The 57671-nt window shown below is 31.1% G+C and carries 52 protein-coding genes, 2 tRNA genes, 1 CRISPR repeat array, 1 riboswitch and 1 other annotated feature (1 of these 57 running past the window's edge); of the genes, 35 read left to right on the top strand and 19 right to left on the bottom strand.

Annotation, left to right across the window (positions count from 1 at the left end; genetic code table 11):
- From secA to csaB, 5 genes are all read left to right on the top strand, one after another.
- Positions 1–319 carry the 3' portion of a preprotein translocase subunit SecA gene (secA, locus tag F553_RS0102975; RefSeq protein WP_018998933.1) on the top strand. It extends 2192 nt beyond the left edge of the window, so the window shows 319 of its 2511 coding nt (coding positions 2193–2511); its start codon lies off the left edge, out of view; its stop codon occupies positions 317–319.
- A gap of 108 nt (positions 320–427) precedes the next feature.
- A protein-coding gene (prfB, locus tag F553_RS0102970; RefSeq protein ID WP_177159371.1) for a peptide chain release factor 2 occupies positions 428–1535 on the top strand; the annotation gives its coding sequence in 2 pieces (ribosomal slippage) (positions 428–496 and positions 498–1535; 1107 coding nt in all).
- Between the two features lie 19 nt (positions 1536–1554).
- Positions 1555–2244 carry an LmeA family phospholipid-binding protein gene (locus F553_RS0102965; protein ID WP_018998932.1) on the top strand — a complete coding sequence of 230 codons (690 nt, stop codon included), beginning with the start codon at positions 1555–1557 and terminating at the stop codon, positions 2242–2244.
- A 20-nt stretch (positions 2245–2264) separates the two neighbouring features.
- Complete coding sequence (locus tag F553_RS0102960; protein ID WP_018998931.1) at positions 2265–4319, top strand: DUF5693 family protein; 2055 nt, start codon at positions 2265–2267, stop codon at positions 4317–4319.
- Positions 4312–5409 carry a polysaccharide pyruvyl transferase CsaB gene (gene csaB / locus F553_RS0102955; RefSeq protein ID WP_018998930.1) on the top strand — a complete coding sequence of 366 codons (1098 nt, stop codon included), beginning with the start codon at positions 4312–4314 and terminating at the stop codon, positions 5407–5409. Before F553_RS0102960 ends, csaB begins: the two co-directional genes overlap by 8 nt.
- A gap of 41 nt (positions 5410–5450) precedes the next feature.
- On the opposite strand, the gene dnaJ is transcribed toward csaB, so the two are convergent.
- The 4 genes from dnaJ to hrcA all read right to left on the bottom strand — a co-directional run bounded on the left by dnaJ (position 5451) and on the right by hrcA (position 10308).
- Positions 5451–6608: a molecular chaperone DnaJ gene (gene dnaJ / locus F553_RS0102950; RefSeq protein WP_018998929.1), complete on the bottom strand. Its 1158-nt coding sequence runs from the start codon at positions 6606–6608 to the stop codon at positions 5451–5453.
- Between the two features lie 109 nt (positions 6609–6717).
- Positions 6718–8565 carry a molecular chaperone DnaK gene (gene dnaK, locus F553_RS0102945; protein WP_018998928.1) on the bottom strand — a complete coding sequence of 616 codons (1848 nt, stop codon included), beginning with the start codon at positions 8563–8565 and terminating at the stop codon, positions 6718–6720.
- Positions 8566–8655: 90 nt separating this feature from the next.
- The gene (gene grpE / locus F553_RS0102940) at positions 8656–9234 is read right to left on the bottom strand and encodes a nucleotide exchange factor GrpE (protein ID WP_018998927.1); all 579 of its coding nucleotides are present in this window, start codon (positions 9232–9234) and stop codon (positions 8656–8658) included.
- A 48-nt stretch (positions 9235–9282) separates the two neighbouring features.
- Complete coding sequence (gene hrcA / locus F553_RS0102935; RefSeq protein WP_018998926.1) at positions 9283–10308, bottom strand: heat-inducible transcriptional repressor HrcA; 1026 nt, start codon at positions 10306–10308, stop codon at positions 9283–9285.
- 251 nt (positions 10309–10559) lie between these two features.
- Positions 10560–10717: riboswitch (cyclic di-AMP (ydaO/yuaA leader) on the top strand.
- 6 nt (positions 10718–10723) lie between these two features.
- On the opposite strand from hrcA, the gene F553_RS0102930 reads away from it, so the two are divergent.
- From F553_RS0102930 to F553_RS0102920, 3 genes are all read left to right on the top strand, one after another.
- The gene (locus F553_RS0102930; RefSeq protein ID WP_018998925.1) at positions 10724–11386 is read left to right on the top strand and encodes a C40 family peptidase; all 663 of its coding nucleotides are present in this window, start codon (positions 10724–10726) and stop codon (positions 11384–11386) included.
- 114 nt (positions 11387–11500) lie between these two features.
- Positions 11501–12928 (top strand): histidine kinase N-terminal domain-containing protein, encoded by a 1428-nt coding sequence (locus F553_RS0102925; protein WP_018998924.1) that lies wholly within the window; start codon positions 11501–11503, stop codon positions 12926–12928.
- Complete coding sequence (locus tag F553_RS0102920; protein WP_008538287.1) at positions 12921–13496, top strand: ANTAR domain-containing response regulator; 576 nt, start codon at positions 12921–12923, stop codon at positions 13494–13496. Before F553_RS0102925 ends, F553_RS0102920 begins: the two co-directional genes overlap by 8 nt.
- 81 nt (positions 13497–13577) lie before the next feature.
- Here the strand turns inward: F553_RS0102920 and F553_RS0102915 are convergent, their stop codons facing one another.
- Positions 13578–13952 (bottom strand): MarR family winged helix-turn-helix transcriptional regulator, encoded by a 375-nt coding sequence (locus F553_RS0102915; RefSeq protein WP_051081841.1) that lies wholly within the window; start codon positions 13950–13952, stop codon positions 13578–13580.
- A gap of 205 nt (positions 13953–14157) precedes the next feature.
- Here F553_RS0102915 and F553_RS0102910 point away from each other — a divergent pair, with 205 nt between their 5' ends.
- The 10 genes from F553_RS0102910 (at position 14158) to trmD (ending at position 22929) form a co-directional block, all read left to right on the top strand.
- On the top strand, positions 14158–14925 hold the full coding sequence (locus F553_RS0102910) for a YdcF family protein (protein ID WP_018998922.1): 768 nt from the start codon (positions 14158–14160) through the stop codon (positions 14923–14925).
- Positions 14926–14970: 45 nt separating this feature from the next.
- The gene (gene uvrC / locus F553_RS0102905) at positions 14971–16788 is read left to right on the top strand and encodes an excinuclease ABC subunit UvrC (protein WP_026296904.1); all 1818 of its coding nucleotides are present in this window, start codon (positions 14971–14973) and stop codon (positions 16786–16788) included.
- A gap of 83 nt (positions 16789–16871) precedes the next feature.
- Positions 16872–17122, top strand: a binding site (T-box leader).
- 170 nt (positions 17123–17292) lie between these two features.
- Entirely contained in the window at positions 17293–18741 is a 1449-nt protein-coding gene (locus tag F553_RS0102900) for a sodium:solute symporter family protein (protein WP_018998920.1), read from the top strand.
- A 122-nt stretch (positions 18742–18863) separates the two neighbouring features.
- Positions 18864–19220 carry a YlxM family DNA-binding protein gene (ylxM, locus tag F553_RS0102895; RefSeq protein WP_018998919.1) on the top strand — a complete coding sequence of 119 codons (357 nt, stop codon included), beginning with the start codon at positions 18864–18866 and terminating at the stop codon, positions 19218–19220.
- A gap of 2 nt (positions 19221–19222) precedes the next feature.
- A complete protein-coding gene (gene ffh, locus F553_RS0102890) occupies positions 19223–20590 on the top strand; it encodes a signal recognition particle protein (protein ID WP_008538281.1) in 1368 nt (455 codons plus the stop codon).
- A gap of 43 nt (positions 20591–20633) precedes the next feature.
- Positions 20634–20909, top strand: coding sequence for a 30S ribosomal protein S16 (gene rpsP / locus F553_RS0102885; RefSeq protein WP_008538280.1), 276 nt, complete (start codon positions 20634–20636; stop codon positions 20907–20909).
- Between the two features lie 15 nt (positions 20910–20924).
- Positions 20925–21155, top strand: a complete 231-nt coding sequence (locus F553_RS0102880) for a KH domain-containing protein (protein ID WP_018998918.1) — start codon at positions 20925–20927, stop codon at positions 21153–21155.
- A gap of 130 nt (positions 21156–21285) precedes the next feature.
- On the top strand, positions 21286–21693 hold the full coding sequence (locus F553_RS0102875) for a YlqD family protein (protein ID WP_008538278.1): 408 nt from the start codon (positions 21286–21288) through the stop codon (positions 21691–21693).
- The gene (gene rimM / locus F553_RS0102870) at positions 21665–22186 is read left to right on the top strand and encodes a ribosome maturation factor RimM (RefSeq protein ID WP_018998917.1); all 522 of its coding nucleotides are present in this window, start codon (positions 21665–21667) and stop codon (positions 22184–22186) included. The genes F553_RS0102875 and rimM overlap by 29 nt, the downstream gene beginning before the upstream one ends.
- 2 nt (positions 22187–22188) lie before the next feature.
- Positions 22189–22929 (top strand): tRNA (guanosine(37)-N1)-methyltransferase TrmD, encoded by a 741-nt coding sequence (gene trmD, locus F553_RS0102865; RefSeq protein ID WP_018998916.1) that lies wholly within the window; start codon positions 22189–22191, stop codon positions 22927–22929.
- 63 nt (positions 22930–22992) lie between these two features.
- Positions 22993–26716: direct repeats of the CRISPR family, unit length 30 nt; unit sequence ATTCAAATACAACACTTGTTAAAGTTAAAT.
- 244 nt (positions 26717–26960) lie between these two features.
- On the opposite strand, the gene F553_RS0102860 is transcribed toward trmD, so the two are convergent.
- Positions 26961–27036, bottom strand: a tRNA-Lys gene (locus F553_RS0102860).
- A gap of 228 nt (positions 27037–27264) precedes the next feature.
- Here F553_RS0102860 and F553_RS0102855 point away from each other — a divergent pair.
- From F553_RS0102855 to F553_RS0102840, 4 genes are all read left to right on the top strand, one after another.
- Positions 27265–28530, top strand: a complete 1266-nt coding sequence (locus F553_RS0102855; RefSeq protein ID WP_018998915.1) for an SLC13 family permease — start codon at positions 27265–27267, stop codon at positions 28528–28530.
- A gap of 64 nt (positions 28531–28594) precedes the next feature.
- Positions 28595–29935 (top strand): serine hydroxymethyltransferase, encoded by a 1341-nt coding sequence (locus F553_RS0102850; protein WP_018998914.1) that lies wholly within the window; start codon positions 28595–28597, stop codon positions 29933–29935.
- A gap of 119 nt (positions 29936–30054) precedes the next feature.
- Positions 30055–30489, top strand: coding sequence for a DUF3887 domain-containing protein (locus tag F553_RS0102845; RefSeq protein ID WP_018998913.1), 435 nt, complete (start codon positions 30055–30057; stop codon positions 30487–30489).
- Positions 30490–30662: 173 nt separating this feature from the next.
- A complete protein-coding gene (locus F553_RS0102840; RefSeq protein WP_018998912.1) occupies positions 30663–31838 on the top strand; it encodes an MFS transporter in 1176 nt (391 codons plus the stop codon).
- Positions 31839–31893: 55 nt separating this feature from the next.
- Here F553_RS0102840 and F553_RS0102835 read toward each other — a convergent pair whose 3' ends face one another.
- The 9 genes from F553_RS0102835 to F553_RS0102795 form a co-directional block, all read right to left on the bottom strand.
- Entirely contained in the window at positions 31894–32502 is a 609-nt protein-coding gene (locus tag F553_RS0102835) for a P-loop nucleotide/nucleoside kinase family protein (protein ID WP_018998911.1), read from the bottom strand.
- Between the two features lie 15 nt (positions 32503–32517).
- A complete protein-coding gene (locus F553_RS0102830) occupies positions 32518–33459 on the bottom strand; it encodes a carbohydrate kinase family protein (RefSeq protein WP_008538188.1) in 942 nt (313 codons plus the stop codon).
- A 69-nt stretch (positions 33460–33528) separates the two neighbouring features.
- Positions 33529–34371 (bottom strand): class II fructose-bisphosphate aldolase, encoded by an 843-nt coding sequence (locus F553_RS0102825; protein WP_008538186.1) that lies wholly within the window; start codon positions 34369–34371, stop codon positions 33529–33531.
- 34 nt (positions 34372–34405) lie between these two features.
- Positions 34406–34813: a tetratricopeptide repeat protein gene (locus tag F553_RS0102820; protein WP_018998910.1), complete on the bottom strand. Its 408-nt coding sequence runs from the start codon at positions 34811–34813 to the stop codon at positions 34406–34408.
- A gap of 14 nt (positions 34814–34827) precedes the next feature.
- Complete coding sequence (locus F553_RS0102815) at positions 34828–36111, bottom strand: PTS sugar transporter subunit IIC (RefSeq protein WP_018998909.1); 1284 nt, start codon at positions 36109–36111, stop codon at positions 34828–34830.
- A gap of 24 nt (positions 36112–36135) precedes the next feature.
- Positions 36136–36441 (bottom strand): PTS sugar transporter subunit IIB, encoded by a 306-nt coding sequence (locus tag F553_RS0102810; protein WP_008538183.1) that lies wholly within the window; start codon positions 36439–36441, stop codon positions 36136–36138.
- A gap of 85 nt (positions 36442–36526) precedes the next feature.
- Positions 36527–36982, bottom strand: a complete 456-nt coding sequence (locus F553_RS0102805) for a PTS sugar transporter subunit IIA (protein WP_008538182.1) — start codon at positions 36980–36982, stop codon at positions 36527–36529.
- Positions 36983–36993: 11 nt separating this feature from the next.
- Complete coding sequence (locus F553_RS0102800; protein WP_018998908.1) at positions 36994–38946, bottom strand: BglG family transcription antiterminator; 1953 nt, start codon at positions 38944–38946, stop codon at positions 36994–36996.
- Between the two features lie 153 nt (positions 38947–39099).
- The gene (locus F553_RS0102795; protein WP_018998907.1) at positions 39100–39975 is read right to left on the bottom strand and encodes an HAD family hydrolase; all 876 of its coding nucleotides are present in this window, start codon (positions 39973–39975) and stop codon (positions 39100–39102) included.
- 186 nt (positions 39976–40161) lie between these two features.
- On the opposite strand from F553_RS0102795, the gene F553_RS0102790 reads away from it, so the two are divergent.
- Together F553_RS0102790 and larC are read left to right on the top strand one after the other, a co-directional pair.
- Positions 40162–40650 (top strand): hemerythrin domain-containing protein, encoded by a 489-nt coding sequence (locus F553_RS0102790; protein ID WP_018998906.1) that lies wholly within the window; start codon positions 40162–40164, stop codon positions 40648–40650.
- 129 nt (positions 40651–40779) lie between these two features.
- Entirely contained in the window at positions 40780–41589 is an 810-nt protein-coding gene (gene larC, locus F553_RS0102785; RefSeq protein ID WP_018998905.1) for a nickel pincer cofactor biosynthesis protein LarC, read from the top strand.
- Between the two features lie 120 nt (positions 41590–41709).
- On the opposite strand, the gene F553_RS0102780 is transcribed toward larC, so the two are convergent.
- From F553_RS0102780 to F553_RS0102770, 3 genes are all read right to left on the bottom strand, one after another.
- A tRNA-Arg gene (locus F553_RS0102780) sits at positions 41710–41786 on the bottom strand.
- 73 nt (positions 41787–41859) lie between these two features.
- The gene (locus F553_RS0102775; RefSeq protein WP_008538177.1) at positions 41860–43221 is read right to left on the bottom strand and encodes a PFL family protein; all 1362 of its coding nucleotides are present in this window, start codon (positions 43219–43221) and stop codon (positions 41860–41862) included.
- A 48-nt stretch (positions 43222–43269) separates the two neighbouring features.
- Positions 43270–43542 (bottom strand): ACT domain-containing protein, encoded by a 273-nt coding sequence (locus F553_RS0102770; RefSeq protein WP_008538176.1) that lies wholly within the window; start codon positions 43540–43542, stop codon positions 43270–43272.
- Positions 43543–43732: 190 nt separating this feature from the next.
- Here F553_RS0102770 and F553_RS0102765 point away from each other — a divergent pair, with 190 nt between their 5' ends.
- Genes F553_RS0102765 through F553_RS0102755 form a run of 3 tightly spaced genes read left to right on the top strand, consistent with a single transcriptional unit; the run spans position 43733 to position 46875 of the window.
- Positions 43733–45478 carry a B12-binding domain-containing radical SAM protein gene (locus F553_RS0102765; protein WP_018998904.1) on the top strand — a complete coding sequence of 582 codons (1746 nt, stop codon included), beginning with the start codon at positions 43733–43735 and terminating at the stop codon, positions 45476–45478.
- Entirely contained in the window at positions 45478–46431 is a 954-nt protein-coding gene (mnmL, locus tag F553_RS0102760) for a tRNA modification radical SAM protein MnmL/YtqA (RefSeq protein WP_008538173.1), read from the top strand. Before F553_RS0102765 ends, mnmL begins: the two co-directional genes overlap by 1 nt.
- An 18-nt stretch (positions 46432–46449) precedes the next feature.
- Positions 46450–46875, top strand: a complete 426-nt coding sequence (locus F553_RS0102755) for a GNAT family N-acetyltransferase (RefSeq protein ID WP_018998903.1) — start codon at positions 46450–46452, stop codon at positions 46873–46875.
- Between the two features lie 47 nt (positions 46876–46922).
- Here F553_RS0102755 and F553_RS0102750 read toward each other — a convergent pair whose 3' ends face one another.
- Positions 46923–47342 (bottom strand): MerR family transcriptional regulator, encoded by a 420-nt coding sequence (locus F553_RS0102750; protein WP_018998902.1) that lies wholly within the window; start codon positions 47340–47342, stop codon positions 46923–46925.
- A gap of 105 nt (positions 47343–47447) precedes the next feature.
- Here F553_RS0102750 and mgrA point away from each other — a divergent pair, with 105 nt between their 5' ends.
- The 8 genes from mgrA to F553_RS0102710 form a co-directional block, all read left to right on the top strand.
- Positions 47448–48437: an L-glyceraldehyde 3-phosphate reductase gene (gene mgrA / locus F553_RS0102745; RefSeq protein WP_018998901.1), complete on the top strand. Its 990-nt coding sequence runs from the start codon at positions 47448–47450 to the stop codon at positions 48435–48437.
- Between the two features lie 161 nt (positions 48438–48598).
- A complete protein-coding gene (gene nifJ / locus F553_RS0102740) occupies positions 48599–52123 on the top strand; it encodes a pyruvate:ferredoxin (flavodoxin) oxidoreductase (RefSeq protein WP_018998900.1) in 3525 nt (1174 codons plus the stop codon).
- A gap of 144 nt (positions 52124–52267) precedes the next feature.
- Positions 52268–53218, top strand: a complete 951-nt coding sequence (locus tag F553_RS0102735) for an ABC transporter substrate-binding protein (RefSeq protein WP_026296903.1) — start codon at positions 52268–52270, stop codon at positions 53216–53218.
- Entirely contained in the window at positions 53215–53955 is a 741-nt protein-coding gene (locus tag F553_RS0102730; protein WP_018998898.1) for an ABC transporter ATP-binding protein, read from the top strand. The genes F553_RS0102735 and F553_RS0102730 overlap by 4 nt, the downstream gene beginning before the upstream one ends.
- Positions 53945–54691, top strand: a complete 747-nt coding sequence (locus F553_RS0102725; protein ID WP_018998897.1) for an ABC transporter permease — start codon at positions 53945–53947, stop codon at positions 54689–54691. The genes F553_RS0102730 and F553_RS0102725 overlap by 11 nt, the downstream gene beginning before the upstream one ends.
- A 523-nt stretch (positions 54692–55214) precedes the next feature.
- A complete protein-coding gene (locus F553_RS0102720; protein ID WP_018998896.1) occupies positions 55215–55817 on the top strand; it encodes a cytidylate kinase-like family protein in 603 nt (200 codons plus the stop codon).
- Between the two features lie 109 nt (positions 55818–55926).
- Complete coding sequence (locus tag F553_RS0102715) at positions 55927–57351, top strand: glycoside-pentoside-hexuronide (GPH):cation symporter (protein WP_018998895.1); 1425 nt, start codon at positions 55927–55929, stop codon at positions 57349–57351.
- A gap of 92 nt (positions 57352–57443) precedes the next feature.
- A partial coding sequence (locus tag F553_RS0102710) for a helix-turn-helix domain-containing protein (RefSeq protein ID WP_018998894.1) occupies positions 57444–57671 on the top strand: 228 nt, incomplete at its 3' end.

Below are 57671 nucleotides of genomic sequence, written 5' to 3'. Positions count from 1 at the left end.
TATGGATATGCTTCGCGAAGGTATTAGCTTGCGTGCTTATGGTCAAAGAAATCCATTAGTTGAATATAAAATTGAAGGTCATGATATGTTCCAAGCAATGATCGATAATATTCAAGAAGATATTGCAAAATTGATGTATCGTGTAAATGTTGTTCGTGAACAACCACAGCCAGAAGACCGTTTGAAAAATGCAACTGTAAATCATGGTGAAAGTATTTCTAAATCTCCACAGGCAAAAAGCAATAATATAGGTAGAAATGACCTTTGTCCTTGTGGTAGCGGTAAAAAATATAAAAACTGTTGTGGCAAAAATAAATAATTAATATATAATGATAAGGAAAAGCTCTATTTTTATTCAATTTAATAGAGCTTTTGCCTATAAATAATTTTATTTATTTTAGTTAAAAATAAAAAAGGAAGTGAAATGATGCTAGAAGATTTACACACTACGATTGTAGCGATAGAAAAAAAGCTCACTGAAATGGGGGATTCACTTTGACATCGCTCGCAAAGAAGAAAAAATTGCTGAGCTAGAATATAAAATGGGTGAACCTACTTTTTGGGACGATCCAGACCAAGCCCAAAAAATCACTCAAGAATTAAATGGTGTTAAAGCTGGTGTAGACAAATATAAAAACATTCTCCATAAATTTGAAGAAATGCAGATTTTATGGGAAATGGGCATGGAAGATAAAGATGAAACTGTTTGCGATGATGTAGAAGCAGAGATTAAAGAAATCAATGAGGCTATAGAACAGTTAGAATTAGAGTTATTATTATCAGGAAAATATGATGCTAATAATGCAATTTTGACTCTACATGCAGGTGCTGGCGGAACAGAAGCGCAAGACTGGACACAGATGTTATTACGCATGTATGGACGTTGGGCAGAACGCAATGGCTTTAGCGTAGAAACAGCAGATTTATTACCAGGTGATGAAGCTGGGGTAAAATCTGTTACTTTATTGATTAAAGGTCATAATGCTTATGGCTATTTAAAATCAGAAAAAGGCGTTCATCGTTTAGTTAGAATTTCTCCATTTGATGCTAACTCCCGTAGACATACATCTTTCTCTGCTTGTGATGTTATGCCAGAAATTGATGATGATGTAGAAGTGGATATCAATATGGCTGATGTACGTGTAGATACTTATCGTGCAAGTGGTGCTGGTGGACAGCATATCAATAAAACTGACTCTGCTGTACGTATGACACATATTCCAACAGGTGTTGTAGCACAATGTCAAAGTGAACGTTCTCAGTTACAAAACCGTGAACAATGTTTGCGTTTACTTCGTGCTAGACTTTTTGAACTTGAAATGGAAAAGAAAGAAAAAGAACTTGCAGCACTTGAAGGTGACCAGCAAAAAATTGAATGGGGTAGCCAGATTCGCTCTTATGTATTCCACCCATATAACTTAGTAAAAGACCATAGAACAAATACAGAAACAAGTGATACACAAGGCGTAATGGACGGAGATATCAATAAATTTATTGAATCTTATCTACATGCAAAAGCTAATCATATAATTTAAAATACGAGGTATCTTGAATTTGCGAAAATTATTAATTGGTTTAATCCTTGTAGTTGTAATAGCATTAGCAGGTGCAACTTATATATTACCAACATATATAAGTAATCAAATATCTGGACGTATAGAAAGAAGTTTGCAAACTGATTCTGTTAGTGCCAATATAGAAACATCACCTAGCTTTATGATGCTATTTGGTCAAGTAGATAATATAGATATTGAAGCTACAAATATAAAATTAGATAAAGTAAATTTAAATGAGTTATCTTTAAAGGGTGAAAATATAGAGATTAGCGTACAAGATTTATTATTAGCTCGTAGATTGGTGATAAACTCAGCTGATAATTTAACAATAACAGGTCTAATCGATGAAAATAATTTAGCCCAATTATTAGCAAAAGAAGTAGATAAAATTTCTGATATAGCAGTAAAAATTACACCTGATAATGTTGAAGCTACAGGAAAAATTTCTTTCTTAGGGCAAGAAGCAACTATCAATGTAAAAGGTATTATTGTAGTGGAAGGGAAAAATTTACTTTTCCGCATTACAGATGCTAATACAGAAAACAGATTGTTTGGTAAAATTGGTATAAGTTTCACCAAAGATATATTCTTAGTTTCAACAGATAAATTACCATTAGAAGGTGCAAAATTTACTAGAGTAGAACAGCAAAATGGTCAAGTACTTATTGAGGCAGGCATCAATAAGTAATAAGTAAGGTGGAATAGAGATTGACAAAGTTTAAATATAATCGTTTGTTGATTGTTTGTATAATAATTGGCCTAATAGCTGCTATTGGTGTAAATATTCAACGTAATAGTGTAGAAAAAGCAAATATGACAGTGGATTTAGCCATTGATTATGAAGATATGGTTAAATTGGCTCAATTAGAAGGAATACCAGTAGAGGAAGTATTATCTCAAGCAAAACAGGCAGGCATTTCTTCACTTGCTGTATATGAAACTACATTTGAAAAATTGAATAAAAATGGCAAAGCTATGGCTATTGCAGGTAGTTCTGTACTAGAAAATTATTATAGTGGAACTTTAAGTGATCCTGCATGGCGTACTTTAGTTCAGAAAGGTACTATAAAAGCTGACGAAGTATATGTTGTAGGACATGATAAGCAAACATATACAGAAGTAAAAGAAGATTTATTTAGACGTTTAGGCAAAGAGAGAGTAAATGTTCTAGATTTAGGAAATCAAGAAATATTAGCAGTAAAAGCTAATTATACAGAGTTATTAAAAATGAATTTAGGTATGCCAACTGATGAAATGAAGGCTGTTAATGATGCAGGTTTTTATGTGTTGGCTAGACCTAGTAACTATAAGAATGTAACAGATGATGATATCAATGCAGTTTTTGACCGTTTAAAAGATTATAAGATATCAGAAATAGTATTTTCTGGTTCTGAAACATTAGGTGGTTTGCATAATACTGAGCGTACTATTGAGTTGATGAAAGAAAGAGATATCACTCTTGGTATGATTGAACATGTTACACAATTGCAATTTTATCCACAAGATGGTTTATATGATATTGCTAGAGGTTTAGATTATAAAGTCGCTAGATTATATACTATACCAAAAGATGAACAGCCAAAATTGAAAATGGATGTAGCTGTTGAACGTTGGGCAAATACTGATGAAGAACGTAATATACGTATAGATTTAATGCGTATTTATGAAAAACCTGAAGGTGATATGTCCTTATTAGCTACAAATATGAAATATATTTCAGATACAAAAGCAAAACTTGAATCTAAAGGTTTCACTATTGGGCCTGCTAGTCATTTTGAGCCATTTTTTGGCAATACAATTTTGCAAGTTATAATGCTTTTAGGTATTTGTAGTGCTTGTGTATTGTATATTTCTTTGGTTTACCCAAGTTTATCAAATAAAAAACAGTATATTTTATTAGCAATTTGCTTTGTAATAACAGCTGTTCCAGTATTGATAGGAAAGGGCTCTACAATTCGCATAATGGCTGCTTTAGCTGCGGCAAATGTTTTCCCTGCTATTGGTATGATAAGTCAATTAGATGTAATTCGTAGAAATCGTCTAATTGGTAAATTAAAATTTGGTCCATTATTATTAAAAGCAGTGAAAGCTATTGTTTGTGCAAGTGTTGTTTCTATGATGGGGGCAATGTTCTTATCTGGTATTTTATCTGATGTAGAATTCTTCTTGGAAATGAGTATCTTCCGTGGTATCAAGTTAACATTTGTATTGCCAATTATTTTAGTGGCTATAGCCTTTATGCAACGTTTTGATATATTCGGTGATAATTTATTAACACCACCAGCTTTTAAAGAACAGGCTAAACGTATATTGAATATGACTGTATCTGTAAAAGCTTTAGTAGGATTTTTGATAGCTATGATTGTAGCTGTTATCTTTATCGGTCGTTCTGGTCATACAGCTGGCGTTCCTGTTCCTGGCATAGAATTGAAAATAAGAGCTTTCTTAGAACAAGCATTTTATGCAAGACCTCGTTCAAAAGAAATTTTTATTGGTCATCCAGCGTTTATAATAATGATCATGGCATGGTATCGTAAGTGGCCAGCAGCTATCTTCTTTATTTTATCTATAGTAGCGACTATTGGACAAGGTTCTATGGTAGAAACTTTTGCACATATGCGTACGCCGGTATTTATGTCATTAATGAGAGGTTTTGATGGTGCTTTATGGGGTGCTGTCATAGGCTGTGTTGTCATGGGTGCATTGTATTTATGGCAATATATTGCATCTTCAACAGATAGGAGTAAGTCTTTGAATGAATAATATTGTAATTTCTGGGTATTATGGTTCTAAAAATGCAGGCGATGAAGCTATGCTATCTGCAATGTTAGAAGTATTCTCAGAGCTTAATCCAAAACTTCATATTACAGTTATTTCATCAGACCCAGAATATACAAGAAAACGCCATAGTGTTGATGCAGTTAATTGGTTAAATGTAGTAGATATTTTGAAAGTGTTGAAAAAGGCGGATTTACTTATAAGTGGTGGCGGTAGCTTATTACAAAATGTAACTAGCGGTCGAAGCTTATATTATTATATGGGTGTATTATTTTTAGCTAAATTAGTTCATACACCAATAATGTTATATGCTCAAGGTATTGGCCCTATTTATGGTAAATTCGCAAGACGCTTGATGAGATGGTTTGGCAATCATAGTGCTTTGATTACAGTTCGCGATAAAGATTCATTAAAAGAATTGGATATGCTTAAGATTGTAAAACCACCAATAAAAGCTACAGCAGACCCAGTGTTAGCAATAAATGCAGTAGATAAAAAAAGTGGGCGAGAGATTTTTAAGAAAGCACATATTTCACTCACTAAGCCGATAATTGGTATATCTGTGCGTGAATGGCGTGAATGGCAACATTATAAAGACGTCTTAGCAGAAGTGGCTGATGAAGCAGTAACGAAATTAAATGCTCAGATTGTTTTTATGCCAATGCAATATCCAGAAGATGTAAAGGCTGCTAAAAAAATTGTAGCTAAAATGAAACAGCCGGCATGTATCTTGAAAGAAGATTTTACAACAAGGGAATTAATGTCATTAGTAGGAAATATGGATTTAATGATTGGCATTCGCCTTCATGCATTGATTTTTGCAGGTGTGATGGGCACACCAATGATAGGTATATCATATGATCCTAAAATTGATAGATTTTTAAAATCCATTGATGAAGATGTTGTAGGCGATTTAGAAAATGTAACAGTGGAAGCTTTGATGCAAGAAATTAATGCTAAATGGAATAATAAAGAAATATATCGCAATCAGAATTTGAAGCGAATGGCTAAATTGCGTAGTTTAGCAAGGTCAAATGCGGAAATGGCTTTAGAATTTATAGATAAAAATAAATAATAAAAAATGACTCCTAGTTATAATTACTAGGAGTCATTTTTTTATTTAAAGAGATTTTTTAAAGTCTTAAAGAAGCTTTCTTGTTCTGGATTTGCTTTATCATTTTTAATACCAGCAAATTCACGAAGAAGTTCTTTTTGTCTGTCGGTAAGTTTTTGTGGAGTTAAAACTTTAATGCGAACATGTTGATCGCCACGACCAGCACCGCGAAGGAATGGGATACCTTTTCCTTTTAAGCGCATTATTGTACCAGACTGAATACCAGCTGGTATTTTCATTTCTACTTTACCATCAAGAGTTGGTACTTCTATAGTATCGCCTAAGGAAGCTTGTACAAAAGTGATAGGAACTTCGCAGATGATTTCAGTGCCTTCACGTTTGAAGAATTTATGGTCTTTTACTGTGATATATACATATAAATCACCAGTAGATCCGCCACGAACACCTGCTTCACCTTCGCCAGCTACGCGGATACGGTTTCCAGTATCTACGCCAGCAGGGATTTTAACTTCAACTTTAGAGCGAACAGATTTAACACCTTTACCATTACAATCTTTACATGGTGTTTTAACGATTTCACCTGTACCACTGCAACGGGAACAAGTACGCTGATTTACCATGCGACCAAATGGTGTATTTTGAGTGAATTGTGCTTGACCTGTACCATGGCAATCAGGGCAAGTTTCAGGATGGGTACCAGCAGCAGCACCTGTACCATTACAGCTAGAACATTTTTCTGTACGAGGAATATTGAGTTCTACTGTTTTACCAAATGCAGCTTCTTCAAAGGAAATAGATAAATTATAGCGTAAATCAGAACCACGTTCTGGGCCACGACGGCGAGCAGAACCGCCAGCACCACCGCCACCAAAGAACATGTCAAAGATATCGCCAAAACCTTCTCCACCAAAGCCACCTTGACCAAAACCGCCGAAACCGCCAAAGCCACCGCCAGCTCCACCAGTACCATCAAAAGCTGCATGACCAAATTGGTCATATTGAGCTTTTTTCTGTGGATTGGATAAAACTTCATAAGCTTCATTTACTTCTTTGAATTTTTCTTCGGCTTCTTTAGGATTATCACGATTGAGGTCAGGGTGATATTTTCGAGCCATTTTTTTGTAGGCTTTTTTTATTTCTGCTTCTGTAGCATTTTTATTTACGCCTAAGACTTCATAATAATCGCGTTTTGTACTCACTTTGCACCACCTAAACCTAAATAAAGATTTTATGCTTAATTGACATAACTCCAGCTAAGGATTAACTGGAGTTATGTGCATCGAATTTCTTATATTAATTAAACTTAAATTATTTATCAGTTACATCTTTAAAATCAGCGTCAACAACATTGTCATCATCTTTTGTCTGAGTCTGTTGCTGTGCATTAGCACCTGCTCCGCCAGCTTGTTGTTGAGCTTGCTGAGCCTGCTGATATGCAGCTGCGCTTAATTCATAAAGAGGTTTTTGTAATTCTTCCATAGCTTTTTTGATTGCTTCGATATCTGTACCTTTGAGAGCATTTTTAACGCCTTCAATGCCATCTTTTACTTTAGCTACAGTATTAGCATCAGCTTTATCGCCTAAATCTTTGATTACTTTTTCAGCTTGGAATACTAAAGAATCAGCATTATTTCTAGTTTCTACTTCTTCTTTACGTTTTTTATCTTCAGCTTCATGAGCTTGAGCTTCTTTAACCATGCGGTCGATATCTTCTTTGCTCATACCGCTATCAGATTGAATAGTGATATTTTGTTCTTTACCAGTACCGAGGTCTTTTGCAGATACATGAACGATACCGTTAGCATCAATATCGAATTTAACTTCGATCTGAGGAACTCCTCTTGGAGCTGGTGGAATGTCTGTTAAATCGAAACGACCGAGAGTTTTGTTATCTGCTGCCATTTCACGTTCACCTTGAAGAACATGAATGCTAACTGCAGGCTGATTATCAGCAGCTGTAGAGAATACTTGGCTCTTAGAAGTAGGAATAGTAGTATTTCTTTCAATGATTTTTGTGCAAATACCACCTAATGTTTCAATACCTAAGGAAAGTGGAGTTACATCAAGAAGTAATACGTCTTTAACTTCACCAGCTAAGATACCAGCTTGAATAGCTGCACCTACTGCAACGCATTCATCAGGGTTTACACCATGATTTGGTTCTTTACCAAGATATTTTCTAATAGCTTCTTGAACAGCAGGGATACGGCTAGAACCACCAACTAAGATGATTTTATCGATTTCAGAAACGGATAAACCAGCATCAGCCATAGCTTTACGAGTTGGTTCGATTGTAGCTTCAACAAGATCTGCTGTTAATTCATCAAATTTTGCACGAGTAAGAGTTAAATCTAAGTGTTTTGGACCTGTTGCATCAGCAGTGATGAATGGTAAGTTGATATTTGTAGAAGTCATGCTGGAAAGTTCGATTTTTGCTTTTTCAGCAGCTTCGATAAGACGTTGAGCACTCATTTTATCTTGAGATAAGTCAATGCCGTTGGATTTTTTGAATTCTTCTACCATCCAATTCATTACTGCATGGTCAAAGTCATCGCCACCTAAATGAGTATTACCATTAGTGGATTTTACTTCAAATACGCCATCACCAAGTTCGAGGATAGATACATCGAATGTACCGCCACCTAAGTCGAATACTAAGATTGTACCATCTTCGCCTTTATCAAGACCATAAGCAAGAGCAGCAGCAGTTGGTTCGTTTACGATACGAAGAACATCAAGACCTGCGATTTTACCAGCATCTTTAGTTGCTTGACGTTGGCTATCGTTGAAGTAAGCAGGAACAGTGATAACTGCTTGAGTTACTTTTTCGCCAAGATATTTTTCTGCATCAGCTTTTAATTTTTGAAGAACCATAGCAGAAATTTCTGGTGGAGTATAAGATTTACCATCAATATTTACTTTATAATTAACTTCGCCCATATGACGTTTGATTGAAGCGATTGTTCTATCTGGATTGGAAACGGCTTGACGTTTTGCAAGTTGACCTACAAGACGTTCACCATCTTTTGTGAAACCTACAACTGAAGGAGTAAGTCTGCTACCTTCTGGGTTTGTAATAACTGTAGGTTCGCCACCTTCCATAACAGCGACTACAGAGTTAGTAGTACCTAAGTCAATACCAATTACTTTGGACATTATAAATTCCTCCTAAAAACATCTATATATAAATATAAGTGTTATGCAATTTAATAAAATATTTTATATTAATTATAGTTAATTAAATGATTAATTAGCTACAACTTTTACCATACTTGGGCGAATTACTCGACCTTGTACCATATAACCTTTTTGGAATTCTTCTTCGATGGTATCATCTTCTTTTTCAGGGTCTTGAACGCGCATTACAGCTTGATGGAAATTAGGATCAAATTTTTCACCAGCAGCTTTAATAACTTCAAGACCATTTTTCTTCAAAGATTCCATTAATTGGTTGTAAACCATGGAAATTCCATCATGAAGAGGAGTCCCAGCAGCTCCTTCAACAGCTAAAGCACGTTCAAAATTATCAATGATAGGTAATAAATCTTTAATTAATCCTTGAAGGACTACACTAGATAATTCTTCACGTTCTTTTTCATTGCGACGACGGAAGTTTGCAAAATCAGCTTGCAATCTTTTATAGTGGTCTTCGCTTTGCTGTAATAATTCTTTTTGAGCTTCAAGTTCTTTTTTTATTGTATCAAAAGTTGCTTCATCATTTTCTACAGCAGTCTCATTAGTAGTTTCTTCTACTGTTTCTTTAACTTCGTTATCAGAAGTAATTTCAGTCTGCATAGTTTCTTTAGTTTCTTCTGGAGTAGCCATGAATCAACCACCTTCTTAGTTAATAATAAATAGTTTAATCTTTATAGATTACAAATGAAATCTATGGAAAATATCAGCAAGATTAGCATTCATAAATTTTAATAAAGAAATTATTTTGCCATAATCCATACGTGTTGGACCTAAAACAGCTAATGTGGCAATTGGTTTACCATCTAAATGATATGTGGCACTGATAATACTACAGTCTTTAATATCATTATATTTGTTTTCTTGACCAATGGTAACAGCTAAACTTTCATCTTTTTGTGCATGCAAAATATCATATAAAAGTTGTTTTTCTTCAAACATAGATAATAATTTTTTTACTTTATCTATATTATGAAATTCAGGCTGTTCCATTAATTCTCTTGCACCACCTAGATAAAGTCGTTCTTGCTTATCTTTGGCTAATGCTTCATCTATAATATTAATGATAGCATTGAAAACTGTGGAATTAACAGTTTCACCACGAATTTTACGAATTGATGCCATACTAATATCTGATAGACGCTTACCTTTGAGATAATGATTAAAGATACTAGCGATATTATCAAAATCCTCAAAAGAAACACCACTTGGAATATCGATAATTTTGTTATCAATAAAACCAGCATCTGTCATGATGACAGCTATTACTTGATGTTCATTAAGTGGTAAAAATCGCAAATACTGAAAAGCTGTTTGCGTTAATTGTGGAGCTAAAACTAAAGATACATTTTTTGTCAGTTGAGAGATTATACGTGAAGTTTCACGGAAAATTTCTTCAACAGAACGTACTTTAGTAGCATACCAATTATTGATAAGAGATATCTCATTCTCCGACATTTGTTCTAATGTTAATAAGTCATCAACATAAAAACGATAACCTTTTGATGAGGGGATACGCCCAGATGAGGTATGGAGATGCTTGATATAACCAAGTGTCTCTAAATCTGCCATTTCATTACGAATTGTCGCAGGGCTAATTCCCAAACTATATTTCTTAGCAATTGTTCGGGAGCCTATTGGCTCTGCAGTAGATATATAGTCATCTACAATGGCTCGGAGAATGCGTTGCTTTCTTTCATCTAGCATTTCTTTCACCCCTATTGTTAGCACTCTATAATAGTGAGTGCTAACTTCTAATTAAGAATGTATCACTATTTAGACAAAATGTCAATGTCTTTTGTTTAATTAAATAAAAAATTTCTTAAGTATAATAAAAACAGTTGAAATTAGTTTAGTTATTATATAGAAACTAAACTAAATGATAAAAATTATTGATTATAGGTTGAGGTTTTTAATAAAATAGTGTAAAATATAGATTATGAGCGTAATAAAAAAATAAAAATAGAAAGCCGAATCCAGCTCAGGAGCGGGAGAACCAATTTTTTGGGGTGAATCTAATTTATTTTGGTAGAATTTACTGAAATTTTAGATGGATAGTCTTTCCTTCTCTGTCCTAACCCGTCAGCTAACCTCGTAGGCGATTTTGAGAGGAGTCTTTTTTTTGAGTAAAGTTGTCCGTGTTTTAGTTTTATCTTTGTGTTTGATCTGTATGAGTGCTATTGCTAGCGCATCTTCTTTCCGTTTAGGAGACCAAGGTGCAGAAATCGCTGAAATTCAAGCAGCATTGGCAAGTCAGGGTTATGATGTAACAGCAGATGGAGATTTCGGTCCAGCTACACAAGCTGCAGTGGCAGCATTCCAATCAGCTAATGGTTTGGATAATGATGGTTTAGTTGGCGCTATGACATATCAAGCATTGATGGGACGTAACATGCCTGTAGTAAGCCGTAGTTCTAATTACATTGCAAAACGTATCATTAATTCATCTTTGAATTATATTGGCGTGCCATATGTATTTGGTGGTACAACTCCAAGCGGTTTTGATTGTTCTGGTTTTACGCGTTATGTTTTTGCTACAGCTGGTATTTCTCTTCCACGTACAGCAGATGTACAATTTGAAATAGGTACACCAGTATCTTATGATAACCTTATGCCTGGTGATTTAGTATTTTTCTCTACTTATACTTATGGAGCATCTCATGTAGGTATCTATATGGGTGATGGTAATTTTATTAATGCTTCCTCTAGCCGTGGAGTAGTTGTCGATTCTTTAAGTAGTTCTTATTGGGCATCTTGCTATATTGGAGCACGTAGAGTTTTATAATTACATAAATTAAATTAAACATAATTTAATTTAATACAAAGGAGACGATAGGTCTCCTTTTTTCTTTATAAAAATAAATAAAAGCATAAATTAAAGAAAGTGAAGTGAAAAATAATGTCTTTTTTGAATAATTGTAGACAATTTACTAATTTATCCGCTATGAAAGCTAATTTTTTACAAAGAATTAATACAGTATTACCTTTAGTTTCTGATTTGGTGCATGCGCATGTAGCTATGTATACATTTTCCAAAAAAGAAAATTATTTCACTGTTGTTTCTGAATTTGAACCACATACTACGTATAATCCTATAAAACAATCATTGATAGGAAAGGAAATTCCTAAAGTACAAGAACCTTTAATTGATAAAACTATTAAATTTAAATCAAAATATGAAGGTCAAAGAGAATTGGATTTTGGTAAATTTTATCAAATGTATACTATACCGATTGTCGTTGATTATGAAGTAATAGCTGTTATTTGTTTTGAGATAAATTATGAAGATACACAAACAAGAGGTTTTACTCGTCTTTTGAAAACTGCCTTTATTATTTTGGAAAATGCGCCTAAAAAAGCAGATAATAAAATGTATAGAGCAATTTCTTCTCGTGATGGGATTATCATTACAGATAAAAATGAACGCATTATTTTTGCTAATATGGTAGCGTCAAGAATATATCACGTTTTAGGTGTTAGTAATTTGTTGGGTTGTCATCTTTTTGATAGACAGTTGACTTTGCATATTAGAAAGGAAACTATTTTGCCTAGATGTCCTTATGAAAAAGAAATTGAAGTGGGCAATTTAGTATTGATTAGAAGAGACATTCCAATCAATGAAGCAGGTAATTTATTGACACGTATAGTGATTTTATCTGATGTTACTGAAATTAGAAAAAAGGATAAAGAATTAAAAATAAAATCAGCAGTGATACAAGAAATTCATCATCGCGTAAAAAATAATTTGCAAACTATTGCTAGTTTACTTAGATTACAAGCTAGACGCTCAAATTCAATGGAAGTAAAAGAGGCTTTAAAGGAAAGTGTAAATCGTATTTTAAGTATATCAGTTGTGCATGAATTTTTATCACAACAAGGTGATGAAAATATAGACGTAATGGAAGTAACAAAAAATATTTTGCAATTAATCCAGCAAAATATGTTAGATAGTCATTTTAAATTGGAGACAGAATTCATTGGAGAGACAATAATTTTACCATCAAAACAAGCTAGTAATTTAGCTTTGATCATAAATGAATTGATTTTAAATTCAATTGAGCATGGATTTTTAGGCAGAAATTATGGTAAAATTGGTCTTAAAATAAGTCAAAGTGATGAAGCCTATATAATAGAATTGTATGACAATGGTAATGGTTTACCAGAGAATTTTTCTGATTTACCAACAAAATCTTTAGGACTTCAAATTGTGAGAACCTTAATTGAAGGAGATATGAATGGTTCTTTTGACTTATATAATGATAATGGGGTTCATGCCAAGATAGCTATTCCCTATAAATTTTTAATGGAGAGTGAAGTTGATGTCTAAGTTAAAAATTGTGATTGCTGATAATGAATCAATCATTCGTATGGATTTGAAAGAAATGTTAGAAGAAGCTGGGCATGAAGTCGTTGGAGAATGTTTTAATGGATTAAAAGCTATAGAATTAACGCAGCGATTAAAGCCTGATTTAGTGATTATGGATATAAAAATGCCAGAAATGGATGGGATTACAGCTGCAAAGAGAATTTCTGACCAAAAATTAGCTCCTGTTATTTTGCTTACAGCTTTTAGCCAAAAAGACATTGTAGAAAAAGCTAAGAATTCAGGTGTTTTAGCTTATTTGGTAAAACCAATAAAGCCAAGTAATTTGTTTCCAGCAATAGAAATTGCACTATCTAGATTTAATGAAATTAAACAATTAGAAAGTGAATTAGATGATATAAAAAATTCACTAGAAATGAGAAAATTATTAGATAGAGCAAAAGGTATTTTGATGGATGCTTATAATTTATCTGAAAGTGAAGCTTATCGTAGAATACAAAAATATAGTATGGCAAAACGAAAAACAATAAAAGAAGTTGCACAATCAATTATTCGCGCAGCTACAAAATGATAAATAAAAAGGGCATTAACTTTTATAAGATAATGCCCTTCTTTATTATTTATACTATTTATGATAATTATGTTTTAAAAGTTAAATGTCATCATTGACTTTATTTTTTATTTTGCTCAATAAATCCATTAGTATTTTTTGTTCTTCTACATTGACAGCTTCTAATACTCGGCGACAATTTTGAGCGATAACTTCAAACCATTCATTATATTGTTCAATCGCCAATGGTGTGAGATAAATATATTTTTCGCGTTTATCTTCACCACTTTGACGCATGATAAGATTTTTTTTCATCAGCTGACGAATTGTTTTAGAGATTGCAGCAGGTTCAATATTTAAATAGTTAGCAAGTGCTGTCTGTGTCATAGTGCCTTGATCGTGAATTGTTTTTAAAATAGTCCATTCAGAACCATAGATATTTGTACTGTATAATGCACGGTTTACACTTTTTGACATAGCACGTGTTGTTTGATATAGTTGATGAACCAATTCGTCTGTCTGTTGAATTGTTTCTAGAGAAATTTCGATGATAATCCCCTCCTTATATACTGTTATAACAAATAATAGATATTTTTACAATGAGAATTAATGAAGAAATTAACGATAATTTTGTTATATTTATAATTTTTAGGGGAAAAAGTACGTTATAGGAGGTATATTTATGCTTTATTTAGTCAAGATTTTTTATGCTTTTATAATTCCACCGGGAGGAATTATATCACTTCTGATTTTATTTAATATTTATTTATATTGGAAAAAGATTAAAGGTAAATATATTTTAAGCGTGATTACTTTATTGTTTTATTTGTTATCTACAAATTTTATAGCTTATCATTTAGTTAAGCCATTGGAGAATTTTTATCAAAATAAAAGTATTGAACAGTTAAAACAAGATAAAAATGATGTGATAATTATGTTAGGTGGTGGTGCGATAAATGTAGCAGATATTGATGGCGAAGGGCAAGTTTCAGGATATGTAGCTAATCGCATGATTACAGTTATGAGATTGCAAAAAGAATTGGATATTCCTATTATTTTATCTGGTGGAAAGGTGTTTGAAGATACAGGACGAGAAGCTGATATTGAAAAACGTATATTTGAAGGTATGGGCGTAAATTCGCAAGCTTTGATATTAGAAAATCAGAGTAGAAATACAGTGGAAAATGTGCAAAATAGCAAGGTTATAATGGAAGAATATAATTTTACTAAGCCATTAGTTATCACATCAGGTTTTCATTTGCCAAGAGCAATGGAAATATTTGCACGTGAAGGAATTGAAGCTACGCCATATGTAGCAGATTATCAAATGAGTGATGAGTTAGTCTTTAGTATTTTTAATTTCTTACCTAATAATGGTAGTTTAAATACATCTTGTATGGCTATTCGTGAATATCTAGGTATTTTGGCTTTAAAATTAAAAATGCAATGAGTTTTAATATAAATATAATTAGATTAAAGAGAATATAAAATGATGATTAATGAAATATTACAAGAAAAATTAAAATTATTGCCTACAAAATCAGGCGTTTATTTGATGAAAAATAAGCAAAAACAGATTATATATGTAGGTAAAGCGATTAATTTAAAAAATCGTGTGCGACAATATTTTCAATCGAGTAGAAATCATTCAGCAAAAACAATTGCTATGGTGTCGCATATAGAAGATTTTGAAACAATAGTTACGGATAACGAATTAGAAGCATTGATTTTAGAATGTAATTTGATAAAAAAACATCATCCTAAATATAATATTATGCTTCGTGATGATAAGACTTATCCCTATTTAAAGATTACTTTAAATGAAAAATATCCAAGAATAGTAACTACCCGTCGCCTTATCAAAGATGGCTCAAGATATTTTGGCCCATATACAAGTTCTACAGCAATGAAGGAAACTTTAAATTTATTGCGTAAATTATTCCCTTTGCGAACTTGCAAGCATTTAGCAGATAGACCTTGTTTAGAATATCATATAAAAAGATGTTTAGCTCCTTGTGCTAATTATATTGATGAAGATACTTATAAAGATATGGTAGATGGCGTATGTTTATTCTTAGAAGGTAAAAGTGAAGTTGTAGAGCAGAATTTAGCGAAAAAAATGCAGATGGCAGCACAGAATTTAGATTTTGAGAAAGCTGCTAGATTGAGAGACCAATTATTAGCTGTGCGCAAGATAATGGAAAAACAAAAGATATTATTAGATGATGGTGATATAGATGCTATCGGTATTGCTAGAGCTAATTATGGAATTTGTATAGAGATATTTTTTATTCGCAATGGTAAAATGTTAGGTCGCAATCAATTTTTATTAAATGATGAAGATGATGATGAAAAAAATTTGATAACAGCCTTTTTGAAGCAATATTATAATGACGCGGTGGACATTCCTAAAGAAATATTGATACCAGAAGAGATAGCAGAAATAGAATTATTGCAAGAATGGCTTTGGGCAGAAAAGAAGAAAAAGACCAAAATTTTATTGCCTAAACGTGGTGTGAAAAAAGATATTTTGATGATGGCAAAAGAAAATGCAGAAAAATATTTATTAGAGCAAGAGCAAAAATTAAAAGATATGAAGGCTCGTAGTTTAGGTGCTGTCTATGATTTACAAAAATATTTAAATTTACCAAAGCCACCGATGCGTATGGAATGTTTTGATATATCACATATTCAAGGTTCAGAAACAGTAGCTTCTATGGTAGTATTTCAAGATGGCAAGCCAGATAAAAATTCTTATCGCAGATTTAAGATAAATTCTACTGAAGGAAAACCAGATGATTTTATGTCGATGAGGGAAGTAACTACTCGCAGATATGTAGGCGTTGATAAAAATGATTTACCAGATTTGATAATCATTGATGGCGGTAAAGGTCAATTGAGCTCGGCTTTGGAAATTATTCGTGGAGCAGGTCATTATAGCGTCCCTGTAGTAGGGCTTGCTAAGCAATTTGAATATATTTTTACAGAACAATCATCAGAGCCTGTTATTTTGCCACGACAATCAGATGCTTTATATTTAGTGCAAAGTATAAGAGATGAAGCTCATCGCTTTGCTATTACTTATCATCGTAAACTTAGAACAAAACGCAATAAAATATCTATATTAGATAATATCTCTGGAATTGGTGCTAAGCGAAGAAAAAGTTTATTTGACCATTTTGAAACGATACAAAATATAAAAAATGCTTCAGTTGATGAATTGATGGCGGTACCAGGAATTAGCGAGCAAATAGCAAAATCTATATATAATTTTTTCCGCACACATGAGTTAGTGAGCAGTAAATTAAAATAAATTTACAACTACACATTTAATTTACAAGTTTACAATAAATAATCATTGACAAATATGAATTTTATTGTTATAGTAATAGACAGATAAAAACAGTGAAGAGGAAAAGTAGATTTATGAAGCTTGCAGAGAGCTATGGTTTGGTGGGACATAGTAGTGAATTAAATTGAAATACACCTTAGAGTTGCAAGGCTGAACAATTATAATAATTGAGATTAATTAAGTAAGTTTTGTCGGAGTGCCTCCGTTATCATGGGCTAGGATATGTTAGTATCCGAATGAGTGGCTAAAAAAGCAAATTGGGTGGTACCACGGGTTATAACAGCTCGTCCCTATATAGGGGCGAGCTTTTTTGTATGCTTTTTTAGTTAGATGAATTTATTTTAAACTTATATCAGCTGATAATAATACTTAAGTTTTTGACAAATTAAAATTTAATCTGCAGTAATTTAAAGATTGATGTTAAAGTAAAAATTTTGATTAACATCATAAGAAAGGATGAAAACTATGTCTATTCAATTAATGATAGTCTGTCTATATGTAGTATTATTATTTGCAATATCTTTTTATGTAAAACATCGCGCTAATAAAAATCCTATGGAGTATTTATTTGCAGGAAGAAAATTATCTACATCACTTATTGCTTTTAATGTAACAGGTCTTGCTGTAGGGGCTGCTTCTACTGTTGGTGTGGCAGAAAATGCAACACAGGTAGGAATAGCAGCTGGTTGGTACAATGGAGCATGGGCTATTGGTGCTGTGGTTATGGGAATTTTAGCCGCAGGAAAATATAGACAAATGGGTTGTTCTACGATACCAGAATTGTTTGAACGTTATTATGATAAAAAAGGTCGTCTTATAAGTGCAATTGGTTTAGCAATCATTCTTATTTGTATTACTTCGCTTCAATATGTAGCAGGCGGGGCAATTTTATCAACACTTATGCCAGATATATTTTCTATGAAAACAGGCATGATAATGAGTGCTATAGTTTTCATCGGTATCACTGTTGTGGGTGGATTGTGGTCTTCTGGTATGTCCAATATGATAAGCGTTAGCTTGATTTATTTAGGAATTTTATATTCAACTATTTCTGTCGTAGATAATAATGGTGGTCTTGTAAATATTAATAATAATTTACCTGTAGTTGATTTTTCTTGGTTTAGTCCTATTGGTGGCTTAGGTTTAGCTGTAGTATTGGGTTGGATTTTAATTATGATATCTCAAGCACTCACATTACAGGGAACTGTACAGATTGCCTGCGGTGCAAAAGATGCTAAAACAGCAAAAAAAGGCTTTATTTTAGGTGGAGCATTGATTTTTCCAATTGGCTTTTTATCAGCTATTTTAGGTTTAGCAGCTAAAGTTCAATATCCAGATATTAATCCAACTATGGCACTTCCTCAAATCATTATGAGCTTAGATCCTGTAGTTTCAGGGATAACACTTGCAGCATTATGGGCAGCAGATGTTTCCACTGCTTGTACAATATTATTAGGTGCAGGCACACTTATTTCTCAGGATATTTATAAACGTTTTATTAATCCACAAGTAACAACTGCAAAATTTTTGCAAGTAAATCGTTTAGTTATATTATTAGTAGGTCTTGCTACTTTATGGTTAGCATTTAATGCAGTGGGAATTTTAAAAACTATGATGATTGGTTTAAGTTTGACTACTGCATTTACTGTGGTATTTTTATTTACTGTATTTGCTCCTAGCCTTTGTCGTAAAAATTCAGCATTTTACACTACCGTTGTAGGCTTGATAGGATTAGTTTTATGGCAATTTGTACCGCAGATACATGTATTGCCACATGTAATTTATTTTGAATGGATTATCTGCATAATCAGCTTTTTAATTATCAGTGTTGTGGATAAACAACCAATTAAAATTGTAGAAAAAAATAGATATGAAGAAAAAGTGCTAGTAAAACAAGAAGTTTTGAGCCGTTAAAATTTTTTACAACCTGACAAGTAAAAATACTTGACAGGTTGTTTTTTGTCATATATAATAATCAAAGTCGTAAGGACAAGATTGAATTAAAGATATAGATAATGAAAGCTCAGGTGGTTTAAATGTTAGAAAAGTTTTTGCACATGAGCACTTTATTTGATATTTATGGGGCTTTGCTAACTGACAAACAGAAACGTTGTCTACAAATGCATTTATTTGAGGATTTTTCACTATCAGAAATAAGTGCAGAGTTAGGAATTTCACGTCAAGCTGTTTATGACATGTTGCGTCGCAGTGAGCAAATCATGCAGCAATATGAAGATAAATTAGGTTTGGCAGCCCGTTCGACAAAAGAAAAAACAGAGCTTTTGTCAATTTTATCTGATTTATTAGCATTAAAGCAGGAATCAGAAGATAACAGGCTTAATAATATAATAAGACGTATTTCTGTGTTAACAAATGATAGCAAGGAGGCATAAATTTGATTTTTGAAAATTTAGCTGATCGTTTGCAAGAGACTTTTAAAAAATTGCGTGGTCATGGTAAATTAACAGCTGATGATGTTAATGCTACCATGCGAGAAATTCGCATAGCTTTATTAGAAGCCGATGTAAACTTTAAAGTAGTTAAAGATTTTATTAAAAAAATAAAAGAACGTGCAGTAGGACAAGAAGTTTTAGAATCTTTGACACCTGCACAGGCTGTTATTAAAATTGTTAACGAAGAGTTAACAGCATTGATGGGGCAGACTCAAAGTCATATAAACATTTCACCAAAAGCTCCTACAATTATCATGATGGTAGGTCTTCAAGGGGCAGGTAAAACAACATCTGCTGGTAAACTTGGTTTGATGTTTAAAAAGCAAGGCAAACACCCATTGATGGTTGCAGCAGATATCTATCGTCCAGCAGCTATCAAACAGTTACAAGTACTCGGTAGTCAAATTGATATTCCAGTATTTGCTAAAGAAGATTGTAAAGATGCTGTGCGTATCGCTAATGAAGCAATAGATTATGCAAAATCTCATGCTAATGATATTGTAATCATCGATACAGCAGGACGACTTCATATAGATGAAAACCTCATGCAAGAGTTGAAATCTATAAAAGAAGATGTAAAACCGCATGAAATCTTATTAGTAGTTGATGCTATGACTGGTCAAGATGCAGTTAATGTAGCAGAAAGCTTCAATAATGATTTAGGTTTAGATGGTGTTATCTTAACTAAAATGGACGGGGATGCTCGTGGTGGTGCAGCGCTTTCCGTTAAGGCTGTTACAGGTTGCCCTATTAAATTTGTGGGTGCTGGTGAAAAATTAGAAGCCTTAGAACCATTTTATCCAGATAGAATGGCTTCTCGTATCTTAGGTATGGGTGATGTGCTTACTTTAATTGAAAAAGCACAGACTGCTTTTGATGCAGAAGAAGCAAAAAAAATGGAAAAAGCTTTCCGCAAAAATGAATTTACTTTAGATGATTTCTTATCTCAATTAAATCAAGTGAGAAAGCTTGGCTCTTTTGAAAATATCTTAGGTATGATACCTGGTATGGGTGGACTTAAGAAAAAACTTGGTGATGTGGATATCGATATGAATGGTAAAGAAATCAAACATATCGAAGCTATTATTAGAGCCATGACACCAGAAGAAAAAAGAAATACAAAAATCATCAATGGTTCTCGCCGTAAGCGTATCGCTATGGGTAGTGGAACAAAAGTTCAGGAAGTCAATAAGCTCTTAAAACAATTTGATGAAATGAAAAAAATGATGAAGAAAATGTCTAATATGAAACAGTTAAATAAGAAAGGTAAAAAAGGAAAAGGCGGTTTTAAACTTCCTTTCTTTAGATAAACCTTCTATAATATAACTTAATCACTTTAAGGAGGTGAAAACATTGGCAGTTAAAATTCGTTTAAATCGTATGGGTGCTAAAAAACGTCCATTCTATCGTATCGTTGTAGCAGATTCTCGTGCTCCACGTGATGGTCGTTTCATCGAAATCTTAGGTAACTATGATTCCACAAAAGAACCTGCTATTATCAATATTGATGAAGAAAAAACTTTAGACTGGATGCTCAAAGGTGCTCAGCCTACAGATACAGTTAAATCTTTACTTAGCAAAAAAGGTATCATGACTAAATTTGATGCAGCTAAACATGCTAAGAAATAAGAAAGAGGCAAATAGATGAAGGAACTTGTTGAAGTAATAGCAAAATCACTCGTTGATTATCCAGAACAAGTTACTGTTGATGAAATCATTGATGGTAATCATGTTTTGTTAAAATTGCGTGTAGCTTCAGCTGACATGGGAAAAGTCATTGGTAAACAAGGCCGTATAGCCAAAGCCATGAGAACTGTAGTGAAAGCTGCAGCTTCCTGTGAAAATAAAAAAGTTACAGTTGATATCATCGAATAATTGCAATAAAAATAGCCGAAGGTCGATTATGACTTTCGGCTTTCTCTTTATCCAAAATCTTTTCATTATAATATATATATGATAGTATATATCATGAGATTAATGAAATAATTAAAGTGAGGTTATAATTATGGAAAGCATTTCTTTACAATGTCCAGTAACAATTAAAGTAAAAGTTACTGAAAAATTTAGAGCTAAAATGTTAGATAAAATGGAAAAACAATTAGCAGAAGTAGATTTAAAATTATCTAAAATCGACATTCAAAAGAAAAAATTTTTAGAAGAACATGCTGAAGATAATATTCAACAAGTCGGAGCAATTGTTCAAAAAATGGAAGTAGACAAAGCTAAAGGTTTAAAATTAAAAGCTAAAATTGAACAAGATATTGCTGATATGAAACATTTAGGTTTAGGTGCTGAAATTATTCAAGGTACTATGCAACATGTATTTAATGTAAAAGTTGGCGATAAAATGCCAGCTGTTATGAATACTGAAATTATCGTAGAGGATGAAAAAATCATTGAAATCCGCAACTAATAAAAAGATTATTATTGGTAAAATCGGTGCAGCTCATGGTGTTAGAGGAGATATGAAAGTATATCCTTTAACAGATTTTCCTGATAGATTTAACACTATAAAAAAAGCATATGTAGATGATAAAGAGATAAATATTATTTCTACTCGCTATCAGGGAAATTTTGTAGTTATGAAAGTAGAAGGTGTTAATTCTCGTGAAGAAGTAGCACGTTTTACAAATAAATTATTGAAAATAAATCGCAGTGATGTACCACCACTTGAAGATGGAGAATATTATGCTTTTGATATAATCGGACTTCAAGTAATCAATCAAGATGATGTTGTTTTAGGTGAAATAACAGAAATTTTGAAAACTGGTAGCAATGATGTATATATTACTAAAGCTAAAGATGGCAGACAAATTTTAATTCCAGCATTAAAGAAAGTAGTTACTGAAATAAATATTGAAGATGGATTTATGAAAGTAATTTGGGATGAAAATCAGGAAGTGTAATTATGAGAATAGATATATTATCCTTATTTCCTGAGATGTTTGGCGGAGTTTTTGGTTGTAGTATTACTAAAAGAGCGATTGAAAAAAATATTTTAGATATACAAATAACAAATCCTCGTGATTTTGCTTTTAATAAGCATAATCAAGTTGATGATACAGCTTATGGTGGTGGTGCTGGCATGGTGATGAAGCCAGAGCCATTATTTAGAGCTGTAGAAGACGTTAAAGCTAAAACGCAAATTGAAAATAGCAAGGTTATATTGATGTGTCCTACTGGAAAAGTATTCACTCAAGAAAAAGCGAAAGAACTTGCTAATTTTGATCAGTTAATATTTATTTGTGGTCATTATGAAGGCTTTGATAATCGTGTGGTACAAAATTTAGCTGATGAAGTAATTTCTATTGGCGATTATGTATTAACAGGTGGAGAACTTCCTGCTATGGTGGTAATTGATGCTGTATCAAGAATGCTTCCAGGCGTATTAGGCTCTGGAGAGTCTGCGCCAACAGATTCTTTTTATAATGGGCTTTTAGAATATCCACAATATACAAAACCACGTGAGTATAGAGGTCTTAGCGTACCTGATGTACTACTTTCAGGAGACCATGCTAAAATAGCAAAATGGCGTCGACAAGAATCTTTGCGTGTTACGTATACAAATAGACCAGACTTACTTGAAAAAGTAGAATTAAGCAAAGATGATAAGAAATTTTTAGAGAAATTGAAAAATAATTCTAAATAAAAAAAAGGCTTTTAATAGAAGACAAAATCTATTAAAAGCCTTTTATAATTTTTTAATAATAAGATTTAGATACAACACTTGTTAAAGTTAAATTAATTATGGTGGAACAATAGTTTTTCCTGCACTACAATTCAAATACAACACTTGTTAAAGTTAAATAAAAAAGAGTGCCTAGTCCATAGACTAAGCACCCCCAATTCAAATACAACACTTGTTAAAGTTAAATCAATGATAAATGTATTATCTTTGCCAAATATCAGGAATTCAAATACAACACTTGTTAAAGTTAAATGTGCGATAACAGCAGGAATTGGTCTTGGTGCGATTATTCAAATACAACACTTGTTAAAGTTAAATCTAAATCTTGCGGGTGTTTAAATAAAAACAGACATAATTCAAATACAACACTTGTTAAAGTTAAATCTATTGATTTTTTTATTTTGTTCACATATAATCGAGAATTCAAATACAACACTTGTTAAAGTTAAATTTGTCTGTTGAACATCTGTATCTACATCTACCAAAGCCATTCAAATACAACACTTGTTAAAGTTAAATTAAAAATATTTATGCTATTCAGTCGGTAAAAATAAAATTCAAATACAACACTTGTTAAAGTTAAATTATTCACTTTAAATTTTAAGGAAAGTAATTGTATAAAATTCAAATACAACACTTGTTAAAGTTAAATGTTTGCATAGTCCATGTTTTACCAGCACCAACACTAATTCAAATACAACACTTGTTAAAGTTAAATAGCTGTTCCACAATCTCTGCTGGACTAGGATTGCTATTCAAATACAACACTTGTTAAAGTTAAATGCAAATATATACTGTAACTAGAACAGAAGGGCATTTATTCAAATACAACACTTGTTAAAGTTAAATTGGGGTTATCTAGATTAGACATATCTTTAGCTTCTGCATTCAAATACAACACTTGTTAAAGTTAAATTCATCTAGCATAACACTTAACGGAACAACTACAATATTCAAATACAACACTTGTTAAAGTTAAATTCCTTTAGCCAACGCTTCCGCTTTTTTTATAAAATTCAAATACAACACTTGTTAAAGTTAAATAAAAGTAGTTATACATCATTTAATCGCTAAAGATACATTCAAATACAACACTTGTTAAAGTTAAATATAGCATTAGTGTTATATTCACCTACAACATTAGGTATTCAAATACAACACTTGTTAAAGTTAAATAGATTTTCCTGTATAAATAATGCTCTCACCTTTTTTAATTCAAATACAACACTTGTTAAAGTTAAATCAGCACGTATGCGAGCTGTAGACTACACAGGGGAACATTCAAATACAACACTTGTTAAAGTTAAATTTAAATTCTTCTTCAGCACATCCATTGTCAATTTCGTATTCAAATACAACACTTGTTAAAGTTAAATCAGAACAACCGCCTATTAAAAACTTTACACTTACTAATTCAAATACAACACTTGTTAAAGTTAAATGCTGTAAAAAGAAATCCAGTTAGTAAAAAAAAGGCTATTCAAATACAACACTTGTTAAAGTTAAATAGATTTATAGGTAGGTTTGAAGAATTGGTTATAGAAATTCAAATACAACACTTGTTAAAGTTAAATTTCTATAAGTTCGGCTAATTTAGCACTTACAACCTAATTCAAATACAACACTTGTTAAAGTTAAATCCAATGGTGATATTCCATATAAATCTCCAAGTAAATTCAAATACAACACTTGTTAAAGTTAAATTGGTGATGTGGCTGGAGAATTTCTGGCCAGTAAAAAATTCAAATACAACACTTGTTAAAGTTAAATGTCATTTCTATATCATCACCTAACAGCTGTGTATTAATTCAAATACAACACTTGTTAAAGTTAAATATATTGACTGGGAAGCAGTAAAAAATGCAGGTATATTCAAATACAACACTTGTTAAAGTTAAATGGGAATATAGCGGAGAGCCTTATCATTTTAGGATAAACAATTCAAATACAACACTTGTTAAAGTTAAATCTGGCGAAATATTAGGAGTAGATAAATATTTTTCTAAATTCAAATACAACACTTGTTAAAGTTAAATCCAATGGTGATATTCCATATAAATATTTTTCTAAATTCAAATACAACACTTGTTAAAGTTAAATAAGTCCTATGGGGTGTTTTGATAAAGAGATACCTAAATTCAAATACAACACTTGTTAAAGTTAAATATTATAAAAATATTTATAAAAATATTAAATTTAACATTCAAATACAACACTTGTTAAAGTTAAATAGTATTGGCAAAGAACAGGATGTCCAATGCAAGAATTCAAATACAACACTTGTTAAAGTTAAATCACCTTATAACACACCGGAACATGAAGGTTGATTAATTCAAATACAACACTTGTTAAAGTTAAATTCTCTCAAGATGGGCAAAATGCATATACTGGCAGCTATTCAAATACAACACTTGTTAAAGTTAAATCACAATTGACGCAATTAGAAACAAACTTGAACGAGCATTCAAATACAACACTTGTTAAAGTTAAATTTAAAGTATCAGCTGATTTAGTTCCGTTCTATATGAAATTCAAATACAACACTTGTTAAAGTTAAATAGAGTATTAAATATTACCATCTGCAACAAATAATAGAATTCAAATACAACACTTGTTAAAGTTAAATAAAACTTAGTAACCAAATATAATACAGCAAATCCTTTATTCAAATACAACACTTGTTAAAGTTAAATATTGAAGCAAATCGAGTTTGTAATCCTGGAAGCATATTCAAATACAACACTTGTTAAAGTTAAATTAGGCTAATTCCAGCAGACGCCCTGTTAGGGCGTTTATTCAAATACAACACTTGTTAAAGTTAAATGCTTCTTCTACCGATTTAAAACAATTTCCTGTTAGAAAATTCAAATACAACACTTGTTAAAGTTAAATTACAACGTTCTTGCCAATTATATTTTTGCTTCCAATATTCAAATACAACACTTGTTAAAGTTAAATGGCAGGGCTCGACGGCGACAAATTGCAAAGAGCCAATTCAAATACAACACTTGTTAAAGTTAAATCCTATAGATATACGCATTTTAGCATTTCCAGCGTTTATTCAAATACAACACTTGTTAAAGTTAAATTCTTTTTTTACAGGTTTAGTTTGTACTGTTTCTTTATTCAAATACAACACTTGTTAAAGTTAAATGTAATCCATTTCCATAATTGCCATGTAGTGAAGTATCATTCAAATACAACACTTGTTAAAGTTAAATTCTATTTTGAAAAAATTGCTATGGATAAAATCGTATTCAAATACAACACTTGTTAAAGTTAAATGTAATTGCATACCGTTTATTTCTGTATTTTTTAACATTCAAATACAACACTTGTTAAAGTTAAATTCTCAGAAAATATTATGAACAGAATATAAGTGCGGAATTCAAATACAACACTTGTTAAAGTTAAATGACAATTTGTCATAGTCGATTAAGAAGTATTCGGACATTCAAATACAACACTTGTTAAAGTTAAATGCCATATTCAGAAGTGATAGGGCCACCTAAAGGCCAAATTCAAATACAACACTTGTTAAAGTTAAATAGCGTGTTGGGACGGTAAGAAATTAAAATATTTAGAATTCAAATACAACACTTGTTAAAGTTAAATTTATCATTACCGTTTTTTTGGTCTACGTAAATATCTATTCAAATACAACACTTGTTAAAGTTAAATTATTAGTACGGGGCTGTAGCTCAGTAGGATTAGAGCAATTCAAATACAACACTTGTTAAAGTTAAATGCTAGAAAAATCAATCTTTATGATTTTCATTATACTATTAAAAGTATTGATATACAAGGATTTTAGTTGTTTTTTACCAGCGATAATAGGATTTTTGGAGATTTTATAAAAAGGTTTAATTTTCAAGCTTTAGAGGAGTTTTTCTTAATTTTAGCTGGTAATTTTATGGTAAATAAAATTTTATCAAGTAGTAAAAAACAAAAAGCAACTATCAATGATAGTTGCTTTAATTTTATAAATCATATGGTGACCCACCCGGGACTCGAACCCGGAACCTGCTGATTAAGAGTCAGATGCTCTACCAATTGAGCTAGTGAGTCATTAATAACAAAAATTATTATACTGCTCATTTATGTATTTTGCAATACTTTTTTATAATTTTTTTCATATGACTAAAATGTTATAAAATTTAATAAATAAATAATTTTCAATAGTAAAACTTAAAAATATGTAATCTTTTTTCGTATTGTCTTAGAATTTATGAATAATTATGATATAATAAAAATTACTGTTGCAGAAATAAAAAAATATTTAATAGGAGGAATTTTATGAGCCCTGCAGTAATAACTTTATGCGTTTTAGCTGTAGCAGCATTTTTCTTTGTGACAGAGCTTATTCCATTGGCTGTTACGGCTATAGGTGCATCTATTGCATTAGGTCTTTTAGGAGTACTTACTCCACAACAAGTGTTTTCTGGTCTTTCTGATTCCACAGTAGTTTTATTTGCTGGTATGTTTGTTATTGGAGCAGCAATGTTTCAGACTGGATTGGCACAAAAAATTGGTATAAAAGTAGTAAAAAGCGCTGGAACTAGTGAAAATCGTTTGATGGCAGCTTTGATGTGTATTACTATTTTATTATCAGCAGTATCATCAAATACAGCTACAGTAGCTTGTTTGATGCCAGTAGTAATTCAAATTTGTGCGGTAGCAAAAATACCTGTATCCCCACAATTGATGGCATTAGCAGTAGCTGCAAATGTTGGTGGAACAATCACCATGGTTGGTACCCCACCAAATATTTTAATGAGTGCAACACTTCAGGCAACAGGTTTGGAACCTTTTGGATTTTTTGAATTTGCGTATATTGGTGTACCTTTGTCTATAGCTGGTATGGTTTATATGCTAAGTATAGGTAGAAAATTCTGTCCTAGACATTATGTAGAAACTGTAGAGAATGATAAAGCTTCAGATGAAGTTAAAGATCCAAAGAAAATGATAATATGTACTGTTATCTTAATTTTAGTTGTATTAGGTATGGCTTTTGAAAAAAATATTGGTATACCAATGCAAACTACTGCGATAATAGGAGCGTTAGCTTGCGTATTAACAGGTTGTTTATCTGAAAAACAAGCTTATTTAGGTATTGATTGGGTTACTATTTTCTTATTTGCAGGTATGCTACCACTTGCTTCAGCTATGGATAAAAGTGGTGCAGGTAAAATGATAGCAGATGGTGTAGTAGGAATTATTGGGGATAATCCATCTCCAATGTTAATAGTTGTAGCAATGTTTATTTTATCTTGTGGGCTTACACAATTTATGTCAAATACAGCTGCTGCAGCATTATTAGCACCAATTGGTATATCTATAGCACAATCTATAGGTGCATCACCTTATCCTGTGCTTATGGCAATAGGTATTGCTGCTTCTTGTGCATTTACAACACCAGTCGCAACGCCACCGAATACTTTGATACTGATACCAGGTCATTTTAAATTTATGGATTATGTAAAAGTCGGTTTGCCACTTGTTGTAGTTTCTCTTGTTGTTTGCATGATTGTAATTCCTTTCTTCTGGCCATTTTTCCCATGATGAATATCAGATAGTATAAGAGAGTTTTATTTTAGATTTTATTTATAGTTAAAGGATTGATTTTATGGATAGAGAAAATGCTCTTAGTACGATTGCTTCATTTGATACAGAATTATATACATTCTTTCAAGAAGAGGTACAAAGACAAAAATATACCTTATCTTTTATGCCAGAGGAAAATTATTCATCACCTTTAAGCACATATCTTGAAGGTAGTATTTTGTCAAATACATTGACAACACACCATGATGAAGCTAAACCTACAGGCTTAGAAGAAATCACTATTAATCGCATTAATAAATTATTTGGCAGTGAACATGCAGTTATTCGTTTAGAAAGTATAGCAGCTGCTTCTCGCGTTGTTTTTTATAGTTTAGCTAAAAAAGGCGATACTATATTATCTTTAGATAATAGAAAAAGCGACCATTGTAATAGTAAAAATTTAGAATTTAATTTTGTTAGATTTAGTATTGACCCTAAAACACAATTATTAAATCTAGATAGAGTTGAACAAATAGCCAAAGAACATAAACCTAAAGTGATAATTTTTTCACCAGTTAATTATCCAAGAGTTATAGATTATGAAAGATTAGCTAAAATTGCACATGATATAGGTGCTTATATGTGGTTTGATATTTGTCAAAATGTAGGTCTTGTAGCAACAGGACAAATACCTTCACCTGTACCTTATGCAGATGTAGTAACTTTTTCAACACATGATTCTTTAAGAGGACCACAAAGTTCAGTGATTTTATGTAAAAAAGAATTAGCTGATATCATTGATAAAACAGTTATCACTACAGGACATTTTTCTTTGAAAAAAAATATTTTAGCTAGTTTAGCTGTTATATTTAAAGAAGCGACTACAGAAAAATTCAAACAGTATACTAAACAAGTTGTATTAAATGCGAAAGCACTTCAAAAAGGACTAGAAGAAGAAGGCATTACAATTTTATGTAAAGGAACTGATACAAATTTAGTTTTAGTGAACCTTACTAAATTAGGTATTAGCTGTAAAAAAGCGCATAATGCTTTACAAAGTGCAGGTTTTATCGTAAAACCAACTGTATTATCTACTTGTGATGAAAATCTTAATTTTGAAATCTTGAGATTATCTAGTTTGATTTTAACAACTAGAGGGCTTAAAGAAGTGCAGATGGAACACATTGGTAAAATGATGGCTAAGGTATTGAAAAATATTGATGATATGGCAATTATTGAAGAAGTAAGACAAGAAGCAGTAGATATTGCTATGGAATGTCCATTATTTTCTGATGAATGGTTAGCGTTTAAAGATGTATTAAATCCTCTTTATAGTGCAAAAGATATAAATATATCTCATGAATTAGCAGCTGAAAGAAAAATGGCTGTAATGAAAAAATTATTTAGTTTCATGAAAAAATAATATCTATTTAGTATAAAATTTATTTATAGATATTTGCATTAACTATAAAATTTATTGTAGTAATATAAATTAAATGTTATACTAAGAAAAAAATAAATAAAACTAAGGGAGGTTTTATAATGAAAAAAATAGTATTGATTTTTGTAGCTGTTATGATAATGGCATTTTCTAATGTGTGTATGGCAGCTGATGGCGGAGATTTAAATAAAGATCAAAAAGTTGCTGAAACATTTATCAGTGGTATTACAACAGAAAAAGTTTCATATGATAAATTAGGAGCAAATATTGATAATGGATTAAAAAAGAATTTTGATGCAAAAGCATATGATGCATTAAAAAATGAAGTGAAAACTAAATTTGGCGATTTGAAAGAAAGTAAATTTTATTCTTTTGAACGTTATAATAATCAAGACAAAGTAACATATTTAACTTCTTTTAGCCAAGAAAATGTTGTAGCCATAGTTTTTGTTTTTGATAAAAATAATAAATTATTAGAATTTGGTTTATTACCTATACAACAAAATCAACAAGCTCAAGAAAGTGCTCAACAATAATTGTATTTTTATAAATTAAATAAGTAGTTGAATTAAAGAATAGGTTTTTTATATGATTATATAAAAAAACTATTCTTTTTTTTATATACTAGTTAAATAGTATTGTAAAAAATAAAAAAGATGATAGAATTAATATCTATGTCGGGGAATAAATTTAAGAAAGGGAGTTTTTTATGGAGAAGCTTTGGTCAAAGGATTATGTATTAAACATTGTAGGCAATTTGTTATTATTTGTAGTATTTTATTTATTGATGGTTTATACAACTAAATTGGCTATTACAGAATTTAATGTTTCTGTCAGTGAAGCAGGATTAGCCTCAGGGATTTTCATTGTGGGCGCATTGGTAGCACGTTTGGTTATTAGTAGATATATGGATTTCATTGGTAGAAAAAGAATGTTAATCATTGCAGTAGTAATTCATGCTATATGTACATTTGGTTATCATTTTATTGATGGTATGTTATTTTTATGTACTTTGCGTTTTATACAAGGTATTACATATGGCATGGCTTCTACTGTTATTGCTACCATAGTAGCATCTATTGTTCCAGAGAGTAGACGTGGTGAAGGTATTGGTTATTTCACTTTGAGCATTACTTTAGGCTCTGCAATTGGTCCGTTTTTAGGAATTAGTTTACCACAGATAAATCCTCTATATGCACTTGTTTTATGTGATGTTTTATCAATTAGTTTAATTGTTTTGGCTTTTATTTTGAATATAACAGAAATAAAAGTAGGTTTCCGTCAACGTGTAGAAGTTAAATCTTTTCGTTTAAGAACTTTCTTTGAACCTACAGCTATTCCAATTTCTATCGTAGCATTGTTAGGTGCGATTGGTTATTCTGCCGTAATGAGTTATATTGGTACATATAGTGAAACTATTGGTTTATTATTAGGTGGAAGTTTATTTTATATAGCATATTCTATTGCTTGTTTAATTTTTAGACCTATATCTGGTGTAATGATTGATAGATATGGTAATCATGTGGTAATGGTACCTATTTTATTCACTATGATTTTAGGATTTGTTGCTATTGCTTTAGCTCATTCTAATTTAGTATTATTGTTAGGTGCTGTTTTAGTAGGTATAGGATATGGTTCTATTCCTTCAGCAGGTCAAACTATTGCTGTACAAAAAGTTAAGTTAAATAAATTTAGTTTAGCAACTTCAACATTATATATAGCATTGGATTTAGGAAATGGCATAGGGCCATATATTTTAGGTATGGTTGTGCCTATATATGGCTTTAGAGCAGTTTATATGTGTTCAGCAATAGCGGCTTTATTAGCATTTTTATTTTATATAGGTATGATCATAAAATCTCGAAAAGAAAATATGGCAGTGTAAAATAAAAATAACATCTCTAATCTTCTTATTAAGAAATAGAGATGTTATTTTTATTTTAATTTTTTATTATGTGATTTAAGTTAGATAATAATGTTTTATAATCAGCAGTTGTGAAATCACTAACATCGATCGTTAATAAATCACCTAGTTGAAATTTATTATATCCTCTGTTCAGACATCTATTAATAAATTCATCATGAGATAATAATCCCTCAGCATGAGTTCTATCAATAGTTTTTTGCTTAGGGTCATATTTGTTTAAAATATGTCCTAAATGTCTAGAATGATCTAAGTCCCTAGTTTTTTGTCGCTTAAATAAAATTTCTAAATCAGCAGTCATTCTGATCGTAATGATTTTATAATTATATTTTTTAGATAAATTTAATAGATAATTTTTTTGTTTATCACTAAAAGGATAATCACTAATGATATTTTTATCAGAAATCATTAATTTTTCAATAAAAGAATAGTAGTATTCCCAACTTAAATTGATCAATTTATTTTTTTCATCTAAGTTTTTAAAACCATATTTATCCCATAATTGTTCTTTTACTTCATCAGGTGAAAAAGTAACAAAATCAGGATATTCTTTTAGTATCATTTTACATAAATAGGATTTTCCTGTACCAGGATATCCCGCAATTAAAATTAAAAAATTTTTCATAATATCAAACCTTATTTAAATTACTATATAATTATTTTTCAAAAAATGTTTTAACTCTGTTAAATTAGGTAAATTTCCTCTACTACCTAATTTTTGAGTATTAATACTAGCAACTGCACTAGCAATTTGTGTTGTTTGGGTAAGAGAAAAATTATTTATTAAGCCATAAAGAAAAGCTCCATGATAACTATCACCACAACCAGTAGTATCTATAATATTTTTTTGTTTAAATGCTGGCTGATAAATTATATTATAATTATTATCCATAATATAGCTTCCTTTATCGCCTAATGTAATACCAGCAATATAAGAACCTTTTTCGATAATAATTTTTAGTGCTTTAATAGTATCTATTTCATTTGTATATTTATTAGCAAAATCTTTAGCTAAAATACATATATCAGATTTTTGAGCTAATAGATCATTGAATTCATTATAGCGATTGGCCCCACCATCAAAAGATATTTTCACATTGTAATTTTTAGCTATAGTAATGGCATCAGATAAGATTTGTTTATGTCGACCATTTATATGTAAGATTTTACTATTTTTTATTACATCAATAAATGGAGATATATCAGATAGTTCTGTAGTTGTACTTGGTGTAAAATAAATGGCTCTATCACCAGTTGATTTTTTTACTAAAATTGTAGCAGAAGCAGATTGTTTATTTTTCTCAATTTGTATATAGGAGGTATCTACATCATATTTGAGATAATCTGAAAGAATAGATTTTCCAATAATATCATCGCTAATTTTATCAATCATAATAGTTTTAGAACCTAATTTAGAAGCTGTAGATAAAGCAGTACCTACAGGACCACCAGAAGAACAAATAAAATCTAAAGTAGGATGAACTTCTCTACCGTTAGGAAAATTTTCTATTATCATTAAAGTATCTAAAGGAGTAGCGCCAATACCAACAATATCGTATTTTGTATTTTGATTAAATTTCATAATATAACATTCCTTATATCTAGGGAATATGCCTATTGGATAAATTTCCAATAGGCATATTTAAATAAATTATTTATTTAAGAAAATACCAATTTTGTGTTTAACAATTTCATAAACAACTTCATTACAAGGTACAATATTATTTCTTAAAGATGCATTTTCTTTGGTAGTAGCAAATTTTTCCATTGCTTTTTTTGTCCATCCCACTAATAATTCAGTGCCTACATTGAATTTACGAACACCATAATTAGTACATTTATGAATATCTTCTTCTTTTACACCAGTACCACCATGAATAACAAGTGGAATATCTACTGTTTCATGAATTTCTTTTAATAAGTCAAAATTTATATCTGTTTTAGATTTATATTGACCGTGATTTGTACCAACAGCAACGGCTAAAGCATCAACATTTGTTGCTTCTACAAATTGTTTAGCAATTTTAGGATCTGTATATTTTACTTCATGAGCAGCTACAGCAATACCTTCTTCTGTACCACCTATTGTACCAAGTTCCGCTTCTACAGAAACTCCTCGTTTATGTGCAAATTCTACAACTTCTTGTGTACGTAGAATATTTTCTTTTAATGGTAATGCGGAACCATCAAACATTACAGAAGAGTAGCCATTTTCAATAGCTTCTTTGATGTCAGTAAATTTAGCAGCATGATCTAAATGTAAAACAATATCTAAACCTTCATTATCAGCCATATATTTACAAACACTAGCTAATACACCATAACCAATGTAACGAGCTGTACCAACACTAGTTTGGATACTGATAGGTGAACCCATATCTTTAGCTGCACGGATCATATATGGGAGCATTTCTAAATTATGAGTATTGAATGAACCAACTGTAAAATTATATTTATCAGCTTTAGCTAGAACTTCTTTTAATGTAGTATACATAACAATTAACCCCTTTATATAAAAAGATATCAAATTAATAAGTAGTAGATTTTTTCATTGTTTCTTTATTTAATTTCATTAAATTATCTATTTTTTCTAGATAGAATTGAATTAAATTATCATCTTTAGCTAAGGATGCTTCTTTACGTTTTATATTATAAAGTTTTAATAAATCTGTAGAAGCTTTACCTAATGTAGGTTGTTTCTTTAGACTTTGTTCGTAGTAAGAGATAGCATCATCAATTTTATTGAGGTTTGTACAAACTTCACCTAATTTATTAAGTATTTCAATAATATTATTATCGTTAGATGTAGATAACTGTTCTTTAAGTTGAATAAATTCTTTTTCTAAAGATTCAGTGTCAATAGTTTTTTTTATATTTTCGTTAGCTGAATTTTCATTGTTATTTGTACCAAATAGATTTTTAAGGAATGAAAACATTTAAATATCACCTCTTATTGACCAGCACCCATAAGTGGAATGATAATCCAAGCATATAAGAGCGCAGCTGCTATAGTATCAACATCAGTAGCAGTAGCATTTACAAATCCTAAAGAATCAAATATGCCAACTAATAAAGCAGGAAGAAGTGTAATGAAGAAGCCATGAACAATACCACCAATAATTGCTCCACGTTTACCACCAACAGCATTACCAAATATACCTGCAGTACCACCAGCAAAGAAGTTAGTTAACATACCAGGTAAAATCATAGCTAATCCAAAAACTGGTAATATGAACATAGCAATAATTGTACCAATTGTTGTTGTAATAAATCCTAAAATTACTGCATTTGGAGAATAAGGGAATAATACAGGGCAATCGAGAGCAGGAATTGCATTTGGAACTAATTTCATAGCAATACCACGGAATGCAGGAACAATTTCACCTAATATTAAACGAACACCAGATAAGAGTACATATACACCAACTACAAATTGAATTGCTTGTAGAAAGGCGAATACTAAATAATTTGTAGTACCAGATAAATCTTGACAAAATGCAGGACCAGCAAATAATGCTGTAATGATATAGAGCGGAACCATTACTACCATTACGGATAAATACGTATCTTGTAAAAATTCAAATTGTTTAGGTAGTTTTATTTCTTCAACAGAATCTTTAGGATTACCAACAAGTTTAGCAACACCAGCTTCTACAAGATAACCAATTGTGCAGAAATGTCCTAAAGCAATATCATTACTACCGGTTATTTTTCTTATGATTGGTTGAGCTATAGCTGGCATAGCAACAGCAAAAATACCACCGATGATACCACCTATGATTACCAGAGTAAAACCTCTAAATCCAGCAAAATAACCAAAAGCTGTACACATAGTAGCCATCCATAAAAGAGCTTGACCAGTTAAAAATATATATTTCCATTTGGTAATACGTGCTAAAATAATATTTACAATAAATATAGCTAAGAATGTAAATGCAATTTGGCTTCCTAAACCGAGCTCATTCATAGCTTGACCATTAATAGCTTCGATTGAAGGAATAATACCACGTAAACCAAAACCTTCTGTAAAAATTTTTCCAAAATAAGTTAAACTGCCAACGATAATTGCAGAACCAGCTGATAGAACCATAAATCCAAGAAGGGTTTTAAATGCACCGCTCAAGCAATTTCCAAAAGATTTTTTTTGGAGAATTAATCCCAATAAGGCAATTAAAGCTAGAGTAATACCAGCTTGAGTAAGGATGTTATTGATTATAAAATTAATAATTTCCATAAAAAGAAGCCTCCTTTAGTTAGTTTATAAAGCACCTATTTCTTTAAGTACAGGAGTAAGTTTTTCTTTAATTTCATCTTTACTTACAATATTTTTTAAATAAATAAGTTTTGTTTCATTTGGATCAATATTAAATTTTTCAAATTGAGTCTTAAAATTAGAAGCTGTTAATATAATATCAGGTCGCATAGAAACAGCTGAAGAAATATCACAATGATCTAAATTTGCTTCTGCACCAATTTGAGCTAAAACAGTTTCAACAGTCATTTGACAAGCAAAACTACTACCAAGACCAGCACCACATACCATTAAAATTTTAGGTTTTTTCATAATAAAATCTCCTTTTTACATCTTTTTAATATTAATTTAAAATTTAATAAATAAGTTTATAGATATATTTAAGAAATAATAGTTATTAAGCATTTTGTTCAAATTTATTTAATATAGAAATAAATTGTTCAATATTATCAATTTTTGATAGTTGTTCGATTTTCCAATTTTCGTTAATAACATTAACTAATGATCTCATAACATCAAGATGAGTTGTTGGATCTGGAGCAGCTAAGCAAAAAATTATTTTTACAGGATCATTTTCAGGATTACCAAAATTAATAGGATCCTTAGTCGTCATAATACTTAATCCCATGCTCTTTACACCATCTTCACTTCGAGCATGCGCAAGAGCCACTCCTTTAGCAATAACAATATATGGTCCATAATTTTTTACTGCATCAATCATAGCAGTAATATATTCAGGATAAATATATTTACTATCAAGAAGTGGTTTTGCAGCTACAGTTATAGCTTGTTGCCAATCAGAAACCGATTGATGTAATAAAATTTTATCTGGACTTACAATATCCGTTAACATTAAAAAACCTCCTAATCTATATTATTTAATAATTGCATTAGTGTTTCAAATTTTGGGTCTGTAACTAATTTATAGGAACCATATTTTTCTATAAAAGCTTTATAGATACTTTTAAAAATATTTTCCCATAATTTGTATAAATGTTTAGGAATACTTAATAAAAATATTACTTGTACTTTTTCTTTATTCCAAATAATAGGATTTTTTAAGACACCTACAGAAATAGTAACTTCTGACATATGATTTTCTAAGGCATGAGGTATAGCAATCATACCACCAATTTCAGTAGAAGCCATATTTTCACGTTCAAATATTGATTGTTTAACTTGATTATCAATATAACCATGTTGAATCATAGCATCAGCTAGTTGTTCAATAGCATTATATGAAGATGTAGCTTCTAAAGAAGGGAAAAATAAATCTTCTTTAAAAAATAAACGATAATTAGTGAAATTATTTTCTTCATTTTTATTAAGTTGTTTTTCTACTGAAAGTAAATCATCTTCTGTCATAATAGGTTCTACTAAAATAAATTTTTTATTATCTAGTTTTGGAATAGGAACTGTAGAAAATATAAAATCAACACTGTTTATAATTTGCTCAGTTAATTCATAAAAACTCATAACACGAGTGATTTTTAAAATACCACCAAATCGTCTTTGTAGTTTACTTTTTAATAAAAGAGCAGTAGAAAGACCTGTAGCACATACAATAATAGCTGTTTTGCCCATTTCTTCGTTTAATTTATTACGTTCTAATGAGGCACCAAAATGGATGGCTAAAAAACCAATTTCGTTTTCATTTGTTTTAACATTTTCTTCTTGTTCGATTACTTCACTAGCAATTATCGCCATTTCAAAAGCTAATGGATAATTATTTTTTATAGATTCTAAGATACCATTGCGGATATTCATATTAAATTTTAATCTGTTAATTGCCGCAATTAGGTGAATAGTAAGACCAGAAATAAGTTCATTATCATCAGATAAATCAATATTTGTATTTAATTTGATTTTTTTTAATATATTAGATATTAATTGTTGACAATTATTTCTAGTTTTAGTTGATTCTATAAATTTTTGACTAGCTATAAAATGTTGGGTTAAATAATAGCTTTCGTTACTTATATCTACGCCTAGTTGTTGTTGAATGATAGATAATATTTCTTTTGCTGATGAAAAATAAGAAGATTGTTCTAATTTTTTTCGTTCATTTAAAGTATATTCAACAGTATTTTCTCTATTTGAACGACACATAATAATTATTATGTGAACTAAAAGATTTTTGAAAGCAATATCTGTTAGGCGTATGTTATGTTTTAAGATAACTTTCATTAAAATATGTTTAACAGAATTGATTTCTTCTTGAGAAAAGATATCTTTTACAAATTTATTATTGGTAAAATTAATTAAATCATCTCTATTAAATATATATTCAGAAATGCAGTAACGTATATTTGTTTCATTTCCATTTATTTTTATACCATTAAATCTGTCTGATATGAGTTCAAGATTAAAACGTGCTAAGCTTTTCTTTATATCTGTTAAATATTTTTTTAATGTAGACAAGCTAATAAATAATTCTTCGGCTAATTCTTCTTGATTAACTATTTTGTTGTGTAAAGAATTTAATAAAATTCTAGCAATTATAAAAGAAATTCTATCATTATAATCAAAAGGAACAATATTGTCACCTGTATAGTTAATATATGAATTTAATTTATATTTTTCAGTGAGAACCGAATATTTTTCTTGCTCATCAATAACTAATTTGTAACCATTGCCTGCTTCTGATAATATATGAGCACCATATTTTTGGATACTTGAGTTTAAGTCTTTAATATCTCTTCGTATAGTGCTACGACTAACTCCAATAAGATTAGCTAGATTTTCACCTGAAATAGCTTTTTTATGTTTATTTAGTATTTTTAAAATAGATAAGATACGTTTATTTTGTATTGGCATTAGATTTATTTCACCTCCTGTCAATTACTATACTTTTATTATATTTAGATAATTTTGAAATGTTAAGACATGTTATGAACACATGCTATGTTCATTTTTAACTTAAAAATAAAATCTCTCTTTTAATAGATATTATAAAGAGAGATTTTTAAGTTATTTTGTAGTTAATATTTTTTTATCGTTTAAATAGCATTGATTTAATTTTTCAAAGGCAACAGTTTTATCAATAATTGTTTTTATGAGTAAGTCAAGTTTACTATTTTCATTATAATCGGCAGGAGCAAAATATTTGATGCGATTTTCAGTAAATAATTTAATGACTTTATCCATATTGGATAATTGAGGATTATATACGCAGATAGAATGACCACCATAGCTATTTACTAGTTTCATACAGGGAATATCTGTTTCACTATCGCCAATGTAGACTATATTTCTAAATGGCACGCGAATTTTTTCTTCAGGTATAGAATCATTTACCGCAGGGTCATTTATATCTAAAAAACCTTTTTCAATGCGAAAGAGAAATTGTGTTTTATTTGTATAATTAACAGCTTGAGCGGGCCATTTGGCTATGCCATTATCATCAAAATAAAATGAGCTTGCATAGATTTTTTCAAATTCACCAGCTTGAGCCATGACAGTACCTTCAATCATTTCTTTTAAACCACTTGAGATAATATAATGTTCAATGATGATATTATGTTTTTTGCCATAATTGCGAATGCGTTTGAACCATGTTTTGACGCCAGGAAAAAGCTCAACTTTAGCTCCATAATCAGCAAGTATTTTTTTATCTAAACGAAAATTTCCTTGAGATTTTTCTACCATTTTATACATATAAGCTAAATTTGTATCCATATCGTTGGCTTTTGCCAAAGCATTTGATTCTTCCCAGAAATTATTTACATCATAGCCTATATCTTGAATAAAGCCTTGAGCTTGCATATCTTTAGGTGATAAAGTCTTATCAAAATCATAACAAATGGCAATAACAGGAAATTTTTCTTTATATTTACGTTTATACATGAAATCACCTCTAATCTTTATTTTATTATAATCATTTAGTATATACTATGGAAATTTTTTATAAGTTTTTAAAAATATGTTGGAAAAACAACATATGCTTAATATGATTTATTATATAATGATATATGAAATTTAGATGATTGTTAATTGAGTATAAATTTTTTGTTATTTAGGAGAGGCTATTTGATGAATATATTTGAAATTTTAAGAGAAGAACATGATAATATCAGTAAATTTGTAGATAAATTTGAAATTATGGCAATAGATTTGATGGAAAAAAATGAAATATCTATTGAAGAATATACAAAAGCTATAGAATTTATCCGTGTATATGCGGATAAAACTCATCATCAAAAAGAAGAAGAACTTTTATTCAAAGCTATGCTTGAAACGAAAGATGAGATGGCAAATAATTTAGTAAATCATGGTATGATTGTAGAACATAATTTAGCTAGATTATATGTATGGGAATTGGAAAATGCGTTGAAAGCGTATCAAAAAGAACCTACAGTAAAATTAAAATTGGCGATAGTTACAAATACAATGTCTTATGTTTATTTACTTCGTAGACATATAGATAAAGAAAATAGAGTGGCTTATCCTTATGGTGAACGTTTATTATCTAAAGAAGTAATAGAAAAATTAAATGAGCAAGCACAAAATTATATGAAATAACAAAAAAGCCTATTATGATGATTTAAAATTTATTTAAATTATTATAGTAGGTTTTTCATTTTTTTATTGACATGAAGTTAAGTTTAACAGTTAATATATAATGTAGATAGAAGACAAAGGAGCTAGATTATGAATAATATATTGTATTTAGAATGTTATGCTGGTATTAGTGGAGATATGTTTGTAGCTTCGTTATTAGATTTAGGCGTAGATAAAAATTATTTAATGGAAAATTTACAAACATTACCATTAGATGGATATAAAATAGAAATTAGCCGTGTGAAGAAAATGGCACTTGATGCTTGTGATTTTAATGTAATTTTGGATATAGATAATCATGACCATGATATGAACTACTTACATAGTGAACATCATGAGGCTCATCACCATAATCATAGCCAAGAACATCATCATCACCATGAACATCGTGGTTTAAAAGAAATCGTAGAAATAATTAATAAATCACAAATAACAGATAGAGCAAAAGAAATTGCAATAAGAATTTTTAATATTATTGCTAATGCTGAAGCAAAAGCTCATGGTGTAAGTATTGATGAAGTTCATTTCCATGAAGTAGGAGCAGTGGATTCTATTGTTGATATAGTAGCTGCTGCTGTATGTATAGATAAATTAAATATAGATAGAGTTGTTTGTCCAAAGATATATGAAGGTCAAGGCCTTGTGCGTTGTCAACATGGTCAAATTCCTATTCCTGTGCCAGCTGTAGTAAATATTGCTATAGAACATGGTTTAAGATTACATTATACACAGACAAAAGGGGAATTAATTACTCCAACAGGGGCTGCTATTATTGCAGGTATTCAAACAGAAGATAAATTGCCAGAAGAATTTATTATAAAGAAAATTGGTATAGGTGCAGGGAAAAGAAAATATGATATACCAAATGTAGTTCGTGCTATGATGATTGAAGTTAAATAAAAAAACAAGAGACTTTATAAATGATAAAAAATTTATAGAGTCTCTTTTTATTTATGAATTAAAATTTTATATTTAGATAACAAAAAAGCCTTAGCTATTGCTAAGGCTCTGATTTCAAAGTGGTGCGTCCAGCAGGATTCGAACCTGCGACCGCACGCTTAGAAGGCGTGTGCTCTATCCAGCTGAGCTATGGGCGCGTTCCTTGAGAACATTTAATATTATATCTATATATTACGTGTTTGTCAACAACTTTTTTAAAATTTTTTTAAATTAATTTGTTAAGCTACGTACAGGTGCAGGAATACGACCACCACGAGCAATAAATGCATCAGAACTATATTCACTGCGAACTTTAATAATAGGGCAATGACCGAGTAAACCACCAAAGTTAACAGTATCGCCAACTTTTTTACCAGGAACAGGAATAACACGAACGGCAGTAGTTTTATTATTAATCATACCGATAGCAGCTTCATCTGCGATGATACCAGAGATTGTAGCAGCTGGAGTATCTCCTGCGATAGCGATCATATCAAGACCTACAGAGCAAACGCATGTCATAGCTTCTAATTTTTCAATGGAAAGACTTCCACAGCTTACAGCATCAATCATACCAGCGTCTTCACTTACTGGAATGAAAGCACCACTTAAACCACCAACGTGAGAGGAAGCCATTAAGCCACCTTTTTTAACAGCGTCATTTAATAAAGCAAGAGCTGCTGTTGTACCTGGAGCACCACAAGATTCAAGACCCATTTCTTCTAAGATATGAGCAACACTATCACCAACAGCAGGAGTTGGTGCTAAGGATAAATCGATAATACCGAATTGTACGCCAAGACGACGAGAAGCTTCTTTAGCTACTAATTGACCTACACGAGTGATTTTGAATGCAGTCTTTTTAATTGTTTCAGCAACTTGTGTAAAATCTGCACCTTTTAAATCTTCAAGAGCATGTTTTACAACACCAGGGCCACTTACGCCGACGCTTACTACTTTTTCAGCTTCACTAACACCATGGAAAGCACCAGCCATAAATGGATTATCTCCAGGAGCATTAGAAAAGATAACGAGTTTAGCACAACCAATAGCTTCACGGTCGCGAGTAAGTTCAGCAGTGCGTTTTACTACTTCACCCATTTCACGAACGCAGTCCATATTGATACCTGCTTTTGTAGAACCTAGATTTACAGAAGAGCAAACTAAGTCTGTAGTAGCTAAAGCTTGTGGAATGGAATTGATGAGAATTCTATCACCATTTGTATAACCTTTTTCAACAAGAGCAGAAAAACCGCCGATGAAATCAATACCAATTTCTTTAGCAGCTCTATCCATTGCTTCAGCAACAGGAACGTAAGTATCTGTCTTGCAGGCTTCAGCAGCAATAGCAATAGGAGTTACAGAAACACGTTTATTAATAATGGGAATACCATATTCACTAGAAATATCTTCACCGGTTTTTACTAAGAATTCACCAGATTTTGTGATTTTGTCATAAACATTATCACAAAATTGTTTTAAATTAGGGTGAGCACAATCACGAAGACTAAGTCCTAATGTAATCGTACGAACATCTAATTTATTTTCTGTTATCATACGATTAGTTTCTAAAATATCATTAATAGTAATCACAAAAGTTCCTCCTAAATTCTTTAGTTAATTAATAAAGAATATTTAAAATTAGCCGATTGTATGCATAGCATTGAAGATATCTTCATGTTGAGCTTTGATATCTACGTTAAGCTGAGCACCTTTTTCTTTGAGGAGTTTTTGTAAATCCTGTAATTTAATGTTTTTGTCAGTCATTTCAGCAATTAGAACCATATTGAAAAAGCCATTCATAATATTTTGGTTGATGCTGATAATATTTACTTTGTTTTCAGCAAGAACATTACTTACAGTGGCAATGATGCCTACACGGTCTTTTCCGATAACAGTTATAACGAGTTTCATTTATACTTCCCCTTATTAATTTTATAGAGTTACTAAATTATTGTAACAGTGTTATTATATCATTAATAGTAGTAGCTTGCATTAGTTTTTGCTAAAAATACATTGTACATATATAATAATATAGGTATTATTTTAGGATATTGTGTTTTTTTATGAAAATGATAAAAATTTGAGATAAGAGGAGTTTTTTATGAAAGTTTTATTGACAGCGATAAATGCAAAATATATACATTCATCATTAGCAATTCGCTATATATACAAAAATTGTCAAGATTTATCTTGTGATATAGAGATGCTAGAAGTGTCTATCAATAATCATTTGATTGATATTGCTAATCAGATATTTGATGTTAGACCAGATATATTAGGAATTTCTTGTTATATCTGGAATATTGAATTAGTGAAACAATTATTGCCACTTGTGCATAGATTATTGCCAAATTGTAAGATTATCTGTGGCGGGCCAGAAGTTTCATATGCTACAAAAGAATTTATGCAGGATTTTCCTATGGTGGATTTTGTAGTGCGTGGCGAAGGTGAAAAAGCTTTTCATGATTTATTGCAAACTTTATTAGATGAAAAAAATAATGAAGAAATTAAAATCGTTGGCATAGCAAAGAGAAATAGTGATGATACTATTGATGAGAATATTGCCGTTACTGTAAGTGATTTAGATGAAATAATTTTTCCTTATGATGATAACGATATTGAAAATTTAAAAGATAAGATAATTTATTATGAAAGTTCAAGAGGTTGTCCTTATTCTTGTAAATATTGCTTATCTTGTGCGACTAAAGGCGTAAGATATCGTTCTTTAGATAAAGTTTTTGCTGAGCTAAGTTATTTTATCAAACATAATGTTCGTCAGGTAAAATTTGTAGATAGAACTTTTAATGCAGATAAAAAGCATTATTTACCGATTTTGGAATTTATTGCTAAACAAGATTGCAGAACTAATTTTCATTTTGAAATAGTAGCTCACCATATTGATGATGAAATCAAGGCTGTACTTAAGAAAATGCCAAAGGGTAGAGTACAATTTGAAATAGGTATTCAATCTACGAACTTAAAAACTCTAGGTCAGATAAGTAGAGCAAATCCATGGGAAGAAATGACAAATAACATAAAATCTATCATGGCTTATGGAAATATTCATCTGCATGTGGATTTAATCATTGGTCTTCCTTATGAAGATATTACTTCTTTTGCAAAATCTTTTAATGATGTATATTTATTGCAAGCTGATATGCTTCAAGTGGGCTTTTTGAAATTATTAAAAGGTGCAGCAATGAATGATTTGATACAAGAACATGATTATGTATATATGCCACAAGCACCATATCAAGTAATCAGCAATAAATATATGGATTATGCTACTATGCGAAAATTACAGATTTTTGTAGATGTATTGGAATTATATTATAATGCTGGCCGTTTTAAATATACGATTATTAATTTAATCAAACAATATAATCAAGATGCCTACACATTTTTTGCTGACTTTGCTCAATATTGGCAAGCTAAAAAATTGCATTTAGCACCACACGCTCCTAAGAATTTATATGTATTTTTATATGATTTTATCAAGCAAAATTCTAAGATAAAAGATAAAGAATATATTTATAATGTATTGAAATTTGATGCTTTATTGACAGATAAAGGTAAGATAAAAATAGATATGTTGCCATGGAAAGAAGTAGATAAAAAAGTAACAGATGATTTTTATATGAGTGAAAAAGCACTAGCTTATATTAATAATTATCAATTTAAATCATGGCGCGATTTGAAAAAGAAATTTTCGATAGAAGTTTTTGCCTATGATATGAATCAAGCGAAATCATGTCAAATAAAAGCAAAAGAAAATGCAATGATTTTTGCCTATGAAGATGATGGCGTATTTTATCAAGAAATAAAACAAGGAGATATAAATTTATAATGATATATTATGCTTTTTCCGATTATTTAAAACAGCGTTATGGCGAGAAAGTTTATAAATTGCCTATAGGGTTACCACTTACTTGCCCTAATCGTGATGGTTCATGTGGGAAATTTGGCTGTACTTTTTGCGGTAGTATCGGTGCAGGTTATGAAAATTTACCACCAGAATTATCTGTAACAGAGCAAATTCGCATGAATAAGGCTCATATAGTGCCTAAGTATAAGGCAAAAAAATTCATACCGTATTTTCAAAATTTCAGTAATACGTATATGCCACCAGAACAATTAGAAAAATATGTATTAGAAGCATGTGCTAGTGATGATATAGTGGCTATTTATATAGCGACAAGACCAGATTGCATAAATGATGTTTATTTAGAAATCTTAGCTAGAATTGCCAAAGAAAAAAATATTGATATTTGCGTAGAATTAGGTTTACAAACGATAAATTATAAGACTTTAGAAAAAATAAATCGCGGTCATGGTTTGGCGGAATATATTGATGCAGTATTGCGTATAAAGCGTTATGGTTTATTGTGTTGTACTCATGTAATTTTAGATTTACCATGGGACGATGATAAAGATATGATTGAAACTGCTAGAGTGATTTCTGCACTCGGCGTTGACCAGGTGAAATTACATGCACTTTATATCGTAAAAAATACAAAAATGGCTCAGCAATATGAAAATAAAGAATTTGAAATTATCTCTTGTGAGCATTATAAACAAAGAGTAATTGATTTCTTAGAACATTTATCTCCAAATATTGTTTTACAGCGATTAATTGGTAGAGCACCAGCTGAAAATACTTTATTTAGTAATTGGCAGACAGGTTGGTGGAAAATTCGCGATGAAATTGTAAAAGAAATGGAAGAAAAAAATCTTTATCAAGGTCGTTTGTGCAATTATTTAAATGGCAGTGCTGTACAAAAATTTTTAGTTAAAGAATGATGTAGGGATTTTGATTTTATGGAAATCATTTATAAAGATGAAAAAGATTTTACGAAAGAAAATATAATAGAATTGTTTTTATCTGTTGATTGGCAATTATCGGCTAGTAATCCTGATAAATTATATACAGCATTAATTAATTCACCAACGGTATTTACTGCATGGGAGAATAATAAATTAGTAGGCTTAGCTAGAGTTTTAGATGATGGCATACTTACAGCATATATTCACTATGTATTGGTAAATCCTAATTATCAAGGTAAAGGTATTGCCAGCAATCTAGTAAAGATGATAAAAAATAAATATAAAGATTATCTTTATATTGAATTGATGCTTGATGAAAAGAAAAATGTTAATTTTTATCAAAAATTAGGTTTTAATATAGTAAAAGAAGGCACACCCATGCAACTATGCAATCCTGAAACTATGAAAGTTAAATTATAAATAAAAAAGCTATAATAATTTCTAGTTAAATTATTATAGCTAATATTTCAATTATCGCATTTATAATCTTGCCAATCAGGTAATGTAGTATGATTATCCACAGCTGTTTTCATAGCTTGGTAATAAGCTAATTTTTTTTGAATATGCTTATAATCGTGTTGCATTTTTGCTAATTGTGCTAGAATATGATTTTTTTGATTGGTCAATAATTTTAAAATATCATCAATATGTGAAGGCTCTTGCTGTTCATATTGAAAAAATTCTTGCAGTTGAGCGATACTCATACCTGTATTTTTAAAACAGCAGATAGTTTTTAAACGATTGATATGTTTTTCTAAATAAATGCGTTTGCCTGATGAATTACGAGGAATATCAGTTAAAATGCCTACTTCTTCATAATAGCGAAGCGTGGAAGCTGGCAGATTGAATTTGGCTGATACTTCACGAATTGAATATTGTTTATCCATAATAAAGCCCCTTTATCATAGTAATATCTTGACTTAAAGCGTACTTGAATTAGTATTATGATAATTATAAAAAAGATATTGACTAAAAGTAAAGGGGCGTTTTTCATGTATATAGCAGATAAAGACAGATATAATAAGTTAGAATATGCTAGATGTGGTAAAAGCGGTTTGAAATTGCCAAGAGTATCTTTGGGACTTTGGCATAATTTTGGTGATAACAATGATTTTAAAACTATGCAAAAACTTTGTTTCACTGCTTTTGATAATGGCATAACTCATTTTGATTTGGCAAATAATTATGGTCCTCCTTATGGCAGTGCAGAAATAAATTTTGGTAGAATTTTAAAGCAAGATTTGAAAAAATATCGTGATGAATTATTAATCAGTACAAAAGCTGGTTATGATATGTGGGAAGGCCCTTATGGCAACTGGGGCAGTAGAAAATATTTGATTGCTAGTTTAGACCAAAGTTTAAAACGCATGGGTCTTGAGTATGTAGATATTTTTTATCATCATCGCATGGATAAAGACACTCCACTTGAAGAAACTATGGGAGCATTAAATCAAATAGTACAAAGTGGAAAAGCTTTATATGTAGGTTTATCAAATTATGATGGTGAAACTTTGGCAAAAGCTAGTGAAATTTTAACTCAAATGCATTGTCCATTTATCATCAATCAAAATCGTTATTCCATTTTCGATAGAACTATTGAAAACAATGGCTTGAAGGAAATGGCACATAAATTAAATAAAGGTATTATAGCTTTTAGCCCATTAGCACAAGGATTATTGACAGATAGATATTTGAAAGGTATTCCTGAAGATAGTCGCATAAAAACTGATGGAAGATTTTTGAAAGCTGAAATTTTGACAGAAAAAAAATTAATGCAGATTGCTAATTTAAATGAAATAGCAAAACAGCGTGGTCAAAGTTTAGCTCAGATGGCATTGGCTTGGATTTTAAAAGATAACATAGTTACAAGTGTTTTGATAGGTGCATCAAAGCCAGAACAGATTTTAATGAATTTAGAAGCAATGAACAATATAGCATTTTCCAGTGAAGAATTGAAATTTATAGATGATAATAGTTTATAAAATTTTCTATATGAGTATGGATTTACCACTGATAAATTATAGATATAAAAGGTATATTCATAGTTGAAAAATATTATAAAAAGTTGTATCATAAATATGTGTTATAGTTTAAAATGCCTATAAAAGGGTATATATATATAGAAGGGAGCTTATTTGAAAATATGAGCAAACATATGAAAACTATGGATGGTAATACTGCTGCGGCGTATATATCTTATGCATTTACAGATGTAGCAGCTATTTATCCAATTACTCCATCATCTCCAATGGCAGAAGTTGTAGATGAAATGGCAGCAAAAGGTAAGAAAAACCTTTTCGGTCAAAAAGTACGTGTTGTAGAAATGCAATCTGAAGCAGGTGCTGCTGGTACAGTACATGGTTCTCTCCAGGCTGGTGCATTAACTACTACTTATACTGCTTCTCAGGGTCTTTTATTAATGATTCCTAATATGTATAAGATTGCTGGTGAATTGCTCCCAGGTGTATTCCATGTAAGTGCTCGTGCTCTTGCAACATCTTCTCTTAATATTTTTGGTGACCAACGTGATGTTATGGCAGTTCGTCAAACTGGTTGCGCTATGCTTGCTGAAGCTAGTGTTCAAGAAGTTATGGACTTAAGTGCTATTGCTCACCTTGTAGCTATCAAAAGCCGTGTACCATTCGTAAACTTCTTTGATGGTTTCAGAACTTCTCATGAAATTCAAAAAATCGAAGTTTTAGATTATGAAGATTTAGGCAAAATGCTTGATTGGGAAGCTGTAAATAAATTCCGTCATAATGCTTTAAATCCAGATCATCCAGTAATTCGTGGTACTAGCCAGAACCCTGATATTTATTTCCAAGGTCAAGAATCTGCAAATCCTTATTATGAAGCTGTTCCACAGATGGTTGAAGATGCTATGGCTGAAATCAATAAATTAACAGGCCGTAACTATCAATTATTCAACTACTATGGTGATCCAAATGCTGATCGCGTAATCATTGCTATGGGCTCTTTATGTGATACAGCTATGGAAGTTGTTGATTACTTGAATGCAAAAGGCGAAAAAGTTGGTGTTGTATCCATTCACCTTTACAGACCATTCTCTGTAAAACATTTCTTAAATGCACTTCCAAAAACTGTTAAGAAAATTGCTGTTATGGACCGTACAAAAGAAGCTGGTTCTATCGGCGAACCTTTATATCTTGAAATTCAGTCCGCTCTTTATAATAGCGATTTACGTCCAACAATCGTTGGTGGTCGTTATGGTCTTGGTGGTAAAGATGTTACTCCAGATCAAATCTTTGCAGTTTATAATGAACTCAAAAAAGATGCTCCTAAAAATGGCTTTACTATTGGTATCAATGATGATGTTTCTTTCACTTCTTTACCAGAATATCATGAAGATATCGACCTTACACCAGAAGGAACAACTGCTTGCAAATTCTGGGGCTTAGGTTCTGATGGTACTGTAGGTGCAAATAAAAGTGCTGTTAAAATCATCGGCGATAAAACAGATATGTATGCACAGGCATATTTTGCATATGACTCCAAAAAATCTGGTGGGGTAACAATGTCTCACTTGCGTTTTGGTAAAAAACCAATTATGTCTCCATATCTCATCAATAAAGCAAACTTCATTTCCTGTTCTCAACAGTCTTATGTAGATAAATATGATTTACTTGCTGGTTTAAAACCAAATGGTACATTCTTATTAAATACACTTTGGACTGATGAAGAATTAACAGAAAAACTCCCTGCATATATGAAACGTTATATTGCAGAAAACAATATTAACTTCTACACTGTAAACGCTGTTAAAATTGCTCAAGAACTCGGTCTTGGCGGTCGCTTTAACATGGTTATGCAGTCTGCATTCTTTAAACTTGCAAATATCATTCCTATTGATGAAGCTGTTAAATATCTTAAAGATGCAGTTGTTACTTCTTATGGTAAAAAAGGTCAACATATCGTTGATATGAATAATGGCGCTATCGACAAAGGTATCGAAGCTCTTCATAAAGTAGAAGTTCCAGCTTCTTGGAAAGATGCTAAAGATGCTGATGATGCAAATGCTAATATTCCTGATTTCATTAAAAATATCCAAAATCCAATGAACCGTCAAGAAGGCGATAAACTTCCTGTAAGTGCTTTCAAAGGTATTGAAGATGGTACATTCCCAGTAGGTACTGCTGCTTATGAAAAACGCGGTATCGCTATTAATGTTCCGGAATGGGATATTGATAAATGTATCCAGTGTAACCAATGCTCCTTCGTATGTCCACATGCTGCAATTCGTCCAGTACTTATGACAGATGAAGAAGTAGCTAATGCTCCAGAAACAATGAAATCCAAACCAGCTCTTGGTGCTAAAGGCTTAAATTTTGCAATCACTATTTCTGCAAAAGATTGTGCAGGTTGCGGTAACTGTGCTGATATTTGTCCAGCTCCAAAAGGTTCTGCTCTTGCTATGAAACCTATTGCAACTCAACTTGCAAAACAAACTGAATTTGATTATGCTGTTGATGCTACAAAAGTTGCACCTAAGAAAAATCCTATGAAGAAAACTACTCTCAAAGGTAGTCAGTTCGAACAACCACTCTTAGAATTCTCCGGTGCTTGTGCTGGTTGTGGTGAAACTCCATATGTAAAACTCATCACTCAGCTTTTTGGTGATCGCATGATGGTAGCTAATGCTACAGGCTGTTCTTCTATTTGGGGCGGTTCTGCACCATCTATGCCATACACTAAAAACCATAAAGGACAAGGTCCTGCTTGGGCTAACTCCTTATTTGAAGATAATGCAGAATATGGTTTAGGTATGTTCCTTGGAACAAAAGCTGTTCGTGAAACATTATCTTCAAAAATCACTCAAGCTTTAGAAGAAGGTCTTGGTAGTGATGAACTTAAAGCTACATTTGCTGATTGGCAAGCTAACATCAATGAAGGTGAAGGTAGCCGTGAACGCGCTGAAAAATTGACTGAACTTCTTGAAGCAGAAAAAGGCGATAATGCACTCTTAAATGAAATCTATGATAAAAAAGATTTCTTTGTAAAACGTTCCCAATGGATCATTGGTGGCGACGGTTGGGGTTATGATATCGGTTATGGCGGTCTTGACCATGTACTTGCTTCTGGTGAAGATGTTAACGTATTAATTCTCGATACAGAAGTTTATTCAAATACTGGTGGACAGTCCTCTAAAGCTACTCCAGCTGCTGCTATTGCTCAATTTGCTGCTACTGGTAAACGTACTAAGAAAAAAGATATCGGCATGATGGCAATGAGCTATGGCTATGTATATGTAGCACAGATTGCTATGGGTTACGATAAAAACCAAACTTTAAAAGCTATTGCTGAAGCAGAAGCTTATAAAGGACCATCTCTTATCATTGCATATGCTCCATGTATCAACCATGGTTTACGTGCAGGTATGGGCAAGAGCCAACTTGAAACTAAACGTGCTGTTGAAGCTGGTTACTGGGCTACTTATCGTTATAATCCTGAATTACGTGGCACAGATAAAAATCCATTCAGCTTAGACTCTAAAGAACCAACAGGAAACTTCCAAGAATTTATTCAAGGCGAAGTTCGTTATACATCCTTAAAACGTGCATTCCCTGAAATTGCAGATGAATTATTTGCAAAAACAGAAAAAGATGCAAAAGAACGTCTTGAAGGATATAAAAAATTAGCAGGTAAATAATTTTTCGTGCTGATAAAATAAAACTGACGCTATTTATTAGCGTCAGTTTTTTATTGCATGAATTAAGTTTTTTTTATATGATATAAAAGGATTAATTAAATAGTTAAGCATAGGCATATATTATATAAGAAAGGAATGAATGCTTTGAAAAAATTATTATTAGTAGCAATTTGTATTTTATCTATGCTATGCACAGCTTGTGGTTCAACTACAGATGAAAAAGAAGTAGCAGATAATACAAAAACAGAAACTTTAAAAATTGGATTAATGCCAGACATTGATTCCATACCATTTATTATTGCTCAAGAAAAAGGATATTTTAAAGAAGAAGGGGTAGACGTAGAGCTACAGTATTTTAAAAGTGCTATGGATAGAGATAGTGCCCTTCAAAGTGGCAATTTAGATGGTGGTGTATCTGATATGCTAGCAGCAGGATTTGCTAAAGCTGGAGGATTTGATGTAAAAATAACTTCTTCTACTAATGGCAATTACTGTTTAATTGCAGGTACTGGCAATACTGCTAAATCTTTAGCGGAAATGAAAGGTCAGAATATATCCGTATCTAAAAATACTATTATTGAATTTGTTTTAGATGAAATGCTTGCACAAAACAATATGACTGAAGCAGATATCAATAAAACAGTAATTCCACAGATACCTACAAGATTAGAAATGTTACAAAATGGTAAATTAGATGGTGCAGTACTTCCTGAACCTATGGGCAGTATTGCTGTAAAAAATGGCAGTTATTTAGTAAATTCTTCTGAAGCTATGAAAATAAATCCAGGCGTAATGGTATTTACAAATGATAGCGTAGAAAATAAAAAAGAAGCTATAAAAGCTATGTATAGAGCTTATGATAAAGCTATAGAATATTTAAATTCTACTCCTCAAGAAGAATACATGGATTTAGTTATTGAAACAGCAGGATTACCACCAGCAACTAAAGATGCTTTAGTTATGCCAAAATACATGAAAGCTGCATTACCAGAAAAATCTGATTGGGATAAATCTATAAATTGGCTCAATAAAAAAGAATTAGTAACTGAAAAATATAATTATGAAGATATAGTAAGTGATATTTTAACGAAATGATTACCGTAGATAGACTTTATGTAAGATATGATGATACAAATATATTAGAAGATATTAATTTAAATTTGCCAACAGGGATAACTTGTGCAGTGATTGGCCCTTCTGGTTGTGGGAAATCTACCTTATTAAATGTTTTGGCAGGACTACAAAAAAATTATCAGGGTTTAGTGCAAATAAATGGAGAAAATCCTTCACCTAAAAAACAAACTATAGGTTTTATTCCTCAAAATTATGGATTATTGCCATGGCTTACTGTAAAAGAAAATATTTTATTAGGTTTAAAAATAAAAAAAGAAGCTAAACAAGGTTTACCTCAAAATTTAGTAGATAATTTAGGATTAAGTAATTTACTAAATCGCTATCCTAATAATTTAAGTGGTGGTCAACAACAACGCGTAAGTTTAGCTAGAGCTTTTGCTTTAAAAGCTGATTTATTATTAATGGATGAACCTTTTTCTGCTTTAGATGCTATTACAAGAGAAGAAATGCAAGATGTATTCATTGATTTATGGCAGAAACAGAAAGTTTCTACTATATTAGTTACGCATTATGTAGAAGAAGCTTTATATTTAGGGCAAAAAATAATAGTGATGACTAGTGCACCTGGAGGTATCTATAAAATAATCGATAATCCTTTATTTAGTGACAAGAATTTTCGTGATAGAGAAATCTTTAGTTCACTAAGTAAAGAAATAAGAAATTATTTAAAGAAAGCAGGTAGTAAGAATGAAAGATAAATCATGGCATTTTTATTTACCTGCAATGATATTATTGCTTATTTTATGGTATGTTATATCTATAATCGTACATTTACCAATTATTCCTTCGCCTGTTTTGGTAATGGAAAGATTGGGCAATATTTTTACACAAACAATAGCTATTCATGCACTATATAGTCTTTGGCGAATTATAGCAGGAGTATTTTTAGCTATAATAATTGGTGTACCGATAGCGGTGATGATGGGATATTATAAAAAATGTGATAAGATTTTAGCTCCTATTGTTTATCTGACATATCCTATTCCTAAGATTGCATTATTGCCTATCTTGATGCTTTTAGCTGGCATTGGAGAATTACCAAAAGTTATTATGATATTTTTGATTGTGATTTTTCAAGTGTTAGTTGCAATTCGTGATAGTATAAAAACTATACCAAAAGAAATGTTTTTTCCTTTATATAGTTTAGGTGCATCTTTTAGACAAATTTTCTTAAATATACTATGGCCAGCTGTATTACCAAATTTTATTACATCTTTACGTGTAGCAATGGGGACAGCTATATCAGTATTGTTTTTTACAGAGACATTTGGTACTAAATATGGCATGGGATATTTTATAATGGATTCGTGGCTTCGTGTAAATTATTTAGATATGTACGCAGGTATTGTAGTTTTAAGTTTAATAGGTCTATTTTTGTTTGGTTTTTTGGACTTGGTAGAAAATTATTTTTGCAAATGGAAGAAAAAAGTATAAGAAGATATGGTTCTAGTAGTGATATTAGAACCATATCTTTTTTTGTAATTAATTTTAATTTTTTATATAATTTTTTGAAAATTGTATATTGACTTTATATAGGGAGATGGGTATAATTAAACCATAACAAGATTGTAAATTTGTTGATGTAAACGTTTGTTTTTTGTATTTATGTTGAGATTTTTATTAAATTCCAGCTTGTTACATAAAAATTTTTTGAGAAATATATATTGACTTTAAGTGATGAGAATAATATAATGAAGCTGAGTTAAATGAAAATTTGTAAAAATACAAACAAATATTTGTTCAAGAACTTTAAGATATGTATAAAATAAGTTCGTATTTTGACAAAATGTGTAAACGTTTTCCGTTTTCAATTTTATGAAATTGAATTTTCTAAAAAATCATATGGTTTTATTTATTGATATAATATTGCATTTATAAATAAAAAATATGGTATTTTGAAATATTAACTCGTTATCAATTTCATATTGATAATAAAATAAATGAGTAGGTGATTTTAATGAAGGAAAACACAGTAATCACGGTTAGTAGACAGTATGGTTGCGGTGGTCGTGAATTAGCTGAAATTTTAGCTAAAAAGCTAAATGTAAAGTTATATGATAGACAAATTGTTCATATAGCAGCAGCTAAATTAGGTATCAATGATTTATCTGAACAGGATTTATTAGAATTAGAAAATACTGTTCATCCATTGACATTGACATTCATGCCATTCCATTCTTTCGGTACTCGCATGGGCGAATCCAGCAGAGGTATGTTCTTATCTGAAGCTAGTGTAGTAAGAAAACTTGCTAACGATGGAGCATGTGTTATCTTAGGTCGTTGTGCTGATTATGTATTAGAAGATATGCCAAATCATTTCTCCATTTTCGTTTGTGCAGACGATGAATACAGAGAAAAAAGAGGTAAAGAAGTTTACGAAGGTAAAACTTTAAAAGAATTAAACGAAGAAAATGAAAAAAGAGCTAGATACTACAATTATTACACAGGTAAAAAATGGGGCGAAGCTTCTAACTATGATTTAATTGTAAATACTAGCAATGCATCTTTAGACAAAATAGCAGATGCTATCATTGAATATATTAATAAAGTTCAAGAATAAAAGAACTAAAGAATATAGAAGGGTAACAGCATAGATGCTGTTATCTACATAAGTTTTGTTAATAATTTTTTTATTAAATATTTATAATTTTATTTAGGAGGACTTATAAATGTCAGGTAATAATGGTAATAAACTTATGCAACGCATATCATATGCTTGCGGTACTTTCGGACATGATATCTTCTATATGATGGTTAGCACATACTTTATCATGTTCATCACAAGTAATCTTTTCAACACAGAAGATCAAAGTTATAATGAATACATGATCGGTATCATCATGACAGTAATTCTTGTAATTCGTGTAGCAGAACTTTTCATTGACCCATTCATTGGTAACACTATCGATAAAACAAACACTAGATGGGGTAGATTTAAACCATGGGTTATCGTTGGTGGTTTCGTAGCAGCTTTAAGCTTAGCAATTTTGTTCACTGACTTAGGTGGTTTAACAACATCTAATCCATTACTCTACTTAATTATCTTTGCTATTTTATACTTAGTAATGGATATCTTCTATTCAGCAAAAGACGTTGCTATTTGGTCCATGGTTCCAGCAATGTCCTTCGATTCTAAAGAACGTGAAATTACAGCAACATTTGCTCGTATTGGTTCCGTATTTGGTGCTCAGCTCGTAACAGTAATGGTTATTCCTATCGTATTATTCTTCTCCAAAGACGCTAACGGCGGTGTTGGTGATGCTAATGGTTGGTTAGCTTTCGCTTTAATCGGTGGCGGTGTATCCTTATTAGGTGCTGTTATTCTTGGTCTTGGTACAAAAGAACAAGCTTCCGCTCTTCGTGAAAACAAAAAAGAAACAACTTTCAAAGAAGTATTCTCTATCTTAGGTAAAAATGACCAGTTAATGTGGATCGCTATTACATTCCTTATCTTCTGCTTCGGTCAGGACTTAGTAAACTCCTTCCAGATGTACTATTTCGCTTACATTTTAGGTGACTCCACTTATTTATCCTTCTTAGGTATTATCAACGTTATCATTGGCTTATTAGCAGTTGCTTTATTCCCTGTATTAACAACTAAATTCAAAAGAAGAAACTTATTCTTCTATTCTATCGTAATCATGATCGTTGCATTGATCATCTATGCTTTCGCTGGTACAAACTCTGTATTAGTATTAATCGCAGCTGGTTTATTCAACTTACCACAGCCACTTGTATTCTTAGTAGTATTAATGACAATCACAGATACTGTTGAATATGGTCAGTTAAAAATTGGTCACCGTGATGAATCCCTTATCCTTTCCATCAGACCATTAGTTAACAAATTATCTGGTGCTGTAACAAGTGCTATCGTTGGTTTTACAGCTGTTTGGGTTGGTATGTCTGGTAAAGCTACAGCTGATAGCATTACTGATAGCAATAAAATGATGTTCGAATTAATCATGTTTGCTGTGCCAATCGTATTCATGCTCATTGCAACATTACTTTACAAAACAAAAGTTACTCTTACTGAAGAAAAACATGCTGAAATCGTTAAAGAACTTGAACGTACTTGGAAAGATATCAGTAAATAATATATAAATATGAAGATAAAAGAACTGTACTAAATTTTGAACTGCACCCCAAAAGTTGGACAAAAAACAACTTTTGGAGGTGCAGTTTTTTTATGACTAAATACTCAAATGAATTTAAAGTTAAAGCAATTAAAATGGTTTTAAAAGGAGATTCTATTTCTCATGTAGCTAAAATTCTAAACATGCCAAACACAGCTTCTCTTTGCAGATGGATATTTCATTATGAAAATGGTGGCATCTCACAACTTCTTCATAAAAATCTTAAATATACTCCTATCTTTAAGCAAAAAGTTATTGAATATAAATGGCTACATCATTTA

It is taken from the genome of Megamonas rupellensis DSM 19944, assembly GCF_000378365.1.
GTDB classification, from domain to species: domain Bacteria; phylum Bacillota; class Negativicutes; order Selenomonadales; family Selenomonadaceae; genus Megamonas; species Megamonas funiformis.
The sequence above is the reverse complement of the archived record's forward strand: the minus strand, read 5'-3'. Positions and strand labels throughout refer to the sequence as shown.

Excerpts from the sequence above, each read along its gene's own strand:
- F553_RS0102805 (WP_008538182.1), bottom strand. The coding sequence starts at position 36,982 with ATGTTAACGGATATTGTAAGTCCAGATAAAATTTTATTACATCAATCG.
- rimM (WP_018998917.1), top strand. The coding sequence starts at position 21,665 with ATGAAAAAATCATTGAAATCCGCAACTAATAAAAAGATTATTATTGGT.
- F553_RS0102900 (WP_018998920.1), top strand. The coding sequence starts at position 17,293 with ATGTCTATTCAATTAATGATAGTCTGTCTATATGTAGTATTATTATTT.
- F553_RS0102755 (WP_018998903.1), top strand. The coding sequence starts at position 46,450 with ATGGAAATCATTTATAAAGATGAAAAAGATTTTACGAAAGAAAATATA.
- F553_RS0102880 (WP_018998918.1), top strand. The coding sequence starts at position 20,925 with ATGAAGGAACTTGTTGAAGTAATAGCAAAATCACTCGTTGATTATCCA.
- F553_RS0102725 (WP_018998897.1), top strand. The coding sequence starts at position 53,945 with ATGAAAGATAAATCATGGCATTTTTATTTACCTGCAATGATATTATTG.
- F553_RS0102750 (WP_018998902.1), bottom strand. The coding sequence starts at position 47,342 with ATGGATAAACAATATTCAATTCGTGAAGTATCAGCCAAATTCAATCTG.
- F553_RS0102925 (WP_018998924.1), top strand. The coding sequence starts at position 11,501 with ATGTCTTTTTTGAATAATTGTAGACAATTTACTAATTTATCCGCTATG.
- F553_RS0102815 (WP_018998909.1), bottom strand. The coding sequence starts at position 36,111 with ATGGAAATTATTAATTTTATAATCAATAACATCCTTACTCAAGCTGGT.
- F553_RS0102910 (WP_018998922.1), top strand. The coding sequence starts at position 14,158 with ATGCTTTATTTAGTCAAGATTTTTTATGCTTTTATAATTCCACCGGGA.
- F553_RS0102765 (WP_018998904.1), top strand. The coding sequence starts at position 43,733 with ATGAAAGTTTTATTGACAGCGATAAATGCAAAATATATACATTCATCA.
- F553_RS0102840 (WP_018998912.1), top strand. The coding sequence starts at position 30,663 with ATGGAGAAGCTTTGGTCAAAGGATTATGTATTAAACATTGTAGGCAAT.
- F553_RS0102730 (WP_018998898.1), top strand. The coding sequence starts at position 53,215 with ATGATTACCGTAGATAGACTTTATGTAAGATATGATGATACAAATATA.
- ylxM (WP_018998919.1), top strand. The coding sequence starts at position 18,864 with ATGTTAGAAAAGTTTTTGCACATGAGCACTTTATTTGATATTTATGGG.
- nifJ (WP_018998900.1), top strand. The coding sequence starts at position 48,599 with ATGAGCAAACATATGAAAACTATGGATGGTAATACTGCTGCGGCGTAT.
- dnaK (WP_018998928.1), bottom strand. The coding sequence starts at position 8,565 with ATGTCCAAAGTAATTGGTATTGACTTAGGTACTACTAACTCTGTAGTC.
- F553_RS0102920 (WP_008538287.1), top strand. The coding sequence starts at position 12,921 with ATGTCTAAGTTAAAAATTGTGATTGCTGATAATGAATCAATCATTCGT.
- mgrA (WP_018998901.1), top strand. The coding sequence starts at position 47,448 with ATGTATATAGCAGATAAAGACAGATATAATAAGTTAGAATATGCTAGA.
- F553_RS0102820 (WP_018998910.1), bottom strand. The coding sequence starts at position 34,813 with ATGTTTTCATTCCTTAAAAATCTATTTGGTACAAATAACAATGAAAAT.
- F553_RS0102835 (WP_018998911.1), bottom strand. The coding sequence starts at position 32,502 with ATGAAAAATTTTTTAATTTTAATTGCGGGATATCCTGGTACAGGAAAA.
- F553_RS0102825 (WP_008538186.1), bottom strand. The coding sequence starts at position 34,371 with ATGTATACTACATTAAAAGAAGTTCTAGCTAAAGCTGATAAATATAAT.
- trmD (WP_018998916.1), top strand. The coding sequence starts at position 22,189 with ATGAGAATAGATATATTATCCTTATTTCCTGAGATGTTTGGCGGAGTT.
- F553_RS0102850 (WP_018998914.1), top strand. The coding sequence starts at position 28,595 with ATGGATAGAGAAAATGCTCTTAGTACGATTGCTTCATTTGATACAGAA.
- F553_RS0102830 (WP_008538188.1), bottom strand. The coding sequence starts at position 33,459 with ATGAAATTTAATCAAAATACAAAATACGATATTGTTGGTATTGGCGCT.
- F553_RS0102795 (WP_018998907.1), bottom strand. The coding sequence starts at position 39,975 with ATGTATAAACGTAAATATAAAGAAAAATTTCCTGTTATTGCCATTTGT.
- F553_RS0102770 (WP_008538176.1), bottom strand. The coding sequence starts at position 43,542 with ATGAAACTCGTTATAACTGTTATCGGAAAAGACCGTGTAGGCATCATT.
- csaB (WP_018998930.1), top strand. The coding sequence starts at position 4,312 with ATGAATAATATTGTAATTTCTGGGTATTATGGTTCTAAAAATGCAGGC.
- F553_RS0102790 (WP_018998906.1), top strand. The coding sequence starts at position 40,162 with ATGAATATATTTGAAATTTTAAGAGAAGAACATGATAATATCAGTAAA.
- F553_RS0102915 (WP_051081841.1), bottom strand. The coding sequence starts at position 13,952 with ATGTCAAAAAGTGTAAACCGTGCATTATACAGTACAAATATCTATGGT.
- F553_RS0102845 (WP_018998913.1), top strand. The coding sequence starts at position 30,055 with ATGAAAAAAATAGTATTGATTTTTGTAGCTGTTATGATAATGGCATTT.
- grpE (WP_018998927.1), bottom strand. The coding sequence starts at position 9,234 with ATGGCTACTCCAGAAGAAACTAAAGAAACTATGCAGACTGAAATTACT.
- F553_RS0102715 (WP_018998895.1), top strand. The coding sequence starts at position 55,927 with ATGTCAGGTAATAATGGTAATAAACTTATGCAACGCATATCATATGCT.
- F553_RS0102855 (WP_018998915.1), top strand. The coding sequence starts at position 27,265 with ATGAGCCCTGCAGTAATAACTTTATGCGTTTTAGCTGTAGCAGCATTT.
- F553_RS0102875 (WP_008538278.1), top strand. The coding sequence starts at position 21,286 with ATGGAAAGCATTTCTTTACAATGTCCAGTAACAATTAAAGTAAAAGTT.
- F553_RS0102810 (WP_008538183.1), bottom strand. The coding sequence starts at position 36,441 with ATGAAAAAACCTAAAATTTTAATGGTATGTGGTGCTGGTCTTGGTAGT.
- F553_RS0102800 (WP_018998908.1), bottom strand. The coding sequence starts at position 38,946 with ATGCCAATACAAAATAAACGTATCTTATCTATTTTAAAAATACTAAAT.
- hrcA (WP_018998926.1), bottom strand. The coding sequence starts at position 10,308 with ATGCTAGATGAAAGAAAGCAACGCATTCTCCGAGCCATTGTAGATGAC.
- larC (WP_018998905.1), top strand. The coding sequence starts at position 40,780 with ATGAATAATATATTGTATTTAGAATGTTATGCTGGTATTAGTGGAGAT.
- mnmL (WP_008538173.1), top strand. The coding sequence starts at position 45,478 with ATGATATATTATGCTTTTTCCGATTATTTAAAACAGCGTTATGGCGAG.
- F553_RS0102720 (WP_018998896.1), top strand. The coding sequence starts at position 55,215 with ATGAAGGAAAACACAGTAATCACGGTTAGTAGACAGTATGGTTGCGGT.